The 56,741-nt window shown below is 62.6% G+C and carries 52 protein-coding genes, 1 tRNA gene, 2 rRNA genes and 1 pseudogene (1 of these 56 only partly in view); 28 read left to right on the forward strand and 28 right to left on the reverse strand.

The annotated features are described in order from the left end of the window. Positions 1–116 precede the first annotated feature (116 nt). From NP945_RS01070 to NP945_RS01125, 12 genes are all read left to right on the forward strand, one after another. Positions 117–2,938 (forward strand): 23S ribosomal RNA (locus tag NP945_RS01070). 152 nt (positions 2,939–3,090) lie between these two features. Then, positions 3,091–3,205: ribosomal RNA gene (gene rrf / locus NP945_RS01075) — 5S ribosomal RNA — on the forward strand. Positions 3,206–3,430: 225 nt separating this feature from the next. Further along, positions 3,431–3,507: transfer RNA gene (locus NP945_RS01080), tRNA-Met, on the forward strand. 819 nt (positions 3,508–4,326) lie between these two features. After that, on the forward strand, positions 4,327–5,358 hold the full coding sequence (locus NP945_RS01085; RefSeq protein ID WP_013529471.1) for a substrate-binding domain-containing protein: 1,032 nt from the start codon (positions 4,327–4,329) through the stop codon (positions 5,356–5,358). 96 nt (positions 5,359–5,454) lie between these two features. Beyond that, positions 5,455–6,990 carry a sugar ABC transporter ATP-binding protein gene (locus NP945_RS01090; RefSeq protein WP_256745346.1) on the forward strand — a complete coding sequence of 512 codons (1,536 nt, stop codon included), beginning with the start codon at positions 5,455–5,457 and terminating at the stop codon, positions 6,988–6,990. A 76-nt stretch (positions 6,991–7,066) separates the two neighbouring features. Further along, complete coding sequence (locus NP945_RS01095) at positions 7,067–7,990, forward strand: ABC transporter permease (protein ID WP_236383556.1); 924 nt, start codon at positions 7,067–7,069, stop codon at positions 7,988–7,990. Positions 7,991–8,015: 25 nt separating this feature from the next. Continuing rightward, positions 8,016–8,996, forward strand: a complete 981-nt coding sequence (locus tag NP945_RS01100; RefSeq protein WP_127321031.1) for a sugar-binding transcriptional regulator — start codon at positions 8,016–8,018, stop codon at positions 8,994–8,996. Then, complete coding sequence (locus NP945_RS01105; protein ID WP_256745347.1) at positions 8,993–9,988, forward strand: aldo/keto reductase; 996 nt, start codon at positions 8,993–8,995, stop codon at positions 9,986–9,988. The genes NP945_RS01100 and NP945_RS01105 overlap by 4 nt, the downstream gene beginning before the upstream one ends. 21 nt (positions 9,989–10,009) lie before the next feature. Beyond that, positions 10,010–11,707, forward strand: a complete 1,698-nt coding sequence (locus NP945_RS01110) for a glycerol-3-phosphate dehydrogenase/oxidase (RefSeq protein WP_256745348.1) — start codon at positions 10,010–10,012, stop codon at positions 11,705–11,707. After that, positions 11,698–12,540 (forward strand): class I fructose-bisphosphate aldolase, encoded by an 843-nt coding sequence (locus NP945_RS01115; protein ID WP_127382208.1) that lies wholly within the window; start codon positions 11,698–11,700, stop codon positions 12,538–12,540. The genes NP945_RS01110 and NP945_RS01115 overlap by 10 nt, the downstream gene beginning before the upstream one ends. 22 nt (positions 12,541–12,562) lie before the next feature. Next, entirely contained in the window at positions 12,563–14,077 is a 1,515-nt protein-coding gene (locus tag NP945_RS01120; RefSeq protein WP_256745349.1) for an FGGY-family carbohydrate kinase, read from the forward strand. Beyond that, positions 14,074–15,690, forward strand: a complete 1,617-nt coding sequence (locus tag NP945_RS01125; RefSeq protein WP_256745350.1) for a GMC family oxidoreductase — start codon at positions 14,074–14,076, stop codon at positions 15,688–15,690. The genes NP945_RS01120 and NP945_RS01125 overlap by 4 nt, the downstream gene beginning before the upstream one ends. Before the next feature lie 12 nt (positions 15,691–15,702). Here NP945_RS01125 and NP945_RS01130 read toward each other — a convergent pair whose 3' ends face one another. After that, the gene (locus tag NP945_RS01130; protein ID WP_127269586.1) at positions 15,703–16,620 is read right to left on the reverse strand and encodes a LysR family transcriptional regulator; all 918 of its coding nucleotides are present in this window, start codon (positions 16,618–16,620) and stop codon (positions 15,703–15,705) included. A gap of 129 nt (positions 16,621–16,749) precedes the next feature. On the opposite strand from NP945_RS01130, the gene NP945_RS01135 reads away from it, so the two are divergent. After that, entirely contained in the window at positions 16,750–17,388 is a 639-nt protein-coding gene (locus NP945_RS01135) for a DsbA family protein (protein WP_256745351.1), read from the forward strand. 43 nt (positions 17,389–17,431) lie between these two features. Next, positions 17,432–18,043: an NAD(P)-dependent oxidoreductase gene (locus NP945_RS01140; RefSeq protein WP_256745352.1), complete on the forward strand. Its 612-nt coding sequence runs from the start codon at positions 17,432–17,434 to the stop codon at positions 18,041–18,043. A 25-nt stretch (positions 18,044–18,068) separates the two neighbouring features. On the opposite strand, the gene NP945_RS01145 is transcribed toward NP945_RS01140, so the two are convergent. The 7 genes from NP945_RS01145 to NP945_RS01175 form a co-directional block, all read right to left on the reverse strand. Next, positions 18,069–18,851: a hypothetical protein gene (locus NP945_RS01145; RefSeq protein WP_256745353.1), complete on the reverse strand. Its 783-nt coding sequence runs from the start codon at positions 18,849–18,851 to the stop codon at positions 18,069–18,071. 107 nt (positions 18,852–18,958) lie between these two features. After that, on the reverse strand, positions 18,959–19,489 hold the full coding sequence (locus NP945_RS01150; RefSeq protein WP_256745354.1) for an L-2-amino-thiazoline-4-carboxylic acid hydrolase: 531 nt from the start codon (positions 19,487–19,489) through the stop codon (positions 18,959–18,961). A gap of 63 nt (positions 19,490–19,552) precedes the next feature. Continuing rightward, entirely contained in the window at positions 19,553–20,329 is a 777-nt protein-coding gene (locus tag NP945_RS01155) for an ATP-binding cassette domain-containing protein (RefSeq protein WP_256745355.1), read from the reverse strand. Beyond that, positions 20,326–21,339 (reverse strand): ABC transporter ATP-binding protein, encoded by a 1,014-nt coding sequence (locus tag NP945_RS01160; protein WP_256745356.1) that lies wholly within the window; start codon positions 21,337–21,339, stop codon positions 20,326–20,328. Before NP945_RS01160 ends, NP945_RS01155 begins: the two co-directional genes overlap by 4 nt. After that, positions 21,336–22,166 carry an ABC transporter permease gene (locus NP945_RS01165; protein ID WP_127809248.1) on the reverse strand — a complete coding sequence of 277 codons (831 nt, stop codon included), beginning with the start codon at positions 22,164–22,166 and terminating at the stop codon, positions 21,336–21,338. The genes NP945_RS01160 and NP945_RS01165 overlap by 4 nt, the downstream gene beginning before the upstream one ends. Beyond that, positions 22,163–23,149 carry an ABC transporter permease gene (locus NP945_RS01170; RefSeq protein ID WP_256745357.1) on the reverse strand — a complete coding sequence of 329 codons (987 nt, stop codon included), beginning with the start codon at positions 23,147–23,149 and terminating at the stop codon, positions 22,163–22,165. The genes NP945_RS01165 and NP945_RS01170 overlap by 4 nt, the downstream gene beginning before the upstream one ends. Positions 23,150–23,416: 267 nt before the next feature. After that, positions 23,417–25,027, reverse strand: coding sequence for an ABC transporter substrate-binding protein (locus NP945_RS01175; RefSeq protein WP_256745358.1), 1,611 nt, complete (start codon positions 25,025–25,027; stop codon positions 23,417–23,419). On the opposite strand from NP945_RS01175, the gene NP945_RS01180 reads away from it, so the two are divergent. Then, complete coding sequence (locus NP945_RS01180; protein WP_256745359.1) at positions 25,026–25,277, forward strand: hypothetical protein; 252 nt, start codon at positions 25,026–25,028, stop codon at positions 25,275–25,277. The genes NP945_RS01175 and NP945_RS01180 overlap by 2 nt on opposite strands. Positions 25,278–25,394: 117 nt before the next feature. Further along, positions 25,395–26,585, forward strand: coding sequence for a Xaa-Pro peptidase family protein (locus NP945_RS01185; RefSeq protein WP_256745360.1), 1,191 nt, complete (start codon positions 25,395–25,397; stop codon positions 26,583–26,585). A 201-nt stretch (positions 26,586–26,786) separates the two neighbouring features. Here NP945_RS01185 and NP945_RS01190 read toward each other — a convergent pair whose 3' ends face one another. From NP945_RS01190 to NP945_RS01200, 3 genes are read right to left on the reverse strand one after another with little or no spacing between them, the layout of a single operon-like run. Beyond that, a complete protein-coding gene (locus NP945_RS01190; RefSeq protein WP_127322822.1) occupies positions 26,787–27,203 on the reverse strand; it encodes a cupin domain-containing protein in 417 nt (138 codons plus the stop codon). A 5-nt stretch (positions 27,204–27,208) separates the two neighbouring features. Further along, on the reverse strand, positions 27,209–28,072 hold the full coding sequence (locus NP945_RS01195; RefSeq protein ID WP_256745361.1) for a phosphoenolpyruvate hydrolase family protein: 864 nt from the start codon (positions 28,070–28,072) through the stop codon (positions 27,209–27,211). Positions 28,073–28,085: 13 nt separating this feature from the next. After that, entirely contained in the window at positions 28,086–29,282 is a 1,197-nt protein-coding gene (locus NP945_RS01200) for a Tm-1-like ATP-binding domain-containing protein (protein WP_256745362.1), read from the reverse strand. Between the two features lie 112 nt (positions 29,283–29,394). On the opposite strand from NP945_RS01200, the gene NP945_RS01205 reads away from it, so the two are divergent. From NP945_RS01205 to NP945_RS01235, 7 genes are all read left to right on the forward strand, one after another. After that, complete coding sequence (locus NP945_RS01205) at positions 29,395–30,090, forward strand: TetR/AcrR family transcriptional regulator (protein ID WP_256745363.1); 696 nt, start codon at positions 29,395–29,397, stop codon at positions 30,088–30,090. A 360-nt stretch (positions 30,091–30,450) separates the two neighbouring features. Next, on the forward strand, positions 30,451–31,767 hold the full coding sequence (locus NP945_RS01210) for an ABC transporter substrate-binding protein (RefSeq protein ID WP_127268333.1): 1,317 nt from the start codon (positions 30,451–30,453) through the stop codon (positions 31,765–31,767). Positions 31,768–31,837: 70 nt separating this feature from the next. Beyond that, entirely contained in the window at positions 31,838–32,743 is a 906-nt protein-coding gene (locus NP945_RS01215) for a carbohydrate ABC transporter permease (protein ID WP_023812446.1), read from the forward strand. Position 32,744: 1 nt separating this feature from the next. Further along, positions 32,745–33,704, forward strand: coding sequence for a carbohydrate ABC transporter permease (locus NP945_RS01220; RefSeq protein ID WP_127268334.1), 960 nt, complete (start codon positions 32,745–32,747; stop codon positions 33,702–33,704). Then, on the forward strand, positions 33,701–33,922 hold the full coding sequence (locus tag NP945_RS01225; RefSeq protein WP_127268335.1) for a hypothetical protein: 222 nt from the start codon (positions 33,701–33,703) through the stop codon (positions 33,920–33,922). The genes NP945_RS01220 and NP945_RS01225 overlap by 4 nt, the downstream gene beginning before the upstream one ends. Continuing rightward, complete coding sequence (locus NP945_RS01230) at positions 33,919–35,022, forward strand: ABC transporter ATP-binding protein (RefSeq protein ID WP_127272298.1); 1,104 nt, start codon at positions 33,919–33,921, stop codon at positions 35,020–35,022. Before NP945_RS01225 ends, NP945_RS01230 begins: the two co-directional genes overlap by 4 nt. A gap of 106 nt (positions 35,023–35,128) precedes the next feature. After that, on the forward strand, positions 35,129–36,214 hold the full coding sequence (locus NP945_RS01235) for an ABC transporter ATP-binding protein (protein WP_127268316.1): 1,086 nt from the start codon (positions 35,129–35,131) through the stop codon (positions 36,212–36,214). 116 nt (positions 36,215–36,330) lie between these two features. Here NP945_RS01235 and NP945_RS01240 read toward each other — a convergent pair whose 3' ends face one another. The 4 genes and pseudogenes from NP945_RS01240 to NP945_RS01250 form a co-directional block, all read right to left on the reverse strand. Next, positions 36,331–36,762 carry a DUF4437 domain-containing protein gene (locus NP945_RS01240; protein ID WP_256745364.1) on the reverse strand — a complete coding sequence of 144 codons (432 nt, stop codon included), beginning with the start codon at positions 36,760–36,762 and terminating at the stop codon, positions 36,331–36,333. Between the two features lie 170 nt (positions 36,763–36,932). After that, on the reverse strand, positions 36,933–37,904 hold the full coding sequence (locus tag NP945_RS01245; RefSeq protein ID WP_256745365.1) for an AraC family transcriptional regulator: 972 nt from the start codon (positions 37,902–37,904) through the stop codon (positions 36,933–36,935). 402 nt (positions 37,905–38,306) lie between these two features. After that, a pseudogene (locus NP945_RS31925) lies at positions 38,307–38,426 on the reverse strand (AraC family transcriptional regulator); the annotation flags it as partial. Positions 38,427–38,429: 3 nt separating this feature from the next. Further along, positions 38,430–39,008 (reverse strand): TetR/AcrR family transcriptional regulator, encoded by a 579-nt coding sequence (locus tag NP945_RS01250; RefSeq protein WP_256745366.1) that lies wholly within the window; start codon positions 39,006–39,008, stop codon positions 38,430–38,432. 99 nt (positions 39,009–39,107) lie between these two features. Between NP945_RS01250 and NP945_RS01255 the strand changes: the two genes are divergently transcribed. Next, positions 39,108–40,016: an SDR family oxidoreductase gene (locus NP945_RS01255; protein ID WP_256745367.1), complete on the forward strand. Its 909-nt coding sequence runs from the start codon at positions 39,108–39,110 to the stop codon at positions 40,014–40,016. Between the two features lie 60 nt (positions 40,017–40,076). On the opposite strand, the gene NP945_RS01260 is transcribed toward NP945_RS01255, so the two are convergent. Further along, the gene (locus tag NP945_RS01260) at positions 40,077–40,424 is read right to left on the reverse strand and encodes a GFA family protein (RefSeq protein WP_127268321.1); all 348 of its coding nucleotides are present in this window, start codon (positions 40,422–40,424) and stop codon (positions 40,077–40,079) included. Between the two features lie 119 nt (positions 40,425–40,543). Here NP945_RS01260 and NP945_RS01265 point away from each other — a divergent pair, with 119 nt between their 5' ends. Further along, the gene (locus tag NP945_RS01265; protein ID WP_256745368.1) at positions 40,544–41,839 is read left to right on the forward strand and encodes an amidase; all 1,296 of its coding nucleotides are present in this window, start codon (positions 40,544–40,546) and stop codon (positions 41,837–41,839) included. 18 nt (positions 41,840–41,857) lie between these two features. Here NP945_RS01265 and NP945_RS01270 read toward each other — a convergent pair whose 3' ends face one another. Genes NP945_RS01270 through NP945_RS01290 form a run of 5 tightly spaced genes read right to left on the reverse strand, consistent with a single transcriptional unit; the run spans position 41,858 to position 46,109 of the window. Then, on the reverse strand, positions 41,858–42,244 hold the full coding sequence (locus NP945_RS01270) for a hypothetical protein (protein WP_256745369.1): 387 nt from the start codon (positions 42,242–42,244) through the stop codon (positions 41,858–41,860). Positions 42,245–42,286: 42 nt separating this feature from the next. Further along, on the reverse strand, positions 42,287–43,267 hold the full coding sequence (locus NP945_RS01275) for an NAD(P)-dependent oxidoreductase (RefSeq protein ID WP_256745370.1): 981 nt from the start codon (positions 43,265–43,267) through the stop codon (positions 42,287–42,289). A 5-nt stretch (positions 43,268–43,272) separates the two neighbouring features. Continuing rightward, positions 43,273–43,989 carry a FadR/GntR family transcriptional regulator gene (locus NP945_RS01280; RefSeq protein ID WP_013529506.1) on the reverse strand — a complete coding sequence of 239 codons (717 nt, stop codon included), beginning with the start codon at positions 43,987–43,989 and terminating at the stop codon, positions 43,273–43,275. Between the two features lie 2 nt (positions 43,990–43,991). Then, complete coding sequence (locus NP945_RS01285) at positions 43,992–45,161, reverse strand: mandelate racemase/muconate lactonizing enzyme family protein (protein ID WP_127318762.1); 1,170 nt, start codon at positions 45,159–45,161, stop codon at positions 43,992–43,994. 60 nt (positions 45,162–45,221) lie between these two features. Continuing rightward, complete coding sequence (locus tag NP945_RS01290) at positions 45,222–46,109, reverse strand: sugar phosphate isomerase/epimerase (RefSeq protein WP_027037785.1); 888 nt, start codon at positions 46,107–46,109, stop codon at positions 45,222–45,224. A 400-nt stretch (positions 46,110–46,509) separates the two neighbouring features. Between NP945_RS01290 and NP945_RS01295 the strand changes: the two genes are divergently transcribed. The 3 genes from NP945_RS01295 (at position 46,510) to NP945_RS01305 (ending at position 49,927) form a co-directional block, all read left to right on the forward strand. Beyond that, the gene (locus NP945_RS01295; protein ID WP_127318760.1) at positions 46,510–47,565 is read left to right on the forward strand and encodes a sugar phosphate isomerase/epimerase; all 1,056 of its coding nucleotides are present in this window, start codon (positions 46,510–46,512) and stop codon (positions 47,563–47,565) included. Positions 47,566–47,714: 149 nt separating this feature from the next. After that, the gene (locus NP945_RS01300; protein ID WP_256745371.1) at positions 47,715–48,902 is read left to right on the forward strand and encodes a Gfo/Idh/MocA family protein; all 1,188 of its coding nucleotides are present in this window, start codon (positions 47,715–47,717) and stop codon (positions 48,900–48,902) included. 170 nt (positions 48,903–49,072) lie between these two features. Further along, positions 49,073–49,927, forward strand: coding sequence for a sugar phosphate isomerase/epimerase (locus tag NP945_RS01305; protein WP_256745372.1), 855 nt, complete (start codon positions 49,073–49,075; stop codon positions 49,925–49,927). Positions 49,928–50,000: 73 nt separating this feature from the next. On the opposite strand, the gene phnE (NP945_RS01310) is transcribed toward NP945_RS01305, so the two are convergent. The 7 genes from phnE (NP945_RS01310) to phnK form a co-directional block, all read right to left on the reverse strand. Next, positions 50,001–51,551, reverse strand: a complete 1,551-nt coding sequence (phnE, locus tag NP945_RS01310) for a phosphonate ABC transporter, permease protein PhnE (RefSeq protein WP_127272207.1) — start codon at positions 51,549–51,551, stop codon at positions 50,001–50,003. A 4-nt stretch (positions 51,552–51,555) separates the two neighbouring features. Next, positions 51,556–52,530, reverse strand: coding sequence for a phosphonate ABC transporter, permease protein PhnE (gene phnE / locus NP945_RS01315; protein ID WP_256745373.1), 975 nt, complete (start codon positions 52,528–52,530; stop codon positions 51,556–51,558). Between the two features lie 74 nt (positions 52,531–52,604). Continuing rightward, positions 52,605–53,513: a phosphonate ABC transporter substrate-binding protein gene (phnD, locus tag NP945_RS01320; protein ID WP_256745374.1), complete on the reverse strand. Its 909-nt coding sequence runs from the start codon at positions 53,511–53,513 to the stop codon at positions 52,605–52,607. Positions 53,514–53,597: 84 nt separating this feature from the next. Then, positions 53,598–54,455, reverse strand: a complete 858-nt coding sequence (gene phnC, locus NP945_RS01325) for a phosphonate ABC transporter ATP-binding protein (protein WP_127382627.1) — start codon at positions 54,453–54,455, stop codon at positions 53,598–53,600. A gap of 434 nt (positions 54,456–54,889) precedes the next feature. Continuing rightward, positions 54,890–55,507: a DapH/DapD/GlmU-related protein gene (locus NP945_RS01330; protein WP_256745375.1), complete on the reverse strand. Its 618-nt coding sequence runs from the start codon at positions 55,505–55,507 to the stop codon at positions 54,890–54,892. Then, complete coding sequence (gene phnL, locus NP945_RS01335) at positions 55,504–56,211, reverse strand: phosphonate C-P lyase system protein PhnL (RefSeq protein WP_256745376.1); 708 nt, start codon at positions 56,209–56,211, stop codon at positions 55,504–55,506. The genes NP945_RS01330 and phnL overlap by 4 nt, the downstream gene beginning before the upstream one ends. 37 nt (positions 56,212–56,248) lie before the next feature. After that, on the reverse strand, positions 56,249–56,741 hold the 3' portion of the coding sequence (phnK, locus tag NP945_RS01340) for a phosphonate C-P lyase system protein PhnK (RefSeq protein WP_256745377.1). It continues 284 nt past the right edge of the window; only the last 493 of its 777 coding nucleotides appear in the window; its start codon lies beyond the right edge, outside the window — the gene reads right to left on this strand; its stop codon occupies positions 56,249–56,251.

The raw sequence follows: 56,741 nt of genomic DNA on the forward strand, positions 1-56,741 counted from the left end.
CAGGATCTGCTTCAGGCGACAATCTCTTCGAGATTGCGCGGACGCTAACCTCGCAAGGGGAAGGCTGAAGCGACAATCCCTTCGGGATTGCGCGGGTGGGCATTGGCAATGAGAACGATCAAGTGTCTTAAGGGCAATTGGTGGATGCCTTGGCATGCACAGGCGATGAAGGACGTGATACGCTGCGATAAGCTACGGGGAGGTGCGAATACCCTTTGATCCGTAGATTTCCGAATGGGGAAACCCACCTAAGGTACTTGGAAAATCAGAGCAGCCGGAAGGTCGCAAGGCCGACTTGCTGCTGTGGTTTCCAAGTATCGATAATAGGTAACTTACCCTGAATACATAGGGGTAAAGTGGCGAACGCGGGGAACTGAAACATCTAAGTACCCGTAGGAAAGGACATCAACCGAGACTCCGGAAGTAGTGGCGAGCGAACCCGGACCAGGCCAGTGGCGATTGAGAGACAAGCGGAACCTTCTGGAAAGTAGGGCCATAGTGGGTGACAGCCCCGTACGCGTAATGCAATCAATCGTCCTCGAGTAAGGCGGGACACGTGAAATCCTGTCTGAAATTGGGGGGACCACCCTCCAAGCCTAAGTACTCGTGCATGACCGATAGCGAACTAGTACCGTGAGGGAAAGGTGAAAAGCACCCCGACAAGGGGAGTGAAAGAGTACCTGAAACCGATTGCCTACAAACAGTGGAAGCCCAAGGTTCGTCCTGGGTGACCACGTACCTTTTGTATAATGGGTCAGCGACTTAGTGTGACGAGCAAGCTTAAACCGCTAGGTGTAGGCGCAGCGAAAGCGAGTCTGAATAGGGCGTTCAGTTCGTCGCATTAGACCCGAAACCGAGTGATCTAGCCATGAGCAGGTTGAAGGTAAGGTAACACTTACTGGAGGACCGAACCCATAACTGTTGCAATAGTTCGGGATGACTTGTGGCTAGGGGTGAAAGGCCAATCAAACTCGGAAATAGCTGGTTCTCCGCGAAATCTATTTAGGTAGAGCGTCGACCGAATACCCCAGGGGGTAGAGCACTGGATGGGCTAGGGGTCCTCACCGGATTACCAAACCTAACCAAACTCCGAATACCTGGGAGTACTAGTCGGCAGACACACGGCGGGTGCTAACGTCCGTCGTGAAAAGGGAAACAACCCTGACCTACAGCTAAGGTCCCCAAGTTATGGCTAAGTGGGAAAGGATGTGAGGATCCCAAAACAACCAGGATGTTGGCTTAGAAGCAGCCATCATTTAAAGAAAGCGTAACAGCTCACTGGTCTAAATAAGGGTCTTTGCGCCGAAAATGTAACGGGGCTAAAGCCATACACCGAAGCTTAGGGTTTGGTCCGCAAGGGCCAAGCGGTAGCGGAGCGTTCTGTAAGCTGATGAAGCCATACCCGTGAGGGGTGGTGGAGGTATCAGAAGTGCGAATGCTGACATGAGTAACGTAAGGGGAGTGAGAGACTCCCCCGCCGAAAGACCAAGGGTTCCTGCTTAAAGCTAATCTGAGCAGGGTTAGCCGGCCCCTAAGACGAGGCGGAAACGCGTAGTCGATGGGAACCACGTTAATATTCGTGGGCTTGGAGGTAGTGACGGATCATTGAGGTAGTCCAATCTTATCGGATTGAACGGGCTGCTGCGTGGTTCCAGGAAATAGCTCCTCCTTATAAACCGTACCCGAAACCGACACTGGTGGTCTGGTAGAGTATACCAAGGCGCTTGAGAGAACTATGCTGAAGGAACTCGGCAAATTGCACGCGTAACTTCGGAAGAAGCGTGACCCTTTTCTACGCAAGTAGAGGAGGGTGGCACAGACCAGGGGGTAGCGACTGTTTATCAAAAACACAGGGCTCTGCGAAGTCGCAAGACGACGTATAGGGTCTGACGCCTGCCCGGTGCTGGAAGGTTAAGAGGAGGGGTGCAAGCTCTGAATCGAAGCCCCAGTAAACGGCGGCCGTAACTATAACGGTCCTAAGGTAGCGAAATTCCTTGTCGGGTAAGTTCCGACCTGCACGAATGGCGTAACGACTTCCCCGCTGTCTCCAGCATAGACTCAGTGAAATTGAATTCCCCGTGAAGATGCGGGGTTCCTGCGGTTAGACGGAAAGACCCCGTGCACCTTTACTATAGCTTTACATTGGCATTCGTAGTGGCATGTGTAGGATAGGTGGTAGGCTTTGAAACCTGGGCGCCAGCTCAGGTGGAGCCACCCTTGAAATACCACCCTTATTACTATGGATGTCTAACCGCGGCCCGTTATCCGGGTCCGGGACAATGTATGGTGGGTAGTTTGACTGGGGCGGTCGCCTCCTAAAGAGTAACGGAGGCGCGCGATGGTGGGCTCAGAACGGTCGGAAATCGTTCGCTGAGTGCAATGGCATAAGCCTGCCTGACTGCGAGACTGACAAGTCGAGCAGAGACGAAAGTCGGTCATAGTGATCCGGTGGTCCCGCGTGGAAGGGCCATCGCTCAACGGATAAAAGGTACGCCGGGGATAACAGGCTGATGACCCCCAAGAGTCCATATCGACGGGGTTGTTTGGCACCTCGATGTCGACTCATCGCATCCTGGGGCTGGAGCAGGTCCCAAGGGTATGGCTGTTCGCCATTTAAAGCGGTACGTGAGTTGGGTTCAGAACGTCGTGAGACAGTTCGGTCCCTATCTGCCGTGGGTGTAGGAATATTGAAAGGATCTGTCCCTAGTACGAGAGGACCGGGATGGACGGATCTCTGGTGGACCTGTTGTGGCGCCAGCCGCATAGCAGGGTAGCTATATCCGGACGGGATAACCGCTGAAGGCATCTAAGCGGGAAACCCACCTTAAAACGAGTATTCCCTGAGAACCGTGGAAGACGACCACGTTGATAGGCCGGGTGTGGAAGAGCGGCAACGCTTGAAGCTTACCGGTACTAATAGTTCGATCGGCTTGATCGTTCTCATTCCTTATGCTCATCGCTCCAAATCGGAGGATGACAGGCACAAAAAAGACCAGCGAATAGCCCCGAGAGGCACCCGACAGCTCCGCTGCCGATGCCTCTTTGTGCTCCTTCGCTCAAAAGCTTCTCGAACAACGTGCGTTTTGCCGACCTGGTGGTTATGGCGGAGCGGCTGCACCCGATCCCATTCCGAACTCGGCCGTGAAACGCTCCAGCGCTGATGGTACTTCGTCTCAAGACGCGGGAGAGTAGGTCGCTGCCAGGTCTGCTAAACGCACGTTGAACTCACATCCAATCGGATGGAGTGATATCTTCTCTTTATGAAATGGCCCGCCAAGGGATCACGGGCCGCGTAAGCGGCCCTTTCATTTGGTCAGCCATATACCTATCTGTAGGCCTCGGCTTACACAAAAAAGCAAGCAAACGCTTGCTTAGGAACGCAAGCAAGCGTTTGCTTAGATTAGCAAGCAAACGCTTGCACAAAAGGTGACGCGGGGTGGAGCAGCCCGGTAGCTCGTCAGGCTCATAACCTGAAGGTCACAGGTTCAAATCCTGTCCCCGCAACCAAACCTCACTAAACAAACAGCCCGCCTCGTGCGGGCTCTTTTGTTTTTTGCCCTGGTGCCGGCGTTTAACCCGTCATCAGGCGCCCCCAAGCAGGCCAAGCCCAAGCCGCTAGACAGAAAACTCAAATCCTCTCCCCAACCAAACTTCGGTAAGCAAACAATCCGCCTGGAACAAAGCCCGCCGGCCGTTTTGATGTTCGGCTGGGCTGGCCATCGATTGCCCCGGACCAGGCGTCCGCAACAAGGCGAAGCCCAAGCTGCGGAACAAAAAAACCAATCCCGTCCCCTGCAAACCAATCTGCACCAAACAAACAGTTCGCCAGGCACCAGCCAGCGGGACAGCCGAAGGTTCTCGGAATACTCCGGGTGGTCAAGGCTGCTGTAAGCCGACGCAGCAGCAGACTTCTTGGCCAAGCGACATGGAGAGCGTCACGCCGCGCCCGGAACAGATGCTATCAAAGACAAGATCTGGGCTTCACGTGATAAGACGCGGCCGGCGGGAGGGCACCGCGCGAACTCCTGGGTGCAGATACTCCAACCGCACTCCCCGGTTCGCGGCCAAAAAGGCCGGAAAGGCCTTGCCTGGCCCGTACGGCACCTTGGCGGCCTGCGACCAGCTTCGTCGACCGGAGCGTAGACTCCCCGGAAGTAGGTTATGAAATATATTTCAACATGTGAATTATATTGACAGCCTCCGCCGAGGCTGTAATGTCCCGATCGTCGGCTTTCGGAGGAAGGTCGGCATCATCAAATCCATACGGCAGCGCTCGCTGAGCGCCTGCAACGGTCATTGAGGATGGCTTCGGCCAAGGGAGGAAACTTGCGCAAATTTCTGAGCACGCTCGCAATCGCGGCGGCTGCATCGACCTGCTTTGGGTCGATGCAGGTACGCGCCGAAACCCCAAACCCGTTCAAATGCGAGCCGGGTGAAAAATACGTCATGAACGTCATGGTCTCGGGCGTCGAATACTGGTTCCCGGTCTATGAAATGTTCAAGCAGGCCGGCCAGCAGTTCGGCTGCGAGACCGCCTATACGGGTACGCCGGAATACGACGTCAACAAGCAGATCGCGACCTTCGACCAGGCACTGGCGCAGAAGCCGGCCGGTATACTGGTGCATCCGATGAACTCCGATCCGTTCATCGAGCCGATCAACCGCGCCATCGAACAGGGCACCGCGGTGGTGACCTTCGCCGCCGACTCGCCGAATTCCAAGCGCGTCTCCTACATCACTTCCGACAACAATGCCGAAGGCACCTATGCCGCCGACGCCGTTGCCAAGGCGATGGACGGCAAGGGCGAATATGCGGTGCTGGAGAATCCCGGCCAGGACAACCACGACAAGCGCGTCAACGCGTTCGTTGCCCGCATGGAAGCCAAATGGCCTGACATGAAGCTCGTCGGCCGCGCTGCTTCGAACCAGGATCCGACCAAGGCCTATCAGGCCGTTCTGAGCCTGGCGCAGGCGCATCCTGATCTTGGCGCCGTGTTCATGCCGGAGGCCAACTCGGCCATCGGCGCTGCCCAGGCCGCCAAGGAAGGCGGTGGCAAGATCCGCGTCATGCTCGCCGACGTTAATGCCAAGATCCTCGACATGATCAAGGCCGGCGAGATCTTCGGCTCGGTCAATCCAAACCAGGGCATGCAGGGCTATATGGGCTTCATGCTGTTGTGGATGGCCAAGCATCCCGGCCTGATCGATCCGATGAACGACGCCAAGCGTTCGGGTTTCAACCCGATGAGCGTGCCCTTCGTCGACAATGGCTTCTCCATTGTCTCCAAGGACAATGCGGACGACTTCTACTGGGACAAGTACCTCAAGCGTCGCGGCACCAAGGGCATCGAGGAATAGTCTCGATCTCGCCGCCCGGCCTCGGCATGGCCGGATTAACCGGGAAGGAGGCTTCGGCCTCCTTCCTCCCCCGCAGGTTCATCGCAGGAGCACGGCGTGACCCAGGCGCCCATTCTTGAAATCCGTGGCCTGTCCAAGGCGTTCGGCCCGGTCAAGGCGCTGAGCGACGTACGGTTCGAGCTGCGGCGCGGCGAAATCCATGCACTGTGCGGAGAGAACGGCGCCGGCAAGTCGACGCTGATGAACATGATCGCCGGTGTATTGCAGCCCGACGAGGGCGACATCCTGATCGATGGTGAGCGTGTTTCGATCCACTCGCCCGCGGCCGCCCAACGCCTCGGCATTGCGCTTGTCCACCAGGAAATCGCGCTCTGTCAGGACGCGACGGTTGCCGAAAACATTTACATGGCCGCGATCAACAGCCGGCGCGCGCCGCTGATGAATTTCCAGAAGCTCTACGCCGACGCCCAGAAGGTCATGGACCTGCTCGCGCCCATTCCTGTGCGTACCAGGGTTGCCGACCTCTCCATTTCCAACCAGCAGCTTGTCGAGATCGCCAAGGCGCTGACGCTCGACTGCAAGGTGCTGATGCTCGATGAGCCGACCGCGGCGCTGACCGAAAGCGAAGCGCAGCGCCTGTTCTCGATCGTGCGCGGGCTCAAGGAGCGGGGCATTTCGGTGGTCTATATCAGCCACCGCATGGCCGAGATATTCTCGCTGTGCGACCGCGTCACCGTCTTCCGCGACGGCCGCTACGTGGCGACCGATCCGATCGCAACCGTCTCACCGGACGATGTCGTACGCAAGATGGTCGGCCGCGAAATCACCCAGCTCTATCCCGATAAGCTGGCGCCGCAGGAGCCCGGGCGCCTGCTTCTCTCGGTCGAGGGGCTTTCCGATAACCGCCGCTTCGCCGACGTCGATCTGCAGCTTCGTGCCGGCGAAATTCTGGGCATAGGCGGCCTGATAGGCGCCGGCCGCAGCGAGATCGCGCAAACGGTCTGTGGTCTGAGGCCAAGGACGTCTGGAACCGTCGCGCTCGACGGAAAGCAGCTCCGGCTGCGCGGCTATGGCGATGCGGTCAAGGCGGGGCTGGTCTATCTTTCCGAGGACCGCAAAGGCTCCGGCGTGTTCCTCGATCTGCCGATCGCGGCGAACATCTCCGCGCTCGACCTCGCCAGGCTGACCGGGCGCCTCGGCCTGCTTGACCGCAAGGCCGAGGATCGTCAGGCGAAGGAGCTGACCGGCAGGCTCGGCGTGCGCATGGCCGGCATCGATGCCGCCGTCTCGACGCTGAGCGGTGGCAACCAGCAGAAAGTTGCCATCGCCAGGCAGCTGTCCGTCAGTCCCAAAGTCATCATCATGGACGAGCCGACGCGCGGGATCGATGTCGGCGCCAAGGTCGAGATCCACCGGCTGCTGCGCCAGCTTGCCGGCAGCGGTGTCGGCGTCATCGTGATCTCGTCGGAACTGCCGGAGCTGATTGGCTTGTGCGACCGCGTTGTCGTGGTGCGCGAAGGCAGGATCGCCGGCGAACTCACCGCCAGCGAGCTCGGCGAGGAAGCCATCATCATGCTCGCCTCTGGCGTTCAAGACAGTTCAAATCAAAGGCAGGCCCAGAATGTCGCCTAGGGAATCAGGAGAAGCGCTCGTGCACGCCGAGATCAAGGCCGCCGGGCGGCGCATCAATTTCGCTCAGCTCGCCTCGATGCGCGAGGCCGGGCTGATCGTCATCATCCTGGCGCTGTGCATCGCCATGAGCTTCGCCTCGCCGCACTTCCTGACATGGGGCAATTTCCGCGCCATGCTGATGAGCTTTTCCATCGAAGGCATCGTCGTCGTCGGAATGACGATCCTGCTCATCGTCGGCGGCATCGACCTTTCCGTCGGCTCGGTCGTGTGTTTCTCGATGGTGGTCTCGGGTGCGCTGTTCCTTGCCGGCCTCGATCCCTGGACGGCAAGCCTGATCGGCATCGGCGTCAGCGCGCTGATCGGCGCGGCGATGGGCTTCTTCGTGACCGTGATCGGCCTCAATCATTTCATCACGTCGCTGGCGGCCATGGTCATCGTGCGCGGCATGTGCCTGGTGGTCACCAAGGGCACGCCGCTGTCGCTGTTCACCCTGCCGCCGGCCTTCAAGGCCATAGGCCAGGGCAGTTTCAACAACATCCCCTATGTCATCCTGATCTTCATCGTCGTGGTGGCGATCTTCGACTTCCTGCTGCGTCGCGCCACGGCCTTCCGCAAGGTTTTCTACACCGGCTCCAACGAGAAGGCCGCGCAGTTCTCCGGCATCAGGACCAATCAGGTGAAGTTCTGGGTCACGGTGCTGTGCTCGACGCTGGCCGGACTGGCCGGTGTCATCTACATGGCGCGCTTCGGCGCGGCGACACCGACCTTCGGCGCCGGCATGGAACTCAACATCATCGCCGCGGCCGTCATCGGCGGCGCCTCGCTCAATGGTGGCTCGGGCACCATCTTCGGAGCGATCCTCGGCATGGCGTTGCTGTCGGTGGTGACGAGCTCGCTTATCCTGCTCGATGTCTCGGTCTATTGGCAGGACATGATCAAGGGATGCATCCTGCTCGCAGCCGTATCGATCGATCACTTCCTGCATCGCAAGAAGTCCTGAACTCTAAAGGCACCGCAGCAAGACCATGGCCCCTCCCAACACCCGCGACGACATCGCCGCTGTTCGTCAAATGCACCAGGCGCTTGTCCTGCATTACGTTGAAGGCAAGACCCAGGCCGAGATCGCCGGGGAACTCGGCATCTCGCACGCGACGGTCAACCGGCTGATCAAGCGCGGCCACCAGCTCGGCCTCGTCGAGATCAAGATCAAGTCACCGATCGACCATCTGGTCGACCTGGAAGCACGGCTGGTTGCGCTGGGCGGCATCGAGCGGGCGATGGTGGTGCCGTCGGTCTCCGAGAATCCGCACACGGCCCTGCAGCGGGTCGGCGAGGCGGCGGCTGGGCTGCTGCTCGACACCATCAAGGACGGCGACACGATCTCGATCACCGGCGGCAAGGGCGTCAGCGCGCTGGTCGCCGGTCTCAAGCCGGGGCGCCGATACGACGTCGAGATCATTCCCGCAACCGGCCTGGTGCAGGGCAAGCACTACACCGACGTCAACCACGTCGCCTCGCTGATGGCCGACAAGCTCGGCGGCCGCGCCTATCAGATTCATGCGCCGCTGTTTGCCGACACCGTGCAGCAGCGCGAAATGCTGATGGGCATCAGCTCCGTCGCCGACGTGTTTCGCAAGGCGCGCGAGGCGGATGTCGCGGTGGTGGGTGTCGGCTCCATCCTGACCGACGATTCCAGCTACTACGACCTGCATCCGTCCTCGAATGCCGATCGCCAGGCGATCGAGAAGTCCGGGGCGACAGGCGAGCTGCTCGCTCATCTCATCGACCGCCAGGGCAAGCTTTGCAACTACTCGCTCAACCGTTCGCTGGTCTCGTTGACGCTTGACGAGTTCGCGACCATCCCGCGCTCGATCGGCATTGCAAGCGGCCCCAGCAAGGTCGCGCCGATCCTCGCCGCCCTGCGCGGCAACCATCTCGACACCATCGTCACGGACGAGGCCACGGGGCTCCAGATCCTCGAGCTGGCCGAACAGGAGGTAGCATGAATTCTCGACAGATCCAGCGGCAGATCGGCAAGTCCGGCATATCGGCGTCGGCCGTAGGCCTGGGCACCTGGGCGATTGGCGGGTGGATGTGGGGCGGCACCGACGAGAAGGAGTCGGTCAGGGCGATCGAAGCCTCGATCGATGCCGGCCTCAGCCTGATCGACACAGCGCCGGCCTACGGTCTTGGCCGCAGCGAGGCGATCGTCGGCACCGCCATCAAGGGCAAGCGCGACAAAGTGGTGATCGCGACCAAATGCGGGCTGAACTGGCATTCGGGCAAGGGCGGCCATTTCTTCGATCAGGACGGCAAGCCTGTGCATCGCTATCTCGGCGCCGACGGCATCGCCTATGAGATCGAGCAGAGCCTGCGCCGTCTGGGCACCGATCATATCGACCTCTACATCACCCATTGGCAGGACCCGACGACGCCGATCGCCGAGACGATGGCGGTATTGGAAAAGCTCAAGGCAGCCGGCAAGATCCGCGCCATTGGCGCCAGCAACATCAGCGCCGAGGATCTTGGCCATTATATCGACGCCGGCCAGCTCGATGCGATCCAGGAGCGCTATTCGATGATCGACCGCGACCTCGAGAGCAGCCTGCTGCCGATCACCCGCCGCCATGACATTGCCACCCTCAGCTACTCGTCGCTGGCGCTGGGCCTGCTCACCGGCACGGTCGACCCCGGTCGCACATTCGGCGGCGACGACCAGCGCAAGGACAACCCACGCTTTTCCACGGCCAACCGGCAGAAAGTCGCAAAGCTGAAAGAGGCCATCGCCCCGATCGCCGAGAGCCACCAGGCGTCGACGGCGCAGATCGTCATCGCCTGGACGCTCGCCCAGCCGGGCATCACCTTCGCCCTGTGCGGCGCGCGCAATCCCGAACAGGCGCTCGACAATGCACGGGCCGGCGAGATCACGCTTGCGGCAAGCGAGCTAGCGGCGATCGACGCCGCGGCAGCCGCGCATCTCACCGCGATGGATGCCTGAGCAAAAAAGGCAACAGCCCCGATGAACCGTAGTCATACGTTAGCCGGTCTGCGCGACCGGCCTGATATCGCCGTGCTCGTCATCGGTGGCGGCATCAACGGCATCAGCGTCTTTCGCGAACTGGCCCTGCAAGGCGTCGATGTCGTGCTGGCGGAAAAGGGCGATTATTGCAGCGGCGCCAGCGCTGCCCTGTCGCGCATGGTGCATGGCGGCCTGCGCTACCTCGAAAACGGCGAGTTCAAACTGGTGCGCGAATCGCTGCTCGAACGCGACCGGCTGCTGAGGAATGCCCCGCACTATGTGGCTCCGCTGCCGACGACGGTGCCGATCTTCGACATTTTCTCCGGTCTCGCCAACGGTGCGGTGCGTTTCCTGGGGCTGACGCGGCGGCCCAGCCGGCGCGGGGCGCTGGTCATCAAGGCCGGGCTTGCCATGTATGACCTTTTCACCGCTGCACGGCGTATGATGCCGACGCACCGGTTCAGGGGCCGCGCCGAAACCCTGAAGACATGGCCGGCGATCAACCCGGCGATCCGCAATTCGGCGACCTATTACGACGCCTGGGTGAGCCGGCCCGAGCGCCTCGGCCTGGAGATGCTGCTGGACGCCATGGCGAGCGCGACGAATGCCCGCGCCTTGAACTACGCTCAGGCGTCGTCGACAGGCGATGGCCTCGCCATTACCGACACGCTGACGGGCGAAGAGCTGCCGGTGCGGCCGCAACTGGTCATCAACGCCACCGGCGGCTGGATCGACCTGACCAACAAAGCCATCGGGGCAACGGCGCAGACGATGATGGGCGGTACCAAGGGCTCGCATCTGATCGTCGACAACGGCGAACTGTTCGACGCGCTCGGCGGCCATATGGTCTACTATGAGAACGAGGACGGGCGCATCTGCATCCTGTTTCCCTATCTAGGCAAGGTGCTGATCGGCTCGACCGACATCCGGGTGGACGATCCGGACCAGGTCCGTTGCGAGGAGGACGAGCAGCGCTACATCCTGCAGTCGCTCGCTTTCGTCTTCCCCTCGATCAAGGTTAGCGATGACCAGATCGTGTTCCGCTTTGCCGGCGTGCGTCCTTTGCCCGCCAGCGAAGACAGTTTTACGGGCCGCATACCGCGCGATCATTTTTGCGAGTTCGTCGAACCGGCCGGACATCTGCCGGCGACGTTGTGCATGATCGGCGGCAAGTGGACCACCTTCCGTTCGTTTGGAGCGCTGGCCGCCGATATGGCGCTGAAGCGGCTCGGCCTCGCGCGCAGCCAGGGCACGCAGGACATGGCCATCGGTGGCGGCCGCGATTTTCCCGCCGATCCGGACGCCTGGTGCGCGTCATTCGCCGCAGAGCATGGCCTGCCGGTCGAGCGCGCGCACACACTTGTGCAACGCTATGGCACGTCGGCCAGGGATTTCGTTTCGCACCCGGCGGGCGAACAGATGCTGCCGCAGTCGGACTATTCGGCAAGCGAGATAGGGCGCATCATCGAGCGCGAGCAGGTCGAGTGCCTCGCCGACCTGTTCCTGCGCCGCACCACCATCGCCATTTCGGGTGGTCTCAGCGTCGACCTCGTCAATGCCGTTCTCGACATGCTGGCGGCGCACAAGGGCTGGAGCGCCAGCGAGGCCGCCACCGAGCGCGCGACCTTCCTCACCTTGCTGGCCTACCGGCACGGCATCGATCTCCAGACGCATCAAAGGAGCGCCCTATGCGCATAAACAAGAAAGTCCGCATGAACCGGCTGTTCGGTGGCGGCCGCTGCCTCGACGTAGCCATCGATCATGGTGTCTGCAACGAGCCGAGCTTCCTTGCCGGGCTGGAAGACATGGCCGGTGTGGTCAATCAGCTGGTCAAGGCCGGCCCCGACGCCATCCAGATGAACTACGGCCAGGCCGATCTGCTGCAGGCCGTGCCTGGCAAGGACAAGCCGGCGCTGGTGATGCGCATCGACATGGGCAATCCCTATAACAGGATACGCCACCGGGCGATGTGGGCGGTGCTGCAGAACGAAGCCGAGCCCTTGCTTGGCGCCATCGAGATGGATGCGGCTTGCGTCGTGGTCAATCTGTTCATGCTGCCCGACGAGCCGGACCTGTTCCGGCAATGCGTGCAGAACATCGCCCGCGTGCGTGCGGATTGCGAGAAATACGGCCTGCCGCTGATGATCGAGCCGCTGGCCATGCTGCCGGTCGCCGAGCATGGCGGCTACATGGTCGACGGCGATGCCGAAAAGATCGTCACCTTGACCCGGCTTGCCCGTGAAATGGGTGCCGATATCGTCAAGGCCGATCCGACCACCGATCCCAACGATTTCCACCGCGTCGTCGAGGCGGCGCGCTGCCCGGTGCTGGTGCGCGGCGGCGGCAAGGAGGATCTGCGTGCCGTGTTCGACAAGTCGGCCGCCTTGATGGCACAGGGTGCGCTTGGCATGGTCTATGGCCGCAACATCTACCAGCACGCCAACCCGAGCGCCGTCGTGCGCGGGCTGATGGCGATCATTCATGACGATGCCGATGGCGGCGTGGCCTGGGATCTGTACAACCAGGCTTAGGCTGCGGCCTCGGGAGGCGCCAATGGCAAGCTATATCCTCGGTCTCGATGCCGGCAACACCGTCATCAAGGCCATCCTCTTCGACCTGTCCGGCCGCGAACTGGCATTCGCCGCCCGTGACGGCCGCTCGTCCATGCCAAAGCCCGGACATGTCGAACGCGACCTCGACGAACTCTGGCGCAACGCGGTTTCGGTCATCGGCCAATGCATCGCTGAAGCCGGCATCGACGCCGGCGAGATAGTCGCCATCGGCTGCGCCGGTCATGGCAACGGGCTCTACGCGCTGGATCGCTCGGGCGCGCCATTGATCGGCATCCAGTCGCTCGACACACGCGCGGTCGACATCGTCGCCGAATGGGCAAAACAGAATGTCGGCGGCCGCACCTATGCACATTGCCTGCAACGGCCGTGGGCGGCGCAGACGCCTACCCTGCTTGCCTGGCTCAAGCGCTTTTCGCCGGCCTTGTTCGCCAGCATCGGAACTGTGTTCCTGTGCAAGGATTTCGTCGTCAACCGCCTGACTGGTGCGCGCAGCAGCGACACTTCAGACATGTCGGGCTGCGGCCTGCTGCAGATGCAGGACCGCCGCTACGGGCCGGACCTGCTTGCCGCCTATGGGCTCGGCGATTGCATGGACCTGCTGCCGCCAGTGCTGGAATCGGCCGACATTGCCGGTCATGTGAGCGCGGAGGTGGCGGCCCTGACGGGACTGCGCGCCGGCACGCCGGTCGTCGCCGGGCTGTTCGATGTCGTCGCCAGCGCGGTCGGTTCGGGCGTGACCAGAACCGGCGCCGCATCGGTTATCGCAGGGACCTGGAGCATCAACCAGGTCATTACCGACGAACCGATCCGCGACCCTTCGATCTTCATGCTGTCGACTTTCGACCGCCAGCGCTATCTGGCGATCGAATCCAGTGCCACCTCGGCCGCCAATCTCGAATGGATCGTTCGCGAATTCCTCGAACATGGTGGCGAAGCCGGCAAGTCGCCGTTCGAATTGTGCAGCGAACTGGTGGCGTCCGTCGATCCCAACAGCGACATCCCGATCTATCATCCCTTCCTTTACGGCTCGCAGCAGAATGGCCATGCGCGCGCAGGCTTCTATGGCATCGCCGGCTGGCACAGCCGAGCCCATCTGCTGCGTGCGCTGTTCGAAGGCGTTGCCTTCGAGCATAAGCGCCATGTCGAGACCTTGCACAGAGCGGGCGCTGATTTCGACCAGGTGGTGCTGTCGGGCGGGGGCTCGCGCAGCAGCGTGTGGCCGCAGATATTCGCCGATGTGCTCGGCGTGCCCGTCACCGTGGCGCGCAGCCGCGAAACCGGCGCGCTGGGAGCGGCGATCGCGGCGGGCACCGGCGTAGGCATTTTCGCGGACTACAGTGCCGGTGCAGCCGCCATGACGGCGGCGGCCCGACATTTTGTACCCAACGAGGCGGTTGCCGATGCATATTCGGGGCGGTATCGACTGTACGGCGAGATCAACCAGGCGATGACCCCGATGTGGGAGCGCATCGCCGGACAGCAGGCGCGCACGTGACCGAAGCTCCACCGTCCCCGTTCGGCAGTTACGACTATGTCATCGTCGGCGCCGGCTCCGCCGGCTGCGTGCTCGCCAACCGGCTCTCCGCCGATCCGCGCAACAATGTGCTGCTGCTCGAGGCCGGCGGCAGCGACCGCTATCACTGGGTCGATATCCCGATCGGCTATCTCTTCTGCATGGGCAACCCGCGCACCGACTGGATGATGAAGACCGAGCCGGAAGCCGGTCTCAATGGACGCAGCCTCAACTATCCGCGCGGCAAGGTGCTTGGCGGCTGTTCATCGATCAACGGCATGATCTACATGCGCGGCCAGGCAGCCGACTACGATGGCTGGCGTCAGGCCGGCAATGCCGGCTGGGGCTGGGACGATGTCCTGCCTTACTTCCTCAAGTCGGAAGACTATCACGGCGGCAAAGGCGCCATGCATGGCAGCGGCGGCGAGTGGCGGGTCGAACGGCAGCGGCTTTCATGGCCGATCCTTGACGCTTTCCGGGACGCGGCCGAGGAACTCGGCATTCCGCGCACCGAAGACTTCAACACCGGCACCAATGAAGGCTCGGGCTATTTCGAGGTCAACCAGAAGAAGGGCGTCCGCTGGAACACATCGAAGGCGTTTCTGCGCGGCATTGCCACGCGCAAGAACCTGCGCGTGGTGCTCGGCGCGGAGACCGAACGGCTCGAATTCGACGGCCGGCGCGTCACCGGATTGGTTTTCCGCCAAGGCGGCCGCCTGCACCAGGTCCGCGCTGGACAGACGATCCTTGCGGCCGGCGCCATCAACTCGCCGAAGCTGCTCGAACTGTCGGGGGTGGGCTGCCCCGACCTGCTTTCGAGCATCGGCGTGGATGTTCGTCACGCCTTGCCGGGCGTTGGAGAAAATCTGCAGGACCATTTGCAGATCCGCACCGTCTTCAAGGTCGCCAACACCGCCACGCTCAACCAGCGCTACCACAATCTGGTCAGCCGTGCGTCGATGGGGCTGGAATACGCGCTCAAGCGCAGCGGGCCGCTGTCGATGGCGCCGAGCCAGCTCGGCATCTTCGCCAGGAGCGATCCGCGTCTCGCAACCCCCGATCTCGAATACCATGTGCAGCCGCTGAGCACCGACCGTCTGGGCGAGCCGCTGCATCGCTTTCCCGCGGTCACCGTCTCGGTCTGCAATCTGCGCCCCGAAAGCCGGGGCACCGTACATATGGGTTCATCCGACGCGCGGGAGGCGGCGAAGATCCGCCCGAACTATCTTTCCACCGAGGGAGACCGCAGCGTGGCCGTCGCGTCGTTGCGCCATGTCCGCAGCCTGATGAAGGCCCGGGCGGTGGCGCGCTTTGCGCCGGAAGAGATGCTGCCCGGCACGCAGTATGACAGCGATGAAGAGCTCATCCGCAAGGCCGGCGATATAGGCACGACGATCTTCCACCCCGTCGGCACCTGCAAGATGGGTTCGGATACGATGGCGGTGGTCGACGACGGCCTGCGTGTTCACGGGCTTGGCGGGCTGCGCGTGGTCGATGCCTCGATCATGCCGACAATCGTCTCAGGCAACACCAACTCGCCGGTCGTCATGATCGCGGAAAAGGCAGCCGAGATGATCCTGCAAGAGGCCCGCTGACCGCCATCGGCTTCAAGCCGCGGCAACACCGCGCGATCGCCGTCTCTCGGCCGCCGCGAGCAGATCGACGAAGGTGCGCACCTTGGCGGGCCGGAACCGGGCCGGCGGAAAGACCGCGTGGATGCCGCCTGACGGCAGGCTCCAGTCGGCAAACACCGGCACCAGCCGCCCCTCGGCGATATCGTCGCTGACGCTATAATCCGGAAAGACGCCGAGCCCGATGCCGACGAGCACGCAAGCCAGGGCGGCGGGGCTCTTGTCGCACATGATGACCGGATTGAGTTCGGTCAGCACCGTCTCAGTGTCCCTGGAAAACAGCCATTGGCCGATGCCGCGCAACTGGGTGTTGCCGACCCAGGCCAGCGATCTTGCCTGGCGCGGCGTCACGTCGGGCGGCAGGCTCGCCGCGAAGCCAGGGCTCGCCACCACGATCTGCCGGATCGTCCCCAGGCGCCGCGCCTGGTTCGAGGAATCGGTGAGCCAGCCGACGCGGATGCCGAGATCGATCTGCTCGTCCACCAGATTGCTGACGGCGTCGTCGAAGATCGCCTCGACGCGCATATGCGGGTAGGTTCTGAGATAGGCGGCCATGACCGGAGCCACGATCTTGGTGCCGTAGTCGAGTGGCGCCGTCAGCCTCAGCGTTCCGCTCGGTTCGACGGCTCCGCGCGAGATTTCGCCATAGGCCGCCTCCGCTTCGCGCAGGATGATCATCGCGCGGTCATAGAAGAGGCGGCCCTCTTCGGTCGGCGTGACACGCCGGGTCGTGCGCTGCAGCAGCGTTGCGCCCAGCTCCTCTTCGAGCTTGCCGATCTGATGGCTGACCACGGCCTTGGCGACGCCAAGCCGGTCGGCCGCGGCGGTGAATGAGCCGGTTTCCATCACCGTGGTGAAGTAGGCGAGCCGATTGAGGTTCAGAAGTTCGGCCAAGCTGGCTGCCCTTTGTATGATCAGATCAGACAGTTTGTACAATTGGGCGCCATTTATCGCAAGGCTGCCGTCTGCCATATGAGCGACGGCCTCGACGAGTCCGGTGGCCGGGCAGGAATGGCAGCGACTATGAGCAATTCAGAAGTGACCTATCTTTTCGATCCGCTCTGCGGCTGGTGCTATGGCGCCACCCCGATGCTCGACCGGTTGTCGGCCGCCGGCCTGAACGTCGAACTGCTGCCGACCGACCTGTTTTCCGGCGCCGGCGCACGTCCGATGGATGAAGGCTTTGCGGCGCATGCCTGGGCGAACGACCAGCGCATCGAGCGCCTGACCGGACAATCCTTCACGCCGGCCTACCGGCACAATGTCCTCAATGTCCGTGGGACCCTGCTCGATTCACATGCCGCCACACTCGGCATCAGTGCCGCTGGCCTGGAAGATCCCAGCCGCCGGCTTGCGGCGCTGAAGACGATCCAGCATGCGCGCTATGTAGAAGGACGCGATGTCGTGACGATCGGCGGTGTGGCCGAGGTGCTCGCCGCCGCCGGCATGGCGGACGCCGCCGAAATGCTCAAGGCGCCGACTGAAACATTGCTTACGGCTCACCGCGATCTGGTTGGCCGTGGCCGTGCGCTGTTCCAGCGCCTGCATGCCGATGGCGTGCCTTCGCTCTCGGTCATCCGCAATGATGCGCCCCGGCTCATCGGTTCGAACGCGCTGTTCGGCAGCTTCGACAATCTCGTCGCCCATATCGCGGCGGCGTGATCCCATCCTCCAGAAAACCTCCACAAGGAACAAGGAAACAGACATGGCAAAAGTCGCTCTCATTGGTGCATCGGGCGCTGTCGGTTCGCGCCTTCTCAGGGAACTCTCCGATCGCGGCCATACCGTCACCGGCATTGCGCGCAACCCGGAAAAGATCGTCGCCCTTCCTGGCGTGACGGCGAGGAAGGGCGATGTCTTCGACAGACAAGGTCTCGCGGGCCTGATCCGCGGCCATGACGCGGTGATCAGCTCCGTGCATTTCCTGGACAGCGATGCCGATACGCTGATCGAGGCGGTGCGCGCCTCCGGCGTGAAGCGCTATCTCGTCGTCGGCGGCGCCGGCAGTCTCGAAGTGGCACCCGGCAAGCGGTTGGTCGACACGCCTCAATTCCCTGATATCTACAAGGCCGAAGCGCAGAAGGGCGCCGACTTCCTGGACAGATTGAAGACGGTCAGCGACCTCGATTGGACGTTCCTGTCGCCATCCGCCATGTTCGTGCCTGGCGAGCGCACCGGCAAATTCCGCCTCGGCAAGGATACACTTCTCGCCTCCGACAAGGGCAGCAGCATTTCCTTCGAGGACTACGCGATCGTCATGGTCGACGAGATCGAGAAGCCGGCCCATATCAGGCAGCGCTTCACCGTCGGCTATTGAGCGAACGGGTGGCGGCGGCCGGGTCTCAATCGAGGCCGGCCGACGCCAGCCGCATCAGCGCTTCACGGACACCGGCACGCCGGTAGGTCTCGGTGACGAGCCCGTCCTGCCTCAGCGCCTCGCGGCGACGTTCGACAAAGGCGCGTTCGTCGCTGGTCAGGTCGTTCTCTCGCTTGCGGAGCCATTCTTGGTAGGACGGGTCGACCTCCTTGACCGGCTTGGCCGCCGTCGAAACCGAAGCCGGGCGGTTGTCGGTATAGCGAGGCCGCAAGGCACTGTTGGGGTTGTATTCGGTTCGCTTGTCGTTGCCTGAAATGACGAGGTCGGGATCCGAAACCCGGCCCGACGGGCTGTAGACGAATGCCGACACAATCCGGTCGAGCGCCGCGTCGATTTCCTTCGGCCGATGCACGACGTCTCGTGGCAGGCGATCGGGGACGGCAAGCCGGGTGATGCCACGATCGTTGATGGCGTCAAGCACCTCACGATGATCGCGCGAGGTGATGACCTCGCGCCGGGCCGGCCAGAAATCATAGGGCGCGTGCGCGCCATAGCCCTTGCCGATATGGAAGGCATAGATTTCCGGATAGACCGTCAGCTCGCTGCGGCGGCTCGGCTTGACGTCGTAGAACGCGGTGATGGCGATCTGCAGCAGATGGGTGGCGCCGATGCCGCCAAGCGCATCGTCGATCACCAGGCCGAAACGGTCATGCGAGTTCCAGTCCGGCAAAGCCTCGGCGATCGAAGCCGGCTTGCCGTCGATCTCGACATCGAACATGTTCGCTTTCAACAATGTCACGACGTGCATTATTGTCCCTCCTCGATGAGGCCGCCGATTCGTGATGCTCGATAAGAACAAGGAAGGGGCTCGCTGTCACCTTGTTCGGCTTCCGCCAACAGCATCGCCAATCCCCGTCAGTTCGAAGAGGCGCGACCCTCATCCATGCTGGCTCTGTTTGTCAGCGCGATATGACAGCAGCCGGAGCCGTGGCCCGGCGTCCAGGTGACATTGTCGAAACGCACCCCAGTCGCCTCGAACAGGCCGCGGTCGAAGGCGCCGGCAATGCGGCAGAGCGTGGCGAGTTTTTCGTTGCCAACACCGGCTTCGACCCAGGCATCTTTCAGCGGGCAGCGCTTCACCTTGAAGGCGATGCGGTCATCGCTGCGTTCGACGTCGGTCGGATACATCAGGCCGCCATCCGGGCTGACAGCGAGGAATGCCTCGCCGATGGCGCGTGCGTCATTGGGGCCAAAGCTGGCGAAGGCGGCAGCCGCGACTTCTTTGCCGCGCTGTTCGATGGCGCGGATCATGATCGCTTCGGCCTGTTCGGCGCCCAGCTCTCCGGTCAGTTCGTCGAGGAACAGGCGGTAGAGATCGGCGCGGTTGCGAAAGGCGGAATCGAGTTCGCGCGACAGTTTTTCGGCTCTGGCTTCGGCGTCGGTCATGTTGCGTCCTGGTTTGTTGTTTGACCATGATCTTGTCCGAAAACCGGATCCCACTTTTCGGGATCATGGTCCGGTCCGGTTCAATCTCGGTGCTGCCGCCACCAGCGCCTTGCCAATGGCCGATTGCGGTGCGTCGATGACGGTTCGGGCATCGCCGTTCTCGGCAATCCGGCCGGCGTCGAGAAGGATGACGCGGTGGGCGACCGACCGGATGACACCGAGATCATGTGAAATGAAGAGATAGGCGATCTTTTCCTGGCGTTGCAGGTCGAGCAAAAGCTCGAGGATCTCTCCGCGCACGGAAACGTCGAGCGCCGACACCGCCTCGTCGAGCACGATCAGCGACGGTTTTGTGGCGATGGCGCGGGCAATGGCGACGCGCTGCCGCTGGCCGCCGGAGATTTCGTGGATGGCGCGTGGGGCGAGATCAGCCGTCAGCCCGACGCGCTCCAGCAAGGCGGCGATGCGGCGCGGGCGCTCGCCGCGGGAGGCGATGCCATGGATGCGCAAGGGATCGTCGAGTACACGCGCCACCGTGGCGCGAGGGTTGAAGGCGGCAAGCGGGTCCTGGAACACCATTTGCAGGCGCGCGCGGCGTGCTCGCAGTGCTGTGCTGGGCAGGGCCAGGAAATCGTCGCTTTCGAATTCGATGCGCCCGGCGTCCGGCTCGATCAATCGCAGCACCAACCGCGCGATCGTCGACTTGCCGCTGCCGGAAGGTCCGGCTAATGCCAGCGTTTCGCCGGGGTCGATGTGAAAGGAGACATCGTCGACGGCAGCGATGATCTTGTTGCCGCGACGGTAGCGCTTGGTCAGGTTGGACACCGCCAGCAGGCTCATGCGTGGAGCCTTGCCCGGTTCAGCAATGGCCTGGTGTCGAGGCCGATATGGGCGTCGAGCAATGCGCGCGTATAGGGCTGGGCCGGGGCGCCGACAATCTGCGCCGTCATGCCAAGCTCGACCAACTGCCCATGGCGGAAAACGGCGATACGCTCGGCAAGCTCGGCCGCCAGCGCGATGTCATGGCTGATGAACAGCAGCGTCATGCCGTCCTCGCTCGCCAGGCGTCGGATCAAGGCGACGATCTCGGCCTGCACGATGGTGTCGAGCGCGCTGGTCGCTTCGTCGGCGATCAGCAATTTCGGGCCGGCCGCAATGGCTGCGGCGATCGCCACACGCTGCTTCTGGCCGCCGGAAAGCTGATGCGGGAAGGCGCGCAAGGCCGAGTCCGGGTCGGGCAGGCGGACGCGCTCCAGCAGGCTTTTGGCCCTGGCATAGGACTGGGACCAGGTGAGGCCGAGATGCGTGCGCGCTACTTCGGCGATTTGCTTGCCGATGGTCATGACAGGATCGAGGCTGGCGGAGGGGTCCTGGAAGACGAAGCCGATGTCGCGGCCGAGGCGGGGGATGTAGCTCTGTTTGAGGGAAGACTTTCGGACTTTGCGCCTTACGAGGCCCCCCTCTGTCCTGCCGGACATCTCCCCCTCAAGGGGGGAGATTACGCCCTTGTCTCCACTTTCGCCCATCGCCAGAGATGCAGAAAGAGGGCCTGCGGGGGAACTGCCAATCTCCCCCCTTGAGGGGGAGATGTCCGGCAGGACAGAGGGGGGCGCCTTGGCGCCCAACGGCGGATGTAAGAACCAATCGATCCGCCCATCAACCTTGGCGGACGCAGGCAACAGCCCGGCAATCGCCAGTGCCAGCGTGCTTTTGCCTGAACCGCTTTCGCCGATGATGGCGAGGCGTTCGCCATTGGCAATATCGAGGCCTACACTCCTCAGCGCTGCCACCTCATTGCCGTCACGCCGGTAGGTCACCGTCAGGTCGCGGATCGAAGCGAGCGTGGTCACGACAGGCCTCTCCTGACCGCTGTCGTCTCGACAATGCCTTCGCCGGCGAGATAGACGCCGAGCACGGTCAGCACCAGCGCTATGCCCGGGACAATCGACAGGAAGGGCGCGGTACGCAGGACAGCGCGGCCTTCGGCGATCATTCCGCCCCAGGTGACCCGGTTGGGGTCGCCCAGGCCGAGGAAGGACAAGGCCGCTTCGGTGAGGATCGCGGCGGCGACGATCACCGACGACATCGCCAGCACCGGCGGCAGGGCATTGGGCAGCACCTCGCGAAAGGCGATCGCCAGCGGGTGCATGCCGATGACCCTGGCCCCGGCGACATAATCGCGTTCGCGAATGGAGAGGACTTCCGCGCGGGCGACCCGGGCTGGTCCGGTCCAGGTGCCGAGCGCGATGGCAATCACGACGACGCCGAGCGACGGTCCGACGACGCTGACGAAGGCCAGTGCCAGCAGGAAGCTCGGCACGGTCTGGAAGGCGTCGGTGATGCGCATCAGCACCTCGTCGACGAGGCCGCCGGCAAAGCCGGCCAATGTGCCGACCACGGCGCCGACGACAAGTGCGGCGGCCGCGGCCGCGAGCCCGACAGCCAGCGATGTGCGGGCGCCATGAAAAAGCTCGGCCAGCACGTCGCGGCCAAGCCGGTCGGTGCCCAGCGGCAGCGACCAGTCCTGGAACGGCGGCAGCAGCGCCGGGCCGGCGATGGCCTGCGGGTCGCCGGGGAACAGCAGCGACGCCGACAGCGCCATGGCGATCAGCGCCGCCAGGAGCATGGCGCCGGCGACCGCCTCGGGCGTGCGCAGAAAGCGGCGGAGCGGGCTCACGCACCGGCCTCGCTGGCGCCGACGCGCGGATCGAGCAAGGCGTAGGCGATGTCGACGAGCAAATTGATAACGATGACCAGGACGGCGCTGGTGAGGATAATGCCGAGCAGAAGCGGCGTATCGCGGGAGGCGACCGCCTCCTGCGCCAGCCGGCCGAGGCCGGGCACGGAAAAAACGCTCTCGATGACGACGCTGCCGCCGAGCATCTGCGCCGACTGCAGGCCGAGCATGGTGACCAGCGGCAGCAATGCGTTGCGGGCGACGTGGGTGAGCACGATGCGGCGGCGTGACAATCCCCTGGCGCGCGCGGCCAGGACGAAATCCAGGCGCCAGACCTCGGCCATACCGGCGCGCATCATGCGCAGATAGAGCGCCAGATAGATGAAGCCGAGGGCGGAAACGGGCAGGGCGAGATGGATGGCAATGTCGGCTGCGCGATCAAGGCCGGTCTTGTCAGAGGCCAGGGTTTCGATGCCGCCGATCGGCAGCCAGCGCAGGTCGACGGCAAAGACGACGATCAGCACCAGGCCGAGCCAGAAACCCGGCACTGCATAGAGCGCCAGCGAGCCGATCGACAGGAAGCGGTCGCGGAAACTGCCCGGACGCGCGCCGGCATAGATGCCGAGTGCCGAGCCGAGCCCGAAGGAGAGCGCGGTGGCGCTGACCATCAACAGCAGCGTGTTGGGCAGGCGTTCGAGGATGACGTCGCGGATCGGCCTGGAGAAGGTCACCGACTGGCCGAGATCGAGATGCAACAGCGCCCAGAGGTAATTGGCGAGCCGCGTCAGCTCCGACTGGTCGAGGCCCCAGCGATGACGCAACAATTCGATCATGCCGGCGTCGCCGCCGGTCGAGACGATATAGGCATCGACCGCATCGCCGGGGGCAGCTTCGAGCAGCAGGAAGGTGCCGACGACGACGATCAGCAGCACGAAGATGCTGCCGACGAGGCGACGGCGGATGAGCGTGAGGGCGCGGGTCATGGGGGCGTCGGAGGCTTGGCACTGAGTCGCCCAAGAGAGATGTCGCGCCTGAGCGCCCCCCTCTGTCCTGCCGGACATCTCCCCCTCAAGGGGGGAGATCGGAAGTCATTTATGGTTTCGCCAATGTTCGACGCTCCAGGAAAATCAGCCGACGGTGCGGCCAGCCAATCTCCCCCCTTGAGGGGGAGATGTCCGGCAGGACAGAGGGGGGCCTCGTAGGGCTCAACGCCTACGCTGATTTCGCGAATTTTCATCCGCGCAATTCTGTCACGATTCCAAATACGTGTCCGCCCAGTTCGACACCGCCCAGCGCGGGTTGTTGGCGATGTTGCCGACGGTGTCGCGCGCGACGCTGATAAAACTCCATTCGGCGACGTTGATCAGCGGCAGGTCGGTGGCCACCTCCTTCTGGAATTCCTTGTAGAGGTCGGTGCGGGCTGATGTATCGAGCGTCTCCGACGCCTTGGCGATGAGCGCATCGAGCGCGTCGTTCTTGTAGCCGCCCTGGTTGGAGAACGGCACGCCGTCCGGAATGCCGCTCTGCACCAGAATGGTGGTCGAGATCGCCGGATCGCCGCGGAACACCGGCGGGCCGACCGCGAGGTCGAAGGCGTGGTCGGTGTAGACCGCCTTGATGTGCGCGGCCGAGTCGTTGTTGACCAGCTGAGCATCGATGCCGATGGCGGCGAGCGCCTGGCGCAGATAGTCGCCGAACTGCTTGGTCTCGTTGAAATAGGGCGCAGGCAGCAGCTTGAGCGAGAAGCGGTTGCCGTCGGCGCCTTTCTTGTAGCCAGCCTCGTCAAGCAGCGCGTTGGCCTTGGCGACGTCGAAGGCATAGGTCGGCACGTCGGCGGTGTAGAATTGCGGATCGTTCTTCGGCACCGGACCGGTGGCGGTCGCGGCATAGCCGAGGAACACCGTCTTGACGACGAAATCCTTGTCGATGGCATGCGCGATCGCCTGGCGCACCTTCACGTCGGCCAGTTCCTTGCGGCGATGGTTGATCTCGACGACAAGCTGATAGGTCAGCCCTTCGTAACCCTTGGAGATCACCTTCAGGCCCGGCACTTTCGAGATGCGGTCGAGGTCGGCCAGCGGCACGGCGGAAAAGGCTGCGAGCTGGATCTCTTCGGCCTCCAGCGCGCTCGCCGCTGACGTGCGATCCGGCAGCACCTGATAGATGATCTCGTCGAGATAGGGCTCGTCCTTGCCCCAGTAATCCGTATTCTTGATCAGCCGGTAATATTGCCCGGCCTTGTGCTCGCCGAATTTGAACGGTCCGGTGCCGATGGGCGCGTTGTTGGCCGGGTTGTCCTCGATCTTGCCGACCTCATAGATGTGCTTCGGCACCACGCTGCTCAGCGCCGGCAGCGCGTTGCGGATCAGCTGGAACGGCGTCGGCTTGGCGAATTTGAACACGGCGGTGAGATCGTCGGGCGTGTCGACGCTGGCCAGACCCTTGAACACAGTGCGGCCGAGATTCTGCAGCGGCTTCCAGATCTGCAGCGCCGAAAAGGCGACGTCGGCCGAGGTGAACGGCTTGCCGTCATGCCATTTGACGCCGTCGCGCAGTTTGAACGTTACCGAGAGCCCGTCGGCGGCACCTTCCCAGCTCAGCGCCAGCCGTGGCGCGAGACCGTCCTTGCCGTCGAAGGAGGCTTCGGCCAGCGTTTCGACGATCTTGCTGGAGATGAAGAACACGCCGTTGGAGGCGACGATCGCCGGGTTGAGGTTGCGCGGTTCGGAATCGGCGGCAAGCACCAGCCGCCCGCCCTTCTTTGGCGTCTGCGCCCAGCCCGGTGCCGGCATTGCGGTGGAGGCCAGCAGCATTGCCGAGCCGGCAAGCATCGTGCGTCTGGAAATCGTGAAACCTGACATGATCGAACTCCGTCCTCTCCGCGACCCGGTCGGGTGCGCCAACCCCTCAGACGCCGGCAAGCCCACCGGCATCCTTGCGGCGGCGATTATGAGCCTTGCCGAGGGTTTCGCCAGAGACGGAATTGGCGCATCCTCGCTTGGCTTTGAAATTTTCGTCCGCTGGACCAGTTTGGAGGGCGTGGCTCAATTTGATCATTCTGGTAGGACCAGATTGGTTGAATATGCGACGTATGACGGGGCGGAGACATAGAGACGCGACATTTCATCTGTTTCTGGCTGGACCAGAACGGGCGAAATGGTGCAGATTGACCGCTGCCAAGGGATCGGGAGCGGAACAGCGGCGATCCGGCAATTCAGGGAGAGAGAGATGAACATTGCTCCGGGCAAGAATGCGGTCGGCAATATCCCGTTCGACCAGGCAAGGGTCGACCGGCTGATGGAGGAGGCCGGCATCGATGTGCTGCTCGCCACCTCCAAGCACAACACGCAATATCTGCTGGGCGGCTACAAGTTCATCTTCTTCGCCGCCATGGATGCGATCGGCCACAGCCGATACCTGCCGATCGTGGTGTACGAAAAGGGCGGGCCGGACCATGCCGCCTATATCGGCAACCGCATGGAGGGCGGCGAGCATCAGAACAACCCGTTCTGGACGCCGACGCTGCACGCCGCCTGCTGGGGCACGCTCGACGCCGCCAACCTTGCGGTCGAGCATCTGCAGAAGATCGGCAAGGCGGGCGCGCGCATCGGCATCGAGCCCGGCTTCCTGCCGTCGGACGCCTATACGCTGATCCGCAACGCATTGCCGGATGCCAGGCTGATCGACGCGACCGACATGCTGGAGCGCATGCGCGCCATCAAGACCGATGCCGAACTGGAGAAGCTGCGCACGGCCTCTGAACTGATCACCGATTCCATGCTGGCGACCATCGCCTGGGCGCGCGAAGGCACGACCAAGGGCGAGATCATCGAACAGCTGCGGCGCGAGGAAACCAATCGCGGCATCCATTTCGAATATTGCCTGCTGACGCTGGGTGCCAGCCACAACCGCGCCGCTTCACCGCAGGCGTGGAAACAAAGCGAAGTGCTGTCAATCGATTCCGGCGGCAACTTTCACGGCTATATCGGCGATCTCTGCCGGATGGGCATTCTCGGCGAACCGGATGCCGAACTGGAAGATCTGCTGGCCGAGGTCGAGACGGTGCAGCAGGCGGCCTTCTCAAAAGTCAAAGCGGGCACGCTGGGCGGCGACATGATTTCCCATGCCGAGGGCGTGCTGAAGGCTTCGAAGGTCGCGCCCTACACGGATTTCTTCGCCCATGGCATGGGGTTGATCACGCACGAAGCGCCGTTCCTGATGACCAACCACCCGGTGACCTATGAAGGCACCTATGCGGCCAAGCCGCTGGAGAAGAACATGGTGCTGTCGGTGGAGACAACCATGCTTCACCCGACGCGGGGCTTCATCAAGCTGGAGGACACGCTGGCGGTGACGGATGCTGGTTATGCGATGTTCGGTGATCGGGGCCGGGGGTGGAACAGGGGCGGGATCTCATAGAACCCAAGGCTGGCGCCGCCCCTCATCCGCCTGCCGGCACCTTCTCCCCGTATAGTGACGGGGAGAAGAGGGCAGCCGCGCCCTCGGCACCTATTTGAAAATTGGCGAAAGCGCCGATGACTGCGTCTTTCTCCCCGTCACTATACGGGGAGAAATGTCCGGCAGGACAATGAGGGGCAGCGCTACCCTAGAACAAGTTCATCACTGCCCCGGCGCGATCAGCCTGAAATCCGGCAGCTCACGCAAAACCAGTTCAGGCCCGGCCGGCGAATAGACTACGAAAAGCTGCATCGGCCCGTCGCCGGTGTTCAGCGTCGAATGAAAGCGGCTTTCCGGGACATAGATGGTGCAGCCGGGGCCGACTTTTGCGACCACCGGATTGCCCTTTTCGTCCTCGACCATCTGCTCGCCATGACCGGAGATGACGAAGATGATTTCTTCCGCGCCCGGATGGTTGTGGCGCGTGTGACCCTTGCCGGACGGTAGGTCCACCACACCGCCGGAAAACCGGGTTGCGCCATTCACTTCGGGCGCCACCGTCAGCGCCAATTTTCCCCAGTCGAAGCCGAAGGCGCTGACGTCCTTCGGGTAGACAAACATTTTGCTCTTGTCGGTCATCTCTCTCATCCCTTCTTTTTCTTCGTGGTCTTCTGGCCACCAAGTGTCACCGATTTGAAATCAGCGGTCTGCCGGGCGATCGCGGCTTCCGCCGGCAGCCGTTCCATCGAGCTGGCGCCATAGAAGCCGTGCAGACCCTTGGCATGGGAGAGGATGTAACGGGCGTCGTCGGGCATCGAGATCGGGCCGCCATGGCAAAGCAGGATGACGTCCTTGCGCACCGAGCGCGCGGCGTCGGCGATGGCATCGATCTCGACGATGCAGTCGTCGAGCGACTTGGCCGAGGTGGCGCCGATCGAGCCGCCTGTCGTCACACCCATATGGGCGACGACGATGTCGGCGCCGGCTTTTGTCATGGCGCGGGCCTCGTCGGGGTTGAAGACATAGGGCGTGGTCAAGAGGTCGAGCTTGTGCGCCTCGGCGATCATGTCGACCTCGAGCCCGAAGCCCATGCCGGTTTCCTCGAAGCTTTGCCGCATGCTTCCGTCGAACAGGCCGATGGTGGGAAAGTTCTGCACGCCGGAAAAGCCCATCGTCTTCAGCTCGGCCAGCAGCAGCGGCATGATGACGAATGGGTCGGTGCCGTTGACGCCGGCCAGCACCGGCGTGTGTCGGACCACCGGCAGCACCTCGTAGGCCATCTCCTTGACGATCTCGTTGGCATTGCCATAGGCGAGCAGGCCGGCGGCCGAGCCGCGCCCGGCCATGCGGTAGCGGCCGGAATTGTAGATGATGATGAGGTCGATGCCGCCAGCCTCCTCGGCTTTCGCCGACAGGCCGGTGCCGGCGCCGCCGCCGACGATCGGCACACCCTTGTCGATCATCCCCCTGAATTTCTTCAATATGTCCTTGCGCGGTATGGCGGGCATTTTTTGAGATCTCTCACTGTCTGGCGATGTCGAGGAAGGCCGATGTTGCAGCCTTTGCGAATTCCGGGTCGTTGATATGCAGCGGCAGGCGCGTCACGCGGCGCTTGCTGTTGGGTTCGATGGTGCGCTCGATGGCATCGAACAGAACGGCGTCGGCTTCCGGGTCGAAGAAGGCGCCGCCTTCGATGTCGAGCGCCGAGACGCCTTTTTCCGGGATGAGAAAATGCACCGGCCCTCCGCAGCGGGCGAGCCTGGTGCCGATCCACTCGCCGATCGCGCGGCATTCGTCCGCCGTGGTGCGCATCAGCGTGACATTGGGATTGTGTTCGTAGAACAGCCGATCGCGATAGGGCTCCGGAATGGTCGAAGGCGCCCAGAAGTTCACCATGTCGAGCGCGCCGACGGAGCCGACATAGGGCAGCCCCGTGCGAACTATGGCGCCGAAACGATCCTCCGTCGCCGGCAGCACACCGCCGAACAGCAGATCGCAAACTTCGGTCGTGGTGATGTCGACGACGCCGGACAGCAAGCCGCTGTCGGCCAGCTTTTCCATGCTGCGGCCGCCGGTGCCGGTGGCGTGGAAGACCATGCAGTCATATCTGGAACGGAGCTGGTCGGCGATGGCGGTCACGCAAGGCGTTGTGACGCCGAACATGGTGAGGCCGATCGATAGTTTGCCGTCGGGTGGCGGCGCCGGCTTGGTTGCCATGCCTACGATCGCCTGGGCGGCATTGTGCAGCACGACACGGGAGATCCGGTTCAGTCCGGCCATGTCGGTCACCGCCGGCATCATGATGATGTCGGAGACATCGACATAGGGAGCGGTATCGCCGGAGGCGAGCGTCGAGACCATGAGCTTGGGCAAGCCGAGCGGCAGGGCGCGCATGCCCGATGTGATGATCGATGTGCCGCCACCGCCGCCGATGCCGATCATGGCTGCGATGTCGTTGCGCGATTGGGCAAAGCGGGCGAAGGCGATGCCCATCGCGGCGACCGCGGCGCCACGGTCATTGCCGCCGAGCACGGCGTCACGGCCGCCGGGGTGATGGTCGGCGATTTCCCTCGCGCCGATATCGACGGGGATGGTTGCGTCGCGCGTTCCGACATCGACACGGCAAACGATGGCGCCCGCAGCAGTGATCGCATCGGCCAGGAAGGCGAGCTCCTCGCCCTTCGTGTCCGCGGTACCCACCACATAAATACGCTTCATTTGCGCTCCCCCGATCCTGGCAGGCGCGATGCCGCCCCCATTGCTCATTGCCCGGGCCACTCGACGATGCGGACACCATTGCAAATTTTTGAGACGCGCGTATCGTATTGGCATGAATGTCTCACGTCAACAATCCGCTGCGAGCGACGACGCTGAACGGGCAACCGGCCCGGTGCCCGAACGTGGTCCGCGCGCGCGGACCAAACGGCTGATGCTGGAGACGGCAACAAGGCTGATGCAGGCGGGCGTCACGCCCTCGGTCAGCGAGGTCGCCGAGGCGGCCGAGGTTTCCCGTGCCACCGCCTATCGTTACTTCCCGAGCCAGTCGGCACTGGTGCAGGCCGTCGTCGACGAGGGGCTGGGGCCAATCCTCACCTGGCAATCGACCTCCGCCGATGCCGAGCGCCGGGTCGCGGAGCTGTTCGATACGGCCATGCCGCGCATCGAGGCCTTCGAGGCCACGTTCAAGGCAGCACTGAAGCTGTCGCTCGATCAATGGGCGCGGCGTCAGGCCGGCACGCTGGGCGGCGAGCCCGCCTTTACGCGCGGCCACCGCATCGACTTGCTGAAAGATGCGATCGCGCCGCTCGAGGGCCGTTTGCCGCCGCGCGACTTCAAGCGGCTGGCGCAGGCGCTGTCGCTGATCTTCGGCGTCGAGGTGCTGATCGTGCTCAAGGATATCTGGGGACTGGACAGCCGCCGGACGATGTCGGTCGCACAGTGGGCGGCAGGCGCGCTGGTGCGGGCAGCAGTCGCGGAATCGGTCGATGAAGGAGGCAGCCCCGATCCGAGGCCAGTCATGAAATAGGGCCTAACTGGTTCGACCAGATTGGCATGCACACTACCGATCTTAGCCGTTGGGTGGGGTATCGGACAATACCCAATCATATCACTGAGTAGGAAAATCTCGGTAAAACAGGCAGATAAAGCCGGAATCCGATGGCAATGGCCACGTCAAGCTGCCAAGAAAGGGCTTGACGAGCATGCGAAATTGGTAATACCAGATTGGATCAGAAAAGCGGATCGAAAGTGAGGGTTGCGGTCCATTTTCCGGCAGGGGCGAGGAGGCTCGAAGCCGGGAAGGTGCGATCACGGGAGGAACTACCAGGGCCGGCCCCGTTGCCGGCTCGCACGATAAGGTAGAACGCGCACAAGGGAGGAAATCATTATGCGCAAGTTAGTGACCAGCGCACTTGCTGGTATCGGCTTAACGCTTGCCTGCGGAACGTCCGTCTACGCGCAGGACAAAGAACTCACCATATTCTGGGCGGAATGGGATCCGGCGAACTATTTGCAGGAACTCGTCAATCTCTACGAGGCCGAGACCGGCGTGAAGGTCACGGTCGAAACCACACCTTGGTCCGACTTCCAGACCAAGGCATTCACCGAGTTCAACGCCAAGGGCAGCGCCTACGACATGGTGGTCGGCGACTCGCAGTGGATCGGTGCCGCATCCGAGGCGGGCCACTATGTCGACCTTACCGACTTCTTCAACAAGCATAATTTGAAGGAGGTGATGGCGCCGGCGACTGTCAAGTACTACGCCGAATATCCGTCGGCCTCTGGCAAGTACTGGTCGATCCCGGCCGAGGGCGACGCAGTCGGCTGGTCCTACCGTAAGGACTGGTTCGAGGACCCCAAGGAAATGGAAGCCTTCAAGGCCAAGTATGGCTACGATCTCGGCGTGCCGAAGGATTTCAAGGCGCTGCGCGACATTGCCGAATTCTTCCACCGTCCCGACCAGAAGCGCTACGGCGTCGCCATCTACACCGACAATTCATATGATGCCCTGGTGATGGGCGTCGAGAACGCCATCTTCTCCTACGGCGGCGAACTTGGCGACTATGCCACTTACAAGGTCGACGGGATCATCAACTCCGATCAGAACGTCAAGGCGCTCGAGGTCTACAAGGAACTCTATTCCTTCACACCTCCTGGTTGGGCCAAGAGCTTCTTCATCGAGGACAACCAGGCGATCACCGAGAATCTGGCTGCGATGAGCATGAACTACTTCGCCTTCTTCCCGGCGCTCATCAACGAAGCCTCGAACCCGAATGCCAAGAACACAGGCTTCTTCGCCAACCCTGCCGGCCCGAACGGCGACCAGTTCGCCGCGCTCGGCGGCCAGGGAATCTCCGTCATCTCCTATTCCAACAACAAGGAAGAGGCGATGAAGTTCCTGGAATGGTTCATCAAAGACGAGACGCAGAAGAAGTGGGCGGAACTCGGCGGTTACACGGCAAGTGCCAAGGTGCTCGAGTCACCTGAATTCCAGAACGCCACGCCTTACAACAAGGCTTTCTACGAAACCATGTTCAAGGTGAAGGACTTCTGGGCGACGCCGGAGTACGCCGAGCTGCTCATCGCGATGAACCAACGCGTCTATCCGTACATCACCGGCAATCAGGGCACGGCCAAGGAAGTGCTCGATGCGCTCGCCGCGGACTGGAACGCGACGTTCAAAAAGTACAACCGCGTGAAGTAAGCGGCACTAACGCTCGGAAGGGGTGGGAGCCCACCCCTTCCGTTTTCTTTTCTCAAGGAAGGAACTGGCTTTGGCCACTGCAGTCATGACCACGCTGGATCCCAACTCGCGCTCCGCCACCCGCGGCATGAGCGACCTCACGATCCGAAATCTCTTCATCATTCCGACGATCGTTTTCCTGATCGTCTTCAACATCTTTCCACTGCTCTATTCGCTCGGCTATTCGTTCACCGACTTTCGCGCGTCGAGCCCGGCGGCGGCCAATTTCGTCGGACTGCAGAATTACCGCGAACTGCTCAACGACCCGTTCATCTGGTCGAATTTCGCCATCACCGCCAAATATGTCATCGTCTCCGTGGTCGGTCAGGTCATCGTCGGCTTTGGCGTGGCGTTGCTGCTCAACCGCGATATCCCGCTGAAGGGCCTGCTGACGACACTGCTGCTGTTGCCGATGATGCTGTCGATGGCCGTCGTCGGTCTGTTCTGGAAACTGCTCTATGATCCGTCATGGGGTGTCATCAACTATGCACTCGGCCTCGGCAATTTCGAGTGGCTGTCCAACCCTGACATGGCGCTCTACGCGGTTGCCATCACCGACATCTGGATGTGGTCGCCCTTCGTCATGCTGCTGTCGCTTGCCGGCCTGTCGGCAGTGCCGAAGCACCTCTACGAGGCGGCGGCGATCGACCGCGCCGGCTCGTTCTATACCTTCTTTCGCATTACGCTGCCACTGGTCGCGCCGATTCTGATGATCGCGATCATCTTCCGCACCATGGAGGCGTTCAAGACCTTCGATCTCGCCTACATCCTGACCAGCCAGCCAACCACCGAGGTGATCTCGATCCGGCTCTACAAGATGGCGTTCCAGGAATGGCAGACCGGGCGCTCCTGCGCGCTTGCCTACATCGTGCTGATCATGGTGCTGGCTATCACCAACATCTACGTCAAATACCTCAACAAGGTGAAGGAGCGCTGAGATGGCCGCCGTCCGCACTTCTTCCGAAATCGGCTTCAATCGCGTCGCCATCGTCGTCGTCCTTTTGGTGACGATCATCTTCCTCGCGCCGATCTACTGGATTGCCTCGACGGCGTTCAAGCCGCGCAATCTTGCCACGACCATCCCGCCGACGGTGGTGTTCCAGCCGGAGATATCGCCCTTCGTCAAACTGTTCACCAAGCGCTCGCAACTGCGCAGCGCGCCGACGCCGGAAGAGTATGCGGCAGCGCCCTGGTGGGAGCGCGTCGTCTTCGACGGCGGTGAAAAGATCGTGCGCGACGGCAAGGGCCAGGTGCAATGGTCCGGCTATCCGAGCCGCTTCATGAACTCGCTGATCATCGCCATCACCTCCACGGTGCTGGCGGTCGGCATGGGCACCTTCACCGCCTATGGCTTTTCGCGCTTCAAGGTGAAGGGGGAGGCTGACCTGCTCTTCTTCATCCTGTCGACACGCATGCTCCCGCCGGTGGTGGTGGCGATCCCGATGTTCCTGATGTACCGGGCGGTCGGCCTCAACGACACGCATGTGGGCCTGATCATCCTCTACACCGCCTTCAACCTGTCCTTCTCGGTGTGGCTGATGAAGGGTTTTATGGATGAGATACCGAAAGAGTATGAAGAGGCGGCCCTGGTCGACGGTTACACGCGCATGGAGGCCTTCTTCAAGATCGTGCTGCCCGAGGCGGCCACCGGCATCGCCGCCACGGCGGTGTTCTGCTTCATCACCGCGTGGAACGAATATGCCTTCGCACTGATCATGACCAACCGCCGCGCCCAGACCGCACCGCCCTTCATCCCAAGCCAGGTCGGCTCGGGCCTGCCGGACTGGACGGTGATCGCCGCCGGAACCTTTCTGTTCCTGCTGCCGGTCGCGATCTTCACGTTCCTGCTCCGCAACCATCTGCTGCGCGGCATGTCCTTCGGAGCGATTCGCAAATGAGCTTTCGTGCCATCAACCAGAAATATCTGGAGCCCGGTTCGCAGGTGCTGATGGTGCTCGGCATCATAGCACTCTGCCAGCCCTGGAACCTGTTGTTGCACACATATGGCCTGACCATCATCCTGATCGGGCTGGTCGGCTTCAACGTAACCTCCAAGATCGCGCCTGAGGAAAAGGCCGGCACCGGCCAGGTGCGCAATCCGGGAGCACAGCATTGACCCAGATCGAGCTTCGCGGCGTCCAGAAATTCTTCGGCGCCGTCCAGGTCATCAAGGACCTGAACCTCAAGATCGCCGACAACGAGTTCATCGTTCTGCTCGGCCAGTCGGGCTGCGGCAAGACGACGACGCTGCGGGCCATCGCCGGGCTGGAAACGATCGACGAGGGCGACATCCTCATCGACGGCAAACCGATCCAGCATCTAAAGGCCGCCGACCGCGACATTGCCATGGTCTTCCAGTCGTTCTCGCTCTATCCGCATATGAGCGTCTACGAGAACATCGCCTTCCCCTTGCGCGCCACGCGCAAGAGCAAGACGGAGATCGACAGCGAGGTTCGCTCCGTCGCCAAGACGCTGCAAATCACCGATCTGCTGGACAAGAAGCCATCGGCGCTCTCGGGTGGCGACATGCAGCGCGTCGCCATTGGCCGGGCGCTGGTGCGGCGGCCGAAGGCCATGCTGATGGACGAGCCGATCGGCGCGCTCGACGCCAAGCTGCGCGAGGAGATGCGCGCGGAAATCAAGCGGCTGCACATCAAGCAGGGGTCGACAACCATCTATGTGACGCACGACCAGATCGAGGCGATGAGCCTCGCCGACCGCATCGTCATCATGCATGAAGGCGTGCTGCAGCAGGTCGGCTCGCCCGACGAGGTCTATTCGCACCCGGCCAATCTGTTCGTGGCGCAATTCGTCGGCAGTCCGGTGATGAACGTCGCCGATGCGGCAGTCGCCGAGACGGCGTCCTCGGTCTCGGTGACGGTCGGCGGGGCTCCCGCCGGCTTCGAGTTCCCGCGGGCGCTGCTGTCGAAGCTCAACGGCCATGCAGGCGGCCAGCTCGCGCTCGGCATCCGGCCGGAAGGCGTTCTCATCCGCCGCGAGGCGACGGAGGGGTTTTTGCCGGTCGAGACGCAGATCGTCGAGCCGCTTGGCTCCTTCGACATTGTCGATCTCAAGGTCGGCTCAAAGATGCTGCGCGCACGCACCAAGAGCGGCTTCGTCGCCGGTCCCGGCCAGAAGGTGTTCGCCAGGATCGATCCGGCCCAAGCGCATTTCTTCGACACGGCAAGCGGCAAGTCGCTGGGAGTGAGATTGTGATGGCCGAAGGACACGAAAGGCCAAGTCATTGGCCTTTCGAACAATCGAACGCCCGGAGCTATAGCGGAGGGCAGACACCCTCGAAAAAGAGATCGGGACGATAGACATGGCCCATATCCAGCTCAAGAACATCTCGAAGACTTTCGGCAACCACACTGCGCTCACCGGGCTCGATCTCGATATTGCCGATGGCGAGTTCTTCGTGCTGCTGGGCGAGACGGGCGCCGGCAAGACGACGACGCTGCGGCTTATCGCCGGCCTGGAAAAGCCGAGCGAAGGCCAGGTCTTCATCGACGGCGTCGACGTCGCCGACTGGGGTGCGGCCGAGCGTGACGTGGCGCTGGTGCTGCAGCAATACTCGCTCTATCCGCGCTACACGGTGCGCGAAAATCTCGAATTCCCGCTGAAGCCGAAAATTCGCCGGCTGCCCGACGCCGAGATCAAGGATCGCGTCGACCGTGCCGCCCGTACGCTGCGGATCGAGCACCTGCTCGACCGCAAGACGGATCGGCTGTCCGGCGGCGAGATGCAGCGCGTCTCGATCGGCCGCGCCATCGTGCGCAAGCCGCGTGTGTTCCTGATGGACGAGCCGCTGTCTGCGCTCGACGCCAAGCTGCGCGAGGCGCTGCGGACTGAACTGAAGAACCTGCAGATGCAGCTCGGCGCCACCTTCCTGTTCGTCACCCACGACCAGATCGAGGCGATGTCGATGGGCGACAAGGTCGGCGTGCTCAACCATGGCCGCATCGTTCAGACCGGCACGCCGCACGAGATCTACAACAATCCGCGCGATACCTATGTGGCGAGCTTCGTCGGCTCGCCGCCAATGAACCTCATCGACGGCAAGCTTGTGAACGGCCGCGCGGTGATGGCGCCGTTGAACTTCGAACTGCCTTTTTCGGGGGGAGCCAAAGCGGGCGGGGCGACCGACGGTCGCCCGCTCGTCTTCGGCATTCGTCCCGAGGACGTCTATCTCGAGAGCGGCGCGCCGGTCGAGGCGCATGTCCACGACGTCGAGAACCACGGCGTCGAAAAGATCCTGACGCTGCGCGTCGGCGACGCGACACTGCGTGCCACCGTGCCGGCCAGGACCGACGTCGCCATCGAGCAGGCGGTGCGCTTTGCCTGGAACCCCGACAAGGTGGTGCTGTTCGACAAGGGCAGCGGCGTCAGCTTGCGACACGCCTCATAAAGCGCGTCGCGCTGAAACGGATTCATGCGACGCGCTTTAGGTCTTTGTTTTTGTGCATGTCGTTCTCCCAAAACCGAGGTCACTTTTGGGCGACATGCGTGAGGCCGCATCCCAGCCTATTTCTGGAAGTAGGTTTCGTAGGGCGTGTCGTTGATCAGCAGGATCACGCATTCCGTGTCGGAGACGCAGGCGTCGTCATGCATCTCATTGGCTTTCTGGGTCCAGTAGGATCCAGGAGGCAGTTCGACCTTGGTCGCCTCGCCGCCATCCATCTGCCAGTGCGCCCACAGCCCCTTTATGACCACCGCACGATAATCCGCGGTGTGCGCATGGACCGGTGCACGCCAGTTGCCGGGAACCTTCAGCAACGTGCCTGTCGGACCCTTGGCCCGCTCGCCCCACAATGGGCCAAGACGATGCGGCTGGTCGGGTACTTCCGCCACATAGGGGATCTTGTCGGCCGGCAGGTAGCTGTCCTCGAGGGCAAAGGCGCGCCCGGGAACCGCAAGCATGACGGCGAGTGCGATGACCTTCAGATGATTTGGCATGGTTCTCCTCTTCGGACCGACTGGACGCCGGCCGCTGGCTGCCTGGTTATGGCAAGCTATTGCATGCGGGTGGCCCGGCAATGGCATTGCGTCCGGAAGGCTTGGCAATTCATCCAGACCCGGCAATTCATCCAGACCCTGCGATCCATGGCCGCGGATCCGGGATCGCCTCAGCGGTTTTCGGAGGTGCCGTCGACGGTGCGCAGGTGGCTGGGCGCGATGCCTATGATGCGCTTGAACGCCCGGCTGAACGACGCTTCGGAATCGTAACCCAGTCTGGCGGCGACCACCGAAACCCGCATCCGATCATCGATCAGCCATTGCCGCGCCTGGTGCATGCGTATCCGGGCGACATATCTCGCCGGTGTTTCGCCAACGACGGCCGTGAAGCGTTCGGCGAAGGCCGATCGCGAGGCGCCCATTTCGCGCGCCAGCGCTTCGACAGTCCAGTTCCTGTCGGGCTGCAGATGAATGGCGGCAACTACGCGGCCGATGTCGCGATCCCTGATCGCCGCGATCCAGCCTCTGGTGTCGCCGCCGCTGTTTTCCACCCATGAACGGATGATGCTTGCAGCCAGTACGTCGGCCAGCCGCGCCAGCATGCCGCCGGAACCGGCGCGGTTCATGGTGATCTCGCCGGCCATGGCTTGCAGCAGATGCGGAATACCTGGCTCGCCAGCCATCAATTCCTTGGCGCGCATCATGTCCGGCATCATGCCCAGCAAGGGGTGCGATCCGTCCAGGTTGAAGTGCATGCTGCCGCAAAACAGCAAGATTTTCGGGCCGTGGCCGCCATTGGAGACATTGAAGACATTGTCCTGCAAAGGCTCGACAGTGTAGCTTTCGATCGGCACGGCAGGAATGCCAGGCGCGTTGGCAACGACATGCTCGGCGCCGCGCGGCAAGAGCAACGCATCGCCGGGTGTCAGCTCAATCCATTCTCCGGCTGGCGAGAACAGCCAGCATCCGCGGCGGCCAATGAAGTGAAACCGCGCAGCCTTCTGGGCTGGAAACAACACGGCCCATGGCTCCGAAAGTTCGCAGCGGCCATAGTCGACGCCATCAAGCCGCAATCCGCGCAATATGTCGGTGAGCGGACCCTCCGAGGCCGGCAAGGCAGTCTTGGGCGAGGTGAAAACCATGCGGATTTTTCTAGAGCAGTTCATCGTTTAACGGAAACGTTGAACCGCTCTATCTCTCTGTTTTGACGCAATTCCGGACGGAAAAACCGCTTCACACCTTTCCTGGAATTGCTTAGCCTGGAATCACCAGTCCGTCACGGCCTCCCTGCGTCGGCTCAGGGCAATGAACTCGGGTCAACGGGTTCCTTCGGAGCTTTCGCCGGGCGTAGGGACGGAACATCAAACGAAAAACCCGCCTGTGCGGCGGGTCACTGGCGCAAATCAGCACCATAGACAGAAATGTAGCATAGCTGAGGTCACCGAATCAAGAAAAAATTCCTATCGCGAAAAGCCGGCACAAAAGCTGCCGGGACCGCCGAACTGGCTGCTGCCTTTGGCAAGCTGAGTTCGAAACCCTGTGCGTCAGCTGGCCTGGCGGATATCGGCCTGTTCCTCGCCCCGGAGATGGCTGCGCGCCAAGCCGATGACGCGCTTGAAGGCGCGGCTGAAGGCGGCATCGGATTCATAGCCGAGACGCCGAGACCATCACGGTTTTCGGGCCGCTGCCGTTGTGATGGCAGCGACGAAGCGGTTCAGGCTGTCCTCGACATAGGCGGCCACTTCGATCGCCGGGTCAAAGCTCCACCACAGCAACGAGCCTTGCCAATGCGAGGCCATCAGCAGGCCGATGTCGCGTGGCGGGTTGGGCGTCTTGGCAAAACAGGCTGCAAGTGTGTCGCACAGGAACGCCTTCCAGGCCGCACCCCGCGCCCTGAGCACGGGATCGCGCAGATCCTCGCGCAGGACAAGCAGGCCTTCGGCATAGGATTCGATGCCGCCATAGGATTGCGACAGCGCCACCAGCAACGCGACCGCACCGGTGGGGGTTCTGGGAACGGTGGCTGCCAGCTTTCTGGTGTTCTCGTCGAGACCGTCCCAGGCGTGCAGCAAAGTGCGCTGTTTCAGCTGCGCCTTGTTCTTGAAGCGCTGCACCAGCGTTGCACCGGAGAGACCGCAGGCCTTTGCCAGACGCTCGAAGGTGAGTGCTTCGGGACCATGCGCGTGGATTAGCCGGTGCGCGGTCTCCAGCACCTGCTCGTCGGATTGGGTTTTTGGCCGTGTCATCTTGACATCCCGATATAACCGAATGATCATTTATATATATGGCGCGAACAGCACAAGCCAGCCTTGTCTGATCGATGAGTCCGTTTTTGGGAGAGTTCAATGACGCTGCAAGGGAAAGTTGCTCTGGTCGCCGGCGGGACGCGCGGCGCCGGACGGGGCATAGCGATCGAACTCGGCGCAGCCGGCGCCACCGTCTATGTCACCGGGCGCAGCACGCGCGCCCAGCAATCCGAATATGCCCGGCCCGAAACCATCGAGGAAACAGCGGAACTGGTCTCGGCGAACGGAGGCAAGGGCATCGCCGTTCAGATCGATCATCTGGTGGCCGACGATGTGCGCAAACTGGTCGAGCGCATCCGCACCGAACAAGGCCGGCTCGACATACTGGTGAATGACATCTGGGGTGGCGAGAAACTGTTCGAGTGGGACAAACCGGTCTGGGACCACAATCTGGACAATGGCCTGCGCATGCTGCGGCTCGGCATCGACACGCATCTGATCACCGCGCACCATGCGCTGCCGCTGTTGATCGAACGTCCGGGCGGGCTGCTCATCGAGGTCACAGACGGCACGGCCGAATACAATGCCGATCACTACCGGCTGTCGCCATTCTACGATCTCGCCAAGGTCGCGGTGACGCGCATGGCATGGGCGCATGCCCAGGATCTCGCCAAACACGACGCAACGTCCGTGTCGCTGACGCCCGGCTGGCTGCGTTCGGAGATGATGCTGGAAGCCTTTGGCGTGAGCGAGGGCAATTGGCGCGACGCCACCGCTGAGGTGCCGCATTTCGTCATTTCCGAGACGCCACGTTTCGTCGGCCGCGCCGTTGCGGCTTTGGCGGCGGATCCGGACCGCTCGCGCTGGAACGGACAGTCGCTGTCCAGCGGCGGGCTGGCGCAGGTCTACGGCTTTACCGACCTCGACGGCTCACGGCCCGACGCCTGGCGTTATGTTCCCGAGGTTCAGGACGCCGGCAAGCCCGCCGATGCGACGGGCTATCGATAGGTAATTGGTTCCTGCGCAATTTCGGACGGAAAACCGCTGCGCACTTTTCCTGGAATTGCGTCAGGCGGACCGCCCGTCGAAATCGAAGACCGACAGCGTCGAAGGGTCGAGATCGGCCACGCAGTTAATGTTGATATAGGCGCTGCGTTCACGGCCCTCGCGGACATCCTCCGCAAAGGGATGGATGCCGCAAGCCCGGCAGAACCGGTGCGCGATGGCATGGTTGCCGAATGTGTAAGTGCCCAAATCGTCGCCCCAGGCCAGGACCCGCAAGGTCTCATGCGGAATGGCACACAGCAGGGCGCCCTTGCGCGTGCAGATCGAACAATTGCACCTGATGGCACCGGTCAGTTCGGCCTTGAATTCGAAGGCCACCTTGCCGCAGTGGCAGCTGCCTTTGTAGAGCATCGGGCTTTTCCTCGTATTCGAAGGGTGCAAAACTGCCTGCGCCGGGTTAAGTCTGGGCAAGCCATGCACTGGCCGCACCCCCTTAAGACGTTCAAGGCGTCCGGAGTCCGACACCGAAAATGCAATCCGTTCGTGATCATCTGGAAATCATTCTTGCGCGCCTCGCCGCCCGTGCCGGCGAAGAGCACGTGTTCAACAAGCTCTATGCCGAAGCCGCACGGGCCGCGGCTGATGCCAGCGATGCCCGCAAGCGGGCAAGTGTGACGCTAGGGCCGCTCGACGGCACCATCGTCTCGATCAAGGACCTGTTCGATGTCGCCGGCGAGCCGACCACGGCCGGTTCGCTGATGCGCAAGACCGCGGCGCCCGCCCAAAGCGACGCGGCAATCGTCAGCCGGCTGCGGCAGGCCGGCGCGGTCATCATAGGCAAGACCAACATGACCGAATTCGCCTTCACCGCGATCGGCGACAACAGCCATTTCGGCACGCCTGGCAATGCCGTGGACGCCAGTCGCATTCCGGGCGGCTCTTCCTCGGGCGCAGGCGTTTCCGTCGGCGAGGGGACAAGCGAAATATCGATCGGTTCCGATACCGGCGGTTCGATACGCATACCGGCTTCACTCAACGGTGTCGTCGGCTTCAAGCCGACAGCGCGACGCGTGCCGCTCGCCGGCGCGTTCCCATTGTCCGCCACGCTGGACTCGATCGGGCCGCTTGCCCGAACCGTCGCCCAGTGTGCCGCCGCCGACGCCGTGATGGCCGGCGAGGTGCCGACCGCGCTGGCGCCGATTGCCCTTGCAGGGCTTCGCATAGGCATTCCGCGCGGCGTCCTTTTCGAAGAGACGGAAGACGAGGTGGCGACCGCGTTCGACCGCTGCCTTGGCAAGATCGAGCAGACAGGCGCGCGGATCGCCGACCTGTCGATCGACGATCTGCTTGCCGATTTGCGCGCGGCGACCAAGCGTGGCTCGATCGCTGCGATGGAAGGGGCCGAAGTGCATGCCGACTGGCTGGCGACAGGAGCGTCGGTGCCGGTCGACCCGCATGTCAGCGGACCTTTGTCGCGGGCAGCCATGCTGCCGACGCCTGTCTACATCAGGGCAATGCGTCGTCGCGCAGCGCTCGTCGCCGCCATGGACGAGCGGCTGGCATCGGTCGATGTGCTGGCTCTGCCGACCACGCCGGTGACGGCGCCGACCATCGTCTCGATGGCCGACGGCGCCGAGCTGCGCGACCGCACCGAGGGCCTGCTGCTGCGCAACACGCAGGTCGCCAACCAGTTCGATCTCTGCGCGATCTCGCTACCGATGCCGGGCACTCCGCTGCCCGCCGGCCTGATGCTGGTGGCGCGCAACGGGCATGACCGGCGCCTGCTGCGGATTGCTGCCGAAATAGAGCAGTTGCTTGGCGCGTGACCAGGGCTGAACCGACTATCAGCGCGACGAACAGTGCTTGCGTTCGCTGTCCTTGGCGGTCCGCACGATACGGGTCGCGACAAGCCAGGGGAGATTGTACTTCTTGCCGGTGATGATCTGGGTGCGGTGCTCGATCGAACCCCTGACGACGATCTTGCCGGCATAAAGCGCGTCGGAAAGATCGGTTATCGCCTTGTCGGCCTGCGGCAATCCGCTTGGGTCGATCGAGACGCCCTTGATGATCGCCCCGGTGGCAAGGTCGAGTGCGCTGTTCGACGGGCACGGCGCCTTGAAGCAGCGCAGTCCGTTGTCGCAATAGACATAACTGCTTTCGGCCGCGAATGACGGCATGGCGCAGAGCGAACAGACGACGACTACCAGGAATGCGAGCCGTGGATCGGACATGGCTCTCAACGTCGCGGAGAATTGGGGCGAAACCGCGATGTGTTACGGGCTCGCCGGAAACCGCCGCCGATAGTGATCGACCACTTCCGGATTGCGCAGATTGACCGGCAGCTTGTTGGCCAGCACCAACAAGGCTTCACCCGCCGCGCCGACGCCCATGCGCATCATCGATTCCTCGGTGATCCCGGCCATGTGCGGCGTGATGATGACATTGTCGAAGCCGAAATAGGGATGGTTCGACGGCAGCGGCTGTGTCGCAAAAACATCGAGCGCGGCACCGCCGATACGGCGTTTCTGCAACGCCTCGATCAGCGCATCGTCATCGATGACCGGTCCGCGCGACACGTTGATCAGCAGCGCATGCGGCTTCATTCGGGCGATCCGCTCACGGTTGATCAGGCCGCGCGTTTCCGGCGTCAGCGGGCAGCACAGAACGATGATGTCGCTCTGCTCGACGAGAGCGTCGATCGACAGGAAACCGACCTTGTCAGGCGCCGGCTGCATGCTGCGCGTCGTTGCCACCACCTTCAGGTCGAAGCCGTGCGCGGCGATATGGCCAACCGCCTGGCCGACGGCGCCGAGGCCGACGATGCCGATCGTCTTGCCGGCAAGCTCGCTGCTGGAATTGGCGTGTTCGCGGCCGGCGAGCCAGCCTTTGGTGCGCAGGTCGCGGTCGACGACGCGGAAGTTGCGCAGCAAGGCGAGCGCCGCGAACATGACGTGCTCGGCAACCGCGCGGGCATTGACCGCCGGCACATTCGCCACCAGCACGCCGGCCGCCGCCGCTGCTTCCATCGGGATCATGTCGAGCCCGGCGCCATGACGGATTGCCGCCCGCAGCAGCTTTGCGCCGTCGAAAAGCTGTGGTGGCAGCGGCGCGCGCACGATGACGATGTCGGCATCCTTCGCCTCGGCAGCCAGCGTGGCCGGATCGATGGCGGAGGCGACGACGAGTTCTCCGGCGCCGGCCAGCATGGCCGAGGCGCGCGGGTGCAGGGCGTGGGTCGTGAGGATTCGGGCCATGTCGGTCAAGCTTTTTCGAGCGCCGGGCTTTGAGGTTCCTCGCCATGGCCCTCGATCAGGCCTTTCCAGTAGCTCTCAGCCCCTTGCAAATGGGCGCTCATCAGCGCCTGGGCGAGATTGCCATCGCGGCGCAGCAGCGCCTCATAGATCTGGATATGCTCGGCATGCGAGCGCACGTTGCGCTCGGGGTCGTTGAAATAGATCGGCAGGCGCTGCTCGCCCATCATGTAGTAGACGCTGCAGACATTGTGGAAGACGCTGTTCTTGGTGGCGCGCACGATCTCGAGGTGGAATTCACGGTCTTCCCTGGCAAGCCCTTCGCCGGCGGCAATGCGCTCTTCCGAAGCTTTCAGTATCTCGCGCAGCCGCTCGAAATTCTCCTCTGTGGCGCGCGAACAGGCAAGTTCGGCCGCCTTGATCTCGTGGATCTTGCGCAGTTCGACCGTTTCGTAGATCTGGATCGGGTCGAGCGGCAGGCCCGCGCGGGCAAAGAGCGCCATGGCCTCCACGCTGGCCTGCTTGGTGTCGATGTAGATACCGGACTTGGCCCGGCGCTCAACGATGCGCATGGCCTCCAGGATGGCCAGCGCCTCGCGGATCTGGCCGCGGCTGACGGCGAAATGCTCCGCCAGTTCGCGTTCCGAAGGCGTTCGGCCGCTCTCCTTGTCCGAATGGGAGAACAGGTAGGCAGCGAGTTCCGCGAGGAGGTTCTTTTCTTTCATCGTCAACCGCGTTGCGCGTGCGCCTCCAGGAACCGCTCCGAAATGGTGAATCCCAGGCCCGGTTTTTCCGGGATCGCTATCATGCCGTCCCTGGCTTCGACAGTCTCTTCGACCAGATCGTGGATCATCGGGTTGGCGCCGAGCGAATATTCGACGGTGAAACTCGACGGCGAGGCGGCGCAGACATGCAAGCCTGCGAAAAAACAGGGCGCGCCGGCCCACAGATGCGGTGCAAAGCGCAGATTGAAGGCGCTGGCGATGGTGCCGATCTTCATCGCTTCGCTGATGCCGCCGCAGAAGGCGGGATCCGGCTGGAAGATGTCGGCGGCTTTCAGCACGGCGAGATCGCGGAAGGCATAGCGTGTCGCCTCGCTTTCGCCGGTGGCGATCGGGACGGCACCTGACGCCCGCACTTCAGCCATGCCGGGCTTGTCGTCGGCGATGATAGGTTCCTCGAACCAGGCGAGGTCCAAATCGTTGACAAGGTGGATGAAGCGCTTGGCCTCGGCCACCGTGTAGGTGCCGTGCGCGTCGACCATCAGTTCGACATCGGGGCCGAGCGCCTGCCGTGCGGCCCGCACGCGGCCGGCCGAAATGTGCGCCGCGCCATCCATGGCGCCAACCCGCATCTTCAGCGCCTTGAAGCCGCCCTTGGCGATGTAGGATTTCAACTGCTCGCCGATGGCGTCGGCAGCCGCCCAGCCGCCGGACGCGTAAGCCGGCATGCGATCGAGCTTGCGGCCGCCCAGCAGCCGCCAGACCGGAACGCCAAGCGATTTGCCAAGAATGTCCCACAGCGCGATGTCGACGGCGCTGATGGCGGCGATGCTCATGCCGCGCCGCGCCAGTTGCGGCATGGCGTGGCCGCCGCGCGCTGCGCTGTCGTGGCGCACGCCATTGTAGAGCATCTCCCATATGACGCCGATGTCCGCCGGATCGCGGCCGACCAGTTGCGGCCCGACCTCATGGTTCAGCATGTGGACGAGTGCACCGTAGCTGCCGGCACTGCCGGCGGCGTTCTTGCCTTCGCCCCAGCCGACCAGCCCGTCATCGGTTTCGATGCGCAGGATGGCGGCGTCGAAGGTCGTCACCTGACCGAAGTCGCTGCGGTGCTGCCGAGCGGCTTCGATCGGAACGCGGATCCACCAGGCTTGGACGGACTTGATACGCATATTCTTCCCCAGCCCCGCCGCCGGTCAGGGCGGAAGGGCGAATTTCCCAGAGGTAGTCGGCTACTTGATCAGCGGCAGCAACGTTTCGGCGTTGATGCGCATCTGGTCGGTGTAGAATTTCTCGGTGAGCACGCTGGAGCCGTGGTCCTGGATGAACTTCAGCTGCTCGGGCGAGATGTCGACCGGATTGCGCTCGACCATGTCGGGATAGGGGGCTGCCGGCGTCCGGTCGACGGGCGCGACGAACTCATTGGTCAGCGCGCCGTCGTAGCCGATCTCGCGCAAGGTGGCGACGATCTTCGGCCAGTCGATCTGGCCGAGGCCGGCGGCAAACCGGTTGTTGTCGGCGACGTGGAAGTCGAACAGGCGCTTTCCGACCTGCCGGATCGCGTCATGGACGTTAAATTCTTCCATGTGGATGTGGTAAGCGTCGAGGCACACGCCGCATTCGGGGCTGACCGCGTCAGCCAGCGCCAGTGCCTGGGCGCCGCGATTGAACAGATAGGTCTCGAAGCGGTTGAGGGGTTCGACAGCGATCTTGACGCCGACCTTCTTGGCGTGGGTGAAGCATTCACGGGTGGCGTCGACGACCCACTTCCATTCCTCTTCTTCGGTCCCGTCAGGCACCACCTTGCCGACGGTGGCCGGAACCAGCGTGATGATCTCGCCATCGAGTTCGCTGACCATGGTCAGCACGTCCTTGACATACTGAACGGAACGCTCGCGCTGGCCCTGGTTCCTGGCGGCAAGGTTGCGCTCGCCCAGCATCAGGGTCACCGCGCCCCAGCAGCGAATACCATGCTCCTTCAGCAGCGCCCGGGTCTCCTTGGTCTTGTACTGCTCGGGCTCGCCGGAAATCTCGATCGACTCATAGCCGAATTTCTTGATGCGCTTGAGCGTCGTCTCCAAGGGTTCCGCGCGCATCCAGTTGTGCGTCGAAAGATGCATGGTCTGTCCTTCCCAAATCGTCTCTATGGTTCGCCTGCGACATGCATCGCCAAAAGGCGACACAAAGGTTCCTCCCCAAGGCGTTCCCCAGCCTTTTTTCGCAAACTGGTTCGACCAATTGGGCCTGAAGCGAGGTCTACAGCAAATTCTCCAGATCGGCAAGAAGCGCTGGGGTGCAACTTTCTCTATGGATTATTTCCTTGATTATATTGAGATATATAGGCCTGCAACAGGTGATTTTGGGGTCTTGATGGCGCATTGTGCGGCTTGACCAAATTTCCACATTTGGTAATACCAGAATGGCGGTGCGTGCAAGCACCCGTTGAGAAAAGACCAAAGTGGCTGGCCCTGCTTCCAATCGGCGCTATGCTCGGTCGAGAGAGAAATGAGGGAGGATGCGATGCCGACGACAATGAAGGGCCCTGGGCTGTTTCTGGCGCAGTTCGCGGGCGACGCCGCGCCGTTCAACTCACTGGCGTCGATCACCAAATGGGCGGCCGGTCTCGGCTACAAGGGCGTGCAGATCCCGACCTGGGACGCGCGGCTGTTCGACCTCAAGAAGGCGGCTTCTTCCAAGGCCTATTGCGATGAGGTGAAGGGCATCTGCGCTGACGCCGGCGTCGAGATCACCGAACTGTCGACGCATCTGCAGGGGCAGTTGGTCGCGGTTCATCCAGCCTATGACGCGCAGATGGATGGCTTTGCGCCGCCGTCGGTGCACAACAATCCCGCAGCCCGGCAGGAGTGGGCTGTCGAGCAGATGAAGTTCGGCGCTAAAGCATCGCGCAATCTGGGCCTGAATGCTTCAGTGTCTTTTACCGGCTCGCTGGCTTTCCCTTACCTCTATCCGTTCCCGCAGCGACCGGCTGGACTCATTGAGGAAGCGTTTGGCGAGCTCGGCAAACGCTGGAAGCCGATCCTCGACGTCTACGAGGACAACGGCGTCGATGTCGGCTATGAAATTCACCCCTCTGAGGACGTGTTCGACGGCGCCACTTTCGAGATGTTCCTCGACGCGGTCGGCGGCCACAAGCGCTGCAATATCAACTACGATCCGTCGCACTTCCTGCTGCAGCAGCTCGACTATCTAGAATTCATCGACATCTATCACGAGCGCATCAAGGCGTTTCACGTCAAGGACGCCGAGTTCAACCCGACCGGCCGGCAAGGCGTCTATTCCGGCTACCAGAGCTGGACCAACCGCGCCGGGCGTTTCCGTTCGCTGGGCGATGGACAGGTGGATTTCGGCGGCATCTTTTCCAAGCTGACGCAGTACAATTATGATTCCTGGGCGGTGCTGGAGTGGGAATGCTGCCTGAAGCATCCGGAGGATGGCGCGGCCGAAGGCGCGCCTTTCATCGAGCACCATATCATCCGGGTGACCGAAAAGGCATTCGACGACTTCGCCGCCGGCACCACCGACAAGAAGATGCTGCGCGCCATGATGGGCATCTAGCGCGGTTTCCCCTCCCCCTCGAGGGGAGGGTGGCCCGAAGGGCCGGGAGGGGTCGGTTCATGCCGAGCTCTGCCTCAACGACCCCACCCGATCCGCTGCGCGGATCGACCTCCCTCAAGGGGGAGGTGAGCAACAGCGAGGAGCAAGATATGGTCGGCGCATCGAAGTCGGAAACGGGAGGCGGCCCGATCCGCTACGGCATGGTCGGCGGCGGGCAAGGCGCGTTCATCGGCGCGGTGCACCGGATCGCGGCGCGGCTGGACAATGATTTCGTGCTGGTTGCCGGTGCTTTGTCAGCCGACCCGGCCCGTGCCAAGGCCTCGGCCGCCGAACTGGGGCTCGACCCCGCACGCAGCTATGCATCCTATGCCGAGATGGCCAAGGCCGAGGCGAAGCGCCCCGACGGCATCGAGGCAGTGGCCATCGTCACGCCCAACAATGTCCATGTGCCGGCAGCAAAAGCTTTCCTCGAGGCCGGCATCCACGTCATCTGCGACAAGCCGCTGGCGACGACCCTGGCCGAAGCGAAAAAGCTTGCGGCGATAGTCGAGAAGACCGGCAAGGTGTTCGTGCTGACGCACAACTACACCGCCTATCCGATGATCCGGCAAGCACGCGAAATGGTTGCCAAAGGTGTTCTCGGCGACATCCGCATCGTGCAGTCCGAATATCCGCAGGACTGGCTGACCGAGGATTTGGCCGCGACAGGCCAGAAGCAGGCGGCGTGGCGCTCCGACCCCAAGCAGGCAGGCGCCGGCGGCGCGCTGGGCGATATCGGTACGCATGCCTACAACCTCGCCCGCTTCGTCTCGGGGCTGGAACTGGACTCCCTGTCGGCCGATCTCGACGCCTTCGTGCCGGGCCGGCTTCTCGATGACAACGTCAACGTCATGCTGCGCTTCAAGCCTATCGGCAAGACGCATCCGGCCAAGGGCATGATCTGGGCAAGCCAGGTGGCGCCCGGCCATGAGAACGGGCTGAAACTGCGCATCTACGGTTCGAAGGGTGGGCTGGAATGGGTGCAGGCCGACCCGAACTATCTCTGGTACACGCCGTTCGGCCAGCCGAAGCAACTGATCACCCGCAACGGCGCCGGCGCGCTGCCGGTGGCGGGCCGTGTCAGCCGCGTGCCGTCGGGTCATCCGGAAGGCTATCTCGAAGGTTTCGCCAACATCTACCAGGAGGCCGCACGCGCCATCCGGGCGGCACGCCGCAAGGGCGGCAAGCCAGCCAAGGACGTCGTCTTCCCGACCATCCAGGACGGCGTCGAGGGCATGGCCTTCATCGAGGCCTGCGTGAAGTCGTCGAAGAAGAATGGGGCGTGGACGAAGCTCTAAGGAGTGTCGATATTCAGGTGATGCCGGCCTGCGAACAGCAGGCTCCTGCGCTTCCGGTGCTCACGTACTTTGAGTACGCTCCGCTCCGGTTCTCGGATCCCGCCATTCTCGGCTCGGCCTGACCTGAATCTCGGCACTCCTTATCGCGAATTTGGGGGAGGGGAGCGTCGATGAAAATCGGCATGTGCATGTTCTTGTGGACGACGGCGGTGTCGAAGAAACACGAGCCGTTGCTGCGCGATATCAAGGCGACCGGCTTCGATGGCGTCGAGATACCGATCTTCGCCGGCGCGCCGGACGACTACAAAAAACTCGGCGATCTGCTCGACCGCATCGGACTGGAGCGAACGGCTGTTTCGGCCATGGGCGATCCGGCGATGAATTTGATCTCGGCCGACGCGGCGACGCGCAAGGCCGGGGTCGACTACATGAAATGGGCGATCGACTGCGCGCAGGCACTTGGCGCCAGCACGCTGAGCGGCCCGCTGCATTCGACGCTCGGGTCGTTTTCCGGCTCCGGACCGACCTCTGCCGAGAAGAAGCGCTCGGTCGCCTCGCAACGCGCGATCGGCGACCATGCCGGCAACAAGGGCGTCACCATCGGCCTCGAGGCGCTCAACCGCTTCGAATGCTATCTCCTCAACACGATGGCGGATTTGTCGGAGCATATCGACGCCATCGACCGGCCGCACATCAAGGCGATGTACGACACCTTCCACGCCAATATCGAGGAGGCCGACCCGATCGGCGCCTACACGAAACACCGCAGGAATGTCGTGCATATCCATATTTCGGAGAATGATCGCGGCGTGCCGGGGCGCGGCAACATTCCCTGGACCGAAACGTTTTCCGCCATCCGCAAGAGCGGCTATGACGACTGGCTGACGATCGAGGCGTTCGGCCGTTCGCTCAAGGATTTGGCGGCGGCGACCAAGGTGTGGCGCGATTTTTCCGAGAGCCCTGAAGCGGTTTATCGGGATGGGTATAAGCATATCAGGAACGGGTGGAAGAGGGCCGGCGCCTGAGACGCGAGCCGAAGGTCGGCGAAGCAAAACCGGTACCACCTTTGCTTCGTCGACCTCGATTCAGGATCGTGGTCTAAGCCGCCGGCAGCAGGCGGGCGGAGGCGCCCCGCGCGCGCTCGTCGTTGCCGTTTCCGACGGTCCCCATCAGTTTGCGGCGGAGATAGTTGGAGATATTGTCGAAGACAAAAACGACAATCAGGATCAACAGCACCATGTAGAAAACATTGGCCCAGTTGGTGCCGGTGCGCATGGCTTCCCATAATTTCAGACCGATGCCGCCGGCACCGACGGCGCCGATGATTGTCGCCGAGCGGGTGTTCGATTCCCAGAAATAGAGGGATTGGCTAAGGAACACTGGCAGAACCTGAGGCAGCACGCCGTAGCGTTGCACCATTGTTGGTGTGGCGCCCACCGAGCGGATGCCTTCGCGCTGCTTGTCGTCGATGTTTTCCAGCGCCTCGGAATAGAGCTTGCCCAGGGTTCCGGTATCGGTGAAGAAGATCGCCGACATGCCGGCCAGCGGCCCCGGACCAAAGCCGCGGGTGAAGAACAGCGCCCAGATCAGCATGTCGACAGACCGCAGGAAGTCGAAGAAGCGTTTTGTCGCCTGGTTGGTCAACCAGTTCGGCGTGATGTTGCGCGCAGCCAGGAAGGCGAGCGGAAAGGCGACGACCGAGGCCAACACTGTGCCGACAAAAGCCATGACGATGGTTTGCAGAAGCTTCAGCCACACGTCGCCGTGTTGCCACTCGGCATTGTAGAGGATGTTGTCCCAGGCAAGCGCTGCGTTTGACCTCGACGGATCGATGCGTTCTCCGGAGACGATCAATGAAGCGACCTCGCCAAACGATTTTCCCCAGAATGGCGAATTCGTGTCAAACACAAAATTCGCCCAACCAAAAAACCGCCTCCAGGCGATCACCTCGTCATTTTGCACTTCAGCGCGGCCCAAAAATCCGAACGAGACATAGGCTGTCGAACCTGGCTTGCGTTGCTCTATCCAGTCAGGCAGCGGTGTGCGCGGCGTGACAGACCTGTCCTTGGCAATGTCGAAGACGACGCTTTCGGCGCCGCGCGTCACCGTGACAAGATTTGGCGCAATGGCAATCTGGCCGCTGCCAAGGACGACGGTCGCCGCCACCACGGCCTTTTCGCGCACCGTTTTGGGCGCGGCCGGAACTGGTTTGTCTGGCGAGGGGGCCGGATTCTCGGCCGTTGGCGCGCCAGCCGCCATGAACGAACCCTGCGACGACTTGTCGGTCGCGGTCGCTGGTGCCGGTGCGGCGTCGACCCGCCGCTCGACCTCGGCAATCTGCTTGATAACCCAGTCGGGATTTGGATTGGATCCCAGTTTGGAGAAACGAGAGTAGTCGATGGTCAGATAGCCGTCCTTGAATTCGATGTCCGGGCGGATTTCGTAAGACACCCAGTCGGCGAGATAAGCGCCGGCCAGGTTCCAGTTCGCCTTTCCGAGAACGATGCCGATCGAGAAGAACCACGAGCAGTAAAAGGTGTAGAGGATGCATAGAAGGATGCCGAACGGGGCGGCATAGCGCTTCCATAAAGGCCGCTGAAACGCATCGGGATAGCGAGCGGCGATGTCGTTGATGGCGTCGGCGTTCATTGCGTTACTCTCCGCGCCCGTATGCGAACGCCTGCCTGCCGACGAGACGTTGTCTCAGCCATGCCGAAAACTGGTCAACGGCGACAATCGTGCAGAACAGCAGAAACACGATGGCTATGGTCTTGGCCTCATGGCCCCGGCTGATCGAAAGACGCAGGGATTCGCCGATGCCGCCGGCGCCGACGGCACCGAGAATGGTCGAAGCGCGCACATTGATCTCGAAGCGGAGCAGGAAATAGCTCATGAAGTTGGGCAGAACCTGAGGCACCATGCCGAACCACACCCGTTCGACCCAGTTGGCGCCAACGGCCCGCAAGCCTTCGTCAGGCTTCATGTCGGCGTTCTCGACCACTTCGTAGAACATTTTTCCGAGCGCGCCGACGGTGTGGATGCTGACCGCGAGGATCGCTGGAATGGGCCCAAGCGAGAAGATCGCCAGAAAAAAGCCGGCAATGACGATTTCCGGAAAGGCGCGGACAATTTCGAGGAAGCGGCGCGTGGTGAAGCGGAGCCAGCGGCTGGCCGTCACGTTGCTTGCAGCCAGGAAGCAGAGCAGGAAACCGAAGGTGGAGCCGACCAGGGTCGAAAACAGCGCAATGTTCAGGGTCTCGATCATCCGGTAGAAATACTCCGGAATGTAGATGCCTTGGGTCAGGTAGACCCGGCCTTCGGGATAGTCGAATTTGAGGCTGCCATCGTCATAGGGCGACGGCAGGTCGAACAGCGCGCGCACCGGGTCGAACCAGTCGCGCGGCTTCAATTCGACGAAAAAGTCGGCGATGTGGGGAAGGCGGTCGAAGAACTTTCCGGCGTTGGTCTCATTGGCGAACCAGAGCGAGCCCGAGAGCGCAAGCAACAGGAAAACCAGGCCTCCGATCGTGTAGAGGCGCCGGCGAGCGGCGAGGTCGCGCCAGTGCCGCTCGGCTAACGCTCCTTCCGTGGAGAGCGCAGGCACGCGGTAAATTTCGGTCGCACTCATCGATAGTTCCCCAGCCCGTGACGCGGCAACGCCGCCGGCGGCACTTTGGCCCCGGCGGCGTCGTGCCTTTTGGCTTACGAGCCGATCTTCGCCTTACGAGCGTCGATGATCGCCTGATAGAATTCCGGGGTGACCGGCGAATAGCTCTTGAAGTCGCCGCCTTGCACCGCCGCGAAACAGGCCGGGTCGGTCTGCGGAAGCTTGGTCAGGAAATCGGTGATCTTCTGCTTGGTGTCGGCGTCGAGCGAGGTGCGTATGACCAGCGGGCCGTTCGGGATCAAGGGGGACTGCCACAACTCTACGAGGTCGTCCATCTTGAGGACACCCTTGTCGACCATCTTGCGCAGATTGCCGGAGCTGTAGCCATTCTTGAAGTCGCCGACGCCGGAGGCCCAGGTGGTGCCGGCATCGAAGGTGCCCTTCAGAACTTCAAGGACAAGCTGTTCATGGCCGCCGCCGAAGCCGGTCGACGCGAAATAGCTCTTCACATCCATGCCGATGTCTTTGGGCAGCGAGGTGACCGGAACCAGGTAGCCGGAAGTCGAATCGGGATCGGCGAAACCGAGTTTCTTGCCCTTCATGTCAGCGAGTGTCTTGATGCCGGAATCCGCACGGGCGACCATAACCGAATGGTAGCCGGTCGAACCGTCGGTCTGGACCGTCGTCAGGATCGGCTGAACCGCGTCCTTGTTCTCGAGGTAGACCTTGGCGTAGGCGGAAGCGCCGAGTTCGGCATAGTCGAGCGTGCCGCCGAGCAGACCCTGGATGACGCCGTCGTAGTCGGCGGCCGGGAACAGCGAAACTTTCTCGACGCCGAGAACTTGCTTGATGTGGTCGGCGAAGCACTGGTAGTTGCGCAGACGGTCGGCTTCGTTCTCGCCGCCCAGAATGCCGACGCGGAATTCCTTCAGATCCTGTGCCTGGACCGAGCCCATCGCCATGGCCATGATGGAAACGGCACCGAAAAGTATCTTTCTAAACATCTCGTCTCTCTCCTGTTGGTCCCGGCATCGCGCCGGCTGCGTTGGGATATGATGCCCTTGACGCGGGCTGGCGATCCAGGTCGCTCAGTAACCAGGAAAGGCTGGCTCAAGCGGTCCGGCGGATGCGGCGATTTTTTGCTTGATGATGACACTGGTCGAGGTGATGGCCTCGGAGATTTCGCCGCCGCTGCTGTCGGCGCCGTAGACCATGCGCACGGCCTCGCGGTTGAGCTCTTCCGGCGGGCCGTCGAAGACGACCTTGCCGGCAGCCATGCCGATGATACGGTTGCAATAGGTGCGGGCCGTGTCCAGCGTGTGCAGGTTGGTGATCACGGTGATGCCTTCGCGCAAATTGATATCCTGCAGCGAATCCATAACCACCTTGGCGTTGAGCGGATCGAGTGACGCGATCGGCTCGTCGGCGAGGATCACCTTCGGCTGCTGCATCAACGCGCGGGCAATGGCGACGCGCTGCTGCTGGCCACCCGACAAGGTGCCGGCGGCCTGCAGCGCGGTGCGGGCGATATCGAGACGCTCCAGCGCTGCTATCGCCTCGGCTCGTTCCTCGCGGGAGAAGATGCCGAGCAGGTTCGACATGGTGGAGCGGTGGTTCAGCCGGCCGAGAAGCACATTGGTCAGCACGTCGAGGCGCGGCACCAGGTTGAACTGCTGGAAGATCATGGCGCAATCGCGCTGCCAGCGCCGTAGTGGCGAACCGCGCAGCTGGGAGACCTCGGCGCCGTCAAAAAAAATCGACCCCTGGCTGGGATCGATGAGACGGTTGATCATGCGAAGAAGGGTCGATTTGCCAGCGCCCGAACGGCCGATGACGCCAACCATCTGACCATGCGGGATCGCGATGTTGATGTCGCTGACGGCAGTGTTCTTGCCAAATCGTCGGGTGACACCGCGGATTTCGAGCGTGGCGGAATTTGCTGGCATGGGGGCAGGTTCCAGGTCCGGACCATTGATCGTCAGGCTCTCGCCTAGCGCAGCCACATGAACCTGCCGTGTCGCGGTGATGTCAGTTTTGTTACGCTCCACAGGTGTGGAGTTTACGGTCGGCCTAGGACCAGCAGTTTCCTCGAAGTGCTCCAGGTCCCTGACGCTGCAGAAGGCGGGCGGCTTAATTTCGACTACAGGAGCTTGCTGCTCGAAAAGCGTCAGGCATCGTCGAACAGGCCCCGCCATGCGGCGGCCCGATCGTCCGCAAGATGCTGGATCTGGTAGGGGAAAGTGATGTGGAAGACGTAAGCGTTGTGACCGCTATGCCGGTAACCGAACGGCACGGCCAGTGCGTTACGCCAAGCCGCGTCCTGCGCCGGTGATGTGTCAGGGATATGAAACAGGTTCGCCCATGACGATGACGTGATGGCTTATCCGCCGTATTTTTCCAGAAAAGCCTCGGCCTCAAGCTCCCGGAAATCATCCAACGCGGCGCGCAGCCTTGCATGGTCCCAGTCCCACCAGGCGAGCGCCTGGTAACGTTCGGCCGTGCGGCGATCGAAGCGCTCGCGGATCGGTTTGGCCGGCACGCCGCCGACAATGGTATAGGGCGCGACATCTTTCGAGACCACCGCACCCGCGCCGACCGCGGCGCCATCGCCGACGGTGACGCCGGGCAGGATAGTCGAGCCGTGACCGAGCCAGGTGTCGTGGCCGATGGTGACGCGTTTGGCGCGGCGCTGGGCGAAGAATTCTGTCTCGTGCTCGGCATCGTCCCAGTAGTCCGAGGCGCGATAGGTGAAGTGATGCAGCGTCGGCCGCCAGGTCGGGTGGTTGGTGGCGTTGATGCGAACGCTGGCCGCGATGTTGGCGAACTTGCCGATCGTCGCGCACCAGACGGAGCAGTCCTGCATCATGTAGGAATAGTCGCCAAGTTCGCTTTCCGAGACCCGGCTGCGGTCGGCGATCTCGGTCCAGCGGCCGAGCGTCGAATTCTGTACATCCGCCGTCGGGTGGACCAGCGGCGTCTCGGACAATTTCCTGCTCATGCGGCGATTTTTCCGGACGCGAACGCGGTGACGTCGATGATGCGGTCGGCAACCGCCTCGCGCACATCGTGGTCATGGAAGATGCCGAGCAGGGCGACATCAGCCGCCTTCTTGGCGGCGATGAGTTCGATCACGACATCGCGGTTCCTGGCGTCGAGCGACGCGGTCGGCTCGTCAAGCAGCAGGATCGGATGCTCGGTGATGAAGCCGCGCGCGATGTTGACGCGCTGCTGCTCGCCGCCGGAGAAGGTCGCAGGCGGCAAAGCCCAGAGTTTCTCCGGCAGGTTGAGCTGCGCCAGCAAGGCGCGGGCCTTGCCGCGGGCAATCTCGCGATCCTCGCCGCGCTCGACCAGCGGTTCGGCGACGACATCGAGCGCTGAAACGCGCGGCACGGTGCGCAGGAACTGGCTGACATAGCCGATCGTTTGCCGGCGCACCGCAAGCACGGTGCGAGGGCTGGCGGTGGCGAGGTCGATCAGCCCGTCATCGTGCGTGACGATGATCTGGCCTTCGTCGACGGCATAGTTGCCGTAGAGCATCTTCAGGATCGAGCTCTTGCCGGCACCGGACGGGCCGCCGAGCACGGTGCATTCGCCGGCCCTGATCGAGAACGAGACACCGGCGACAACAGGCAGTTTGATGCCGTCGCGCAGGTGCATGGTGAAGCTCTTGGCGACGTCGGAGACAACGAGGGGGGTTGCCATCAGAAGGTTCTCCAATCGTCAGTCGTTTGCGTCATCGTCAAACCTGCAGAATCGAGGAAACAAGCAATTGCGTGTAAGGCGCGCGCGGGTCGTCGAGCACGCGGTCGGTGAGACCGCTTTCGACGACGCGGCCGTCCTTCATCACCATCATGCGCTGCGACAAAAGCCGCGCCACGGCAAGGTCATGGGTGACGACGATGGCCGCCAGACCAAGATCGGTGACCAGACCGCGCAGCAGGTCGAGCAGGCGCGCCTGGACCGAGACGTCGAGGCCGCCGGTTGGCTCGTCCATGAACACCAGACGCGGGCCGGTGACGAGGTTGCGGGCAATCTGCAGGCGCTGGCGCATGCCGCCGGAAAAGGCGCGGGGCTCGTCGTCGATGCGGTCCTCGTCGATCTCGACGCGCGATAGCCAGTCGACCGCGGTGGCGCGGATCTTGCCGTAGTGGCGGTCGCCGACCGCCATCAGCCGCTCGCCGACATTGGCGCCGGCCGACACCGTCATGCGCAGGCCGTCGGCCGGGTTCTGG

Origin of the sequence: Mesorhizobium sp. LMG17149 (assembly GCF_024518695.1) — a bacterium.
Lineage (GTDB): Bacteria > Pseudomonadota > Alphaproteobacteria > Rhizobiales > Rhizobiaceae > Mesorhizobium.

What these genes read in the sequence shown, in the direction of transcription:
- NP945_RS01095 (WP_236383556.1), top strand. Translation starts at nt 7,067, where the DNA reads ATGCGCGAGGCCGGGCTGATCGTCATCATCCTGGCGCTGTGCATCGCC.
- NP945_RS01100 (WP_127321031.1), top strand. Translation starts at nt 8,016, where the DNA reads ATGGCCCCTCCCAACACCCGCGACGACATCGCCGCTGTTCGTCAAATG.
- NP945_RS01105 (WP_256745347.1), top strand. Translation starts at nt 8,993, where the DNA reads ATGAATTCTCGACAGATCCAGCGGCAGATCGGCAAGTCCGGCATATCG.
- NP945_RS01110 (WP_256745348.1), top strand. Translation starts at nt 10,010, where the DNA reads ATGAACCGTAGTCATACGTTAGCCGGTCTGCGCGACCGGCCTGATATC.
- NP945_RS01115 (WP_127382208.1), top strand. Translation starts at nt 11,698, where the DNA reads ATGCGCATAAACAAGAAAGTCCGCATGAACCGGCTGTTCGGTGGCGGC.
- NP945_RS01120 (WP_256745349.1), top strand. Translation starts at nt 12,563, where the DNA reads ATGGCAAGCTATATCCTCGGTCTCGATGCCGGCAACACCGTCATCAAG.
- NP945_RS01135 (WP_256745351.1), top strand. Translation starts at nt 16,750, where the DNA reads ATGAGCAATTCAGAAGTGACCTATCTTTTCGATCCGCTCTGCGGCTGG.
- NP945_RS01140 (WP_256745352.1), top strand. Translation starts at nt 17,432, where the DNA reads ATGGCAAAAGTCGCTCTCATTGGTGCATCGGGCGCTGTCGGTTCGCGC.
- NP945_RS01145 (WP_256745353.1), bottom strand. Translation starts at nt 18,851, where the DNA reads ATGCACGTCGTGACATTGTTGAAAGCGAACATGTTCGATGTCGAGATC.
- NP945_RS01150 (WP_256745354.1), bottom strand. Translation starts at nt 19,489, where the DNA reads ATGACCGACGCCGAAGCCAGAGCCGAAAAACTGTCGCGCGAACTCGAT.
- NP945_RS01155 (WP_256745355.1), bottom strand. Translation starts at nt 20,329, where the DNA reads ATGAGCCTGCTGGCGGTGTCCAACCTGACCAAGCGCTACCGTCGCGGC.
- NP945_RS01170 (WP_256745357.1), bottom strand. Translation starts at nt 23,149, where the DNA reads ATGACCCGCGCCCTCACGCTCATCCGCCGTCGCCTCGTCGGCAGCATC.
- NP945_RS01180 (WP_256745359.1), top strand. Translation starts at nt 25,026, where the DNA reads ATGATCGAACTCCGTCCTCTCCGCGACCCGGTCGGGTGCGCCAACCCC.
- NP945_RS01175 (WP_256745358.1), bottom strand. Translation starts at nt 25,027, where the DNA reads ATGTCAGGTTTCACGATTTCCAGACGCACGATGCTTGCCGGCTCGGCA.
- NP945_RS01185 (WP_256745360.1), top strand. Translation starts at nt 25,395, where the DNA reads ATGAACATTGCTCCGGGCAAGAATGCGGTCGGCAATATCCCGTTCGAC.
- NP945_RS01190 (WP_127322822.1), bottom strand. Translation starts at nt 27,203, where the DNA reads ATGACCGACAAGAGCAAAATGTTTGTCTACCCGAAGGACGTCAGCGCC.
- NP945_RS01195 (WP_256745361.1), bottom strand. Translation starts at nt 28,072, where the DNA reads ATGCCCGCCATACCGCGCAAGGACATATTGAAGAAATTCAGGGGGATG.
- NP945_RS01200 (WP_256745362.1), bottom strand. Translation starts at nt 29,282, where the DNA reads ATGAAGCGTATTTATGTGGTGGGTACCGCGGACACGAAGGGCGAGGAG.
- NP945_RS01205 (WP_256745363.1), top strand. Translation starts at nt 29,395, where the DNA reads ATGAATGTCTCACGTCAACAATCCGCTGCGAGCGACGACGCTGAACGG.
- NP945_RS01210 (WP_127268333.1), top strand. Translation starts at nt 30,451, where the DNA reads ATGCGCAAGTTAGTGACCAGCGCACTTGCTGGTATCGGCTTAACGCTT.
- NP945_RS01220 (WP_127268334.1), top strand. Translation starts at nt 32,745, where the DNA reads ATGGCCGCCGTCCGCACTTCTTCCGAAATCGGCTTCAATCGCGTCGCC.
- NP945_RS01225 (WP_127268335.1), top strand. Translation starts at nt 33,701, where the DNA reads ATGAGCTTTCGTGCCATCAACCAGAAATATCTGGAGCCCGGTTCGCAG.
- NP945_RS01235 (WP_127268316.1), top strand. Translation starts at nt 35,129, where the DNA reads ATGGCCCATATCCAGCTCAAGAACATCTCGAAGACTTTCGGCAACCAC.
- NP945_RS01240 (WP_256745364.1), bottom strand. Translation starts at nt 36,762, where the DNA reads ATGCCAAATCATCTGAAGGTCATCGCACTCGCCGTCATGCTTGCGGTT.
- NP945_RS01245 (WP_256745365.1), bottom strand. Translation starts at nt 37,904, where the DNA reads ATGGTTTTCACCTCGCCCAAGACTGCCTTGCCGGCCTCGGAGGGTCCG.
- NP945_RS01250 (WP_256745366.1), bottom strand. Translation starts at nt 39,008, where the DNA reads ATGACACGGCCAAAAACCCAATCCGACGAGCAGGTGCTGGAGACCGCG.
- NP945_RS01255 (WP_256745367.1), top strand. Translation starts at nt 39,108, where the DNA reads ATGACGCTGCAAGGGAAAGTTGCTCTGGTCGCCGGCGGGACGCGCGGC.
- NP945_RS01260 (WP_127268321.1), bottom strand. Translation starts at nt 40,424, where the DNA reads ATGCTCTACAAAGGCAGCTGCCACTGCGGCAAGGTGGCCTTCGAATTC.
- NP945_RS01265 (WP_256745368.1), top strand. Translation starts at nt 40,544, where the DNA reads ATGCAATCCGTTCGTGATCATCTGGAAATCATTCTTGCGCGCCTCGCC.
- NP945_RS01270 (WP_256745369.1), bottom strand. Translation starts at nt 42,244, where the DNA reads ATGTCCGATCCACGGCTCGCATTCCTGGTAGTCGTCGTCTGTTCGCTC.
- NP945_RS01275 (WP_256745370.1), bottom strand. Translation starts at nt 43,267, where the DNA reads ATGGCCCGAATCCTCACGACCCACGCCCTGCACCCGCGCGCCTCGGCC.
- NP945_RS01280 (WP_013529506.1), bottom strand. Translation starts at nt 43,989, where the DNA reads ATGAAAGAAAAGAACCTCCTCGCGGAACTCGCTGCCTACCTGTTCTCC.
- NP945_RS01285 (WP_127318762.1), bottom strand. Translation starts at nt 45,161, where the DNA reads ATGCGTATCAAGTCCGTCCAAGCCTGGTGGATCCGCGTTCCGATCGAA.
- NP945_RS01290 (WP_027037785.1), bottom strand. Translation starts at nt 46,109, where the DNA reads ATGCATCTTTCGACGCACAACTGGATGCGCGCGGAACCCTTGGAGACG.
- NP945_RS01295 (WP_127318760.1), top strand. Translation starts at nt 46,510, where the DNA reads ATGCCGACGACAATGAAGGGCCCTGGGCTGTTTCTGGCGCAGTTCGCG.
- NP945_RS01300 (WP_256745371.1), top strand. Translation starts at nt 47,715, where the DNA reads ATGGTCGGCGCATCGAAGTCGGAAACGGGAGGCGGCCCGATCCGCTAC.
- NP945_RS01305 (WP_256745372.1), top strand. Translation starts at nt 49,073, where the DNA reads ATGAAAATCGGCATGTGCATGTTCTTGTGGACGACGGCGGTGTCGAAG.
- phnE (WP_127272207.1), bottom strand. Translation starts at nt 51,551, where the DNA reads ATGAACGCCGACGCCATCAACGACATCGCCGCTCGCTATCCCGATGCG.
- phnE (WP_256745373.1), bottom strand. Translation starts at nt 52,530, where the DNA reads ATGAGTGCGACCGAAATTTACCGCGTGCCTGCGCTCTCCACGGAAGGA.
- phnD (WP_256745374.1), bottom strand. Translation starts at nt 53,513, where the DNA reads ATGTTTAGAAAGATACTTTTCGGTGCCGTTTCCATCATGGCCATGGCG.
- phnC (WP_127382627.1), bottom strand. Translation starts at nt 54,455, where the DNA reads ATGCCAGCAAATTCCGCCACGCTCGAAATCCGCGGTGTCACCCGACGA.
- NP945_RS01330 (WP_256745375.1), bottom strand. Translation starts at nt 55,507, where the DNA reads ATGAGCAGGAAATTGTCCGAGACGCCGCTGGTCCACCCGACGGCGGAT.
- phnL (WP_256745376.1), bottom strand. Translation starts at nt 56,211, where the DNA reads ATGGCAACCCCCCTCGTTGTCTCCGACGTCGCCAAGAGCTTCACCATG.